Annotated in this window: 38 protein-coding genes, 2 tRNA genes and 16 pseudogenes (2 of these 56 cut by a window edge); 31 read left to right on the top strand and 25 right to left on the bottom strand. The window is 56.8% G+C overall.

Going from position 1 to position 57,671, the window contains the following annotated elements; genetic code table 11:
- On the bottom strand, positions 1 to 26 hold the 5' end (the start) of the coding sequence (gene dusA, locus B4967_RS17600; protein ID WP_083026640.1) for a tRNA dihydrouridine(20/20a) synthase DusA. Its footprint begins 1,033 nt before the window's first position; only the first 26 of its 1,059 coding nucleotides appear in the window; the start codon lies at positions 24 to 26; its stop codon lies off the left edge, out of view.
- Positions 27 to 469: 443 nt separating this feature from the next.
- On the opposite strand from dusA, the gene B4967_RS17595 reads away from it, so the two are divergent.
- The 3 genes from B4967_RS17595 (at position 470) to B4967_RS17585 (ending at position 3,525) form a co-directional block, all read left to right on the top strand.
- Complete coding sequence (locus B4967_RS17595; protein WP_083026638.1) at positions 470 to 685, top strand: S24/S26 family peptidase; 216 nt, start codon at positions 470 to 472, stop codon at positions 683 to 685.
- A 715-nt stretch (positions 686 to 1,400) separates the two neighbouring features.
- A complete protein-coding gene (locus B4967_RS17590) occupies positions 1,401 to 2,111 on the top strand; it encodes a nucleoid-associated protein (RefSeq protein ID WP_083026637.1) in 711 nt (236 codons plus the stop codon).
- Entirely contained in the window at positions 2,077 to 3,525 is a 1,449-nt protein-coding gene (locus tag B4967_RS17585) for a hypothetical protein (RefSeq protein WP_083026635.1), read from the top strand. Before B4967_RS17590 ends, B4967_RS17585 begins: the two co-directional genes overlap by 35 nt.
- Before the next feature lie 78 nt (positions 3,526 to 3,603).
- Here B4967_RS17585 and B4967_RS17580 read toward each other — a convergent pair whose 3' ends face one another.
- Together B4967_RS17580 and B4967_RS17575 are read right to left on the bottom strand one after the other, a co-directional pair.
- Complete coding sequence (locus tag B4967_RS17580; protein WP_243470676.1) at positions 3,604 to 4,011, bottom strand: PIN-like domain-containing protein; 408 nt, start codon at positions 4,009 to 4,011, stop codon at positions 3,604 to 3,606.
- Positions 3,995 to 4,675 (bottom strand): MerR family transcriptional regulator, encoded by a 681-nt coding sequence (locus tag B4967_RS17575; protein ID WP_083026633.1) that lies wholly within the window; start codon positions 4,673 to 4,675, stop codon positions 3,995 to 3,997. The genes B4967_RS17580 and B4967_RS17575 overlap by 17 nt, the downstream gene beginning before the upstream one ends.
- Before the next feature lie 569 nt (positions 4,676 to 5,244).
- Here B4967_RS17575 and B4967_RS17570 point away from each other — a divergent pair.
- The gene (locus B4967_RS17570) at positions 5,245 to 5,823 is read left to right on the top strand and encodes a hypothetical protein (protein ID WP_083026631.1); all 579 of its coding nucleotides are present in this window, start codon (positions 5,245 to 5,247) and stop codon (positions 5,821 to 5,823) included.
- A 19-nt stretch (positions 5,824 to 5,842) separates the two neighbouring features.
- Here B4967_RS17570 and B4967_RS17565 read toward each other — a convergent pair whose 3' ends face one another.
- A complete protein-coding gene (locus tag B4967_RS17565) occupies positions 5,843 to 6,367 on the bottom strand; it encodes a helix-turn-helix domain-containing protein (protein ID WP_044627838.1) in 525 nt (174 codons plus the stop codon).
- A gap of 287 nt (positions 6,368 to 6,654) precedes the next feature.
- Here B4967_RS17565 and gltX point away from each other — a divergent pair.
- The 3 genes and pseudogenes from gltX to B4967_RS17550 all read left to right on the top strand — a co-directional run bounded on the left by gltX (position 6,655) and on the right by B4967_RS17550 (position 8,466).
- Positions 6,655 to 8,132: pseudogene (gene gltX / locus B4967_RS17560) on the top strand (glutamate--tRNA ligase).
- A 131-nt stretch (positions 8,133 to 8,263) separates the two neighbouring features.
- A tRNA-Ala gene (locus B4967_RS17555) sits at positions 8,264 to 8,339 on the top strand.
- A 51-nt stretch (positions 8,340 to 8,390) separates the two neighbouring features.
- Positions 8,391 to 8,466: transfer RNA gene (locus B4967_RS17550), tRNA-Glu, on the top strand.
- Positions 8,467 to 8,845: 379 nt separating this feature from the next.
- Here the strand turns inward: B4967_RS17550 and B4967_RS17545 are convergent.
- Positions 8,846 to 9,727 carry an NAD(P)-dependent oxidoreductase gene (locus tag B4967_RS17545; RefSeq protein WP_062359305.1) on the bottom strand — a complete coding sequence of 294 codons (882 nt, stop codon included), beginning with the start codon at positions 9,725 to 9,727 and terminating at the stop codon, positions 8,846 to 8,848.
- Positions 9,728 to 9,819: 92 nt separating this feature from the next.
- On the bottom strand, positions 9,820 to 11,106 hold the full coding sequence (gene gltA / locus B4967_RS17540) for a citrate synthase (RefSeq protein ID WP_083026630.1): 1,287 nt from the start codon (positions 11,104 to 11,106) through the stop codon (positions 9,820 to 9,822).
- 488 nt (positions 11,107 to 11,594) lie between these two features.
- On the opposite strand from gltA, the gene sdhC reads away from it, so the two are divergent.
- The 9 genes and pseudogenes from sdhC to sucD all read left to right on the top strand — a co-directional run bounded on the left by sdhC (position 11,595) and on the right by sucD (position 23,358).
- On the top strand, positions 11,595 to 11,972 hold the full coding sequence (sdhC, locus tag B4967_RS17535) for a succinate dehydrogenase, cytochrome b556 subunit (RefSeq protein ID WP_207953651.1): 378 nt from the start codon (positions 11,595 to 11,597) through the stop codon (positions 11,970 to 11,972).
- Positions 11,966 to 12,313 carry a succinate dehydrogenase, hydrophobic membrane anchor protein gene (gene sdhD / locus B4967_RS17530; RefSeq protein ID WP_083026627.1) on the top strand — a complete coding sequence of 116 codons (348 nt, stop codon included), beginning with the start codon at positions 11,966 to 11,968 and terminating at the stop codon, positions 12,311 to 12,313. The genes sdhC and sdhD overlap by 7 nt, the downstream gene beginning before the upstream one ends.
- Positions 12,314 to 12,316: 3 nt before the next feature.
- Positions 12,317 to 14,092, top strand: a pseudogene (sdhA, locus tag B4967_RS17525) (succinate dehydrogenase flavoprotein subunit).
- Between the two features lie 27 nt (positions 14,093 to 14,119).
- On the top strand, positions 14,120 to 14,830 hold the full coding sequence (locus B4967_RS17520; RefSeq protein ID WP_016914530.1) for a succinate dehydrogenase iron-sulfur subunit: 711 nt from the start codon (positions 14,120 to 14,122) through the stop codon (positions 14,828 to 14,830).
- 333 nt (positions 14,831 to 15,163) lie between these two features.
- Positions 15,164 to 18,000 (top strand): annotated as a pseudogene (locus B4967_RS17515) (2-oxoglutarate dehydrogenase E1 component).
- Positions 18,001 to 18,038: 38 nt separating this feature from the next.
- Positions 18,039 to 19,601 (top strand): 2-oxoglutarate dehydrogenase complex dihydrolipoyllysine-residue succinyltransferase, encoded by a 1,563-nt coding sequence (gene odhB / locus B4967_RS17510; protein ID WP_083026623.1) that lies wholly within the window; start codon positions 18,039 to 18,041, stop codon positions 19,599 to 19,601.
- A gap of 113 nt (positions 19,602 to 19,714) precedes the next feature.
- Positions 19,715 to 21,151: pseudogene (gene lpdA / locus B4967_RS17505) on the top strand (dihydrolipoyl dehydrogenase); the annotation flags it as partial.
- 168 nt (positions 21,152 to 21,319) lie between these two features.
- Entirely contained in the window at positions 21,320 to 22,477 is a 1,158-nt protein-coding gene (gene sucC / locus B4967_RS17500) for an ADP-forming succinate--CoA ligase subunit beta (protein ID WP_083026621.1), read from the top strand.
- An 8-nt stretch (positions 22,478 to 22,485) separates the two neighbouring features.
- Positions 22,486 to 23,358, top strand: coding sequence for a succinate--CoA ligase subunit alpha (gene sucD, locus B4967_RS17495; RefSeq protein ID WP_083026620.1), 873 nt, complete (start codon positions 22,486 to 22,488; stop codon positions 23,356 to 23,358).
- An 86-nt stretch (positions 23,359 to 23,444) separates the two neighbouring features.
- Here sucD and B4967_RS20575 read toward each other — a convergent pair whose 3' ends face one another.
- The 3 genes and pseudogenes from B4967_RS20575 to B4967_RS17485 form a co-directional block, all read right to left on the bottom strand.
- Positions 23,445 to 23,735, bottom strand: a complete 291-nt coding sequence (locus tag B4967_RS20575; protein WP_422821866.1) for a flippase-like domain-containing protein — start codon at positions 23,733 to 23,735, stop codon at positions 23,445 to 23,447.
- Positions 23,736 to 23,886: 151 nt separating this feature from the next.
- A pseudogene (locus tag B4967_RS20570) lies at positions 23,887 to 24,462 on the bottom strand (lysylphosphatidylglycerol synthase domain-containing protein); the annotation flags it as partial.
- Positions 24,440 to 25,559, bottom strand: a pseudogene (locus B4967_RS17485) (glycosyltransferase family 4 protein). The pseudogenes B4967_RS17485 and B4967_RS20570, both read right to left, overlap by 23 nt.
- 380 nt (positions 25,560 to 25,939) lie before the next feature.
- Between B4967_RS17485 and B4967_RS17480 the strand changes: the two are divergent.
- Both B4967_RS17480 and B4967_RS17475 read left to right on the top strand, forming a co-directional pair.
- Positions 25,940 to 26,356 (top strand): CopG family transcriptional regulator, encoded by a 417-nt coding sequence (locus B4967_RS17480; RefSeq protein ID WP_083026618.1) that lies wholly within the window; start codon positions 25,940 to 25,942, stop codon positions 26,354 to 26,356.
- 53 nt (positions 26,357 to 26,409) lie between these two features.
- Positions 26,410 to 27,645 carry an extracellular catalytic domain type 1 short-chain-length polyhydroxyalkanoate depolymerase gene (locus tag B4967_RS17475; protein ID WP_083026617.1) on the top strand — a complete coding sequence of 412 codons (1,236 nt, stop codon included), beginning with the start codon at positions 26,410 to 26,412 and terminating at the stop codon, positions 27,643 to 27,645.
- A 76-nt stretch (positions 27,646 to 27,721) separates the two neighbouring features.
- Here the strand turns inward: B4967_RS17475 and B4967_RS17470 are convergent.
- Positions 27,722 to 29,663 (bottom strand): annotated as a pseudogene (locus B4967_RS17470) (exoribonuclease II).
- Between the two features lie 181 nt (positions 29,664 to 29,844).
- On the opposite strand from B4967_RS17470, the gene B4967_RS17465 reads away from it, so the two are divergent.
- The 7 genes and pseudogenes from B4967_RS17465 (at position 29,845) to B4967_RS17435 (ending at position 37,629) form a co-directional block, all read left to right on the top strand.
- Entirely contained in the window at positions 29,845 to 30,642 is a 798-nt protein-coding gene (locus tag B4967_RS17465; protein ID WP_083026615.1) for a Cof-type HAD-IIB family hydrolase, read from the top strand.
- Positions 30,643 to 30,758: 116 nt separating this feature from the next.
- Positions 30,759 to 31,484 carry a response regulator gene (locus B4967_RS17460; protein WP_083026614.1) on the top strand — a complete coding sequence of 242 codons (726 nt, stop codon included), beginning with the start codon at positions 30,759 to 30,761 and terminating at the stop codon, positions 31,482 to 31,484.
- 74 nt (positions 31,485 to 31,558) lie between these two features.
- Positions 31,559 to 32,959 (top strand): annotated as a pseudogene (locus B4967_RS17455) (ATP-binding protein).
- 155 nt (positions 32,960 to 33,114) lie between these two features.
- Positions 33,115 to 34,396, top strand: a pseudogene (locus B4967_RS17450) (ABC transporter substrate-binding protein).
- Between the two features lie 98 nt (positions 34,397 to 34,494).
- Positions 34,495 to 35,409: a carbohydrate ABC transporter permease gene (locus tag B4967_RS17445; protein ID WP_083026612.1), complete on the top strand. Its 915-nt coding sequence runs from the start codon at positions 34,495 to 34,497 to the stop codon at positions 35,407 to 35,409.
- Positions 35,402 to 36,278, top strand: a pseudogene (locus B4967_RS17440) (carbohydrate ABC transporter permease). The gene B4967_RS17445 and the pseudogene B4967_RS17440 overlap by 8 nt, the downstream one beginning before the upstream one ends.
- 229 nt (positions 36,279 to 36,507) lie before the next feature.
- Positions 36,508 to 37,629, top strand: a pseudogene (locus B4967_RS17435) (ABC transporter ATP-binding protein).
- An 18-nt stretch (positions 37,630 to 37,647) separates the two neighbouring features.
- Here the strand turns inward: B4967_RS17435 and B4967_RS17430 are convergent.
- The 4 genes from B4967_RS17430 to B4967_RS17415 all read right to left on the bottom strand — a co-directional run bounded on the left by B4967_RS17430 (position 37,648) and on the right by B4967_RS17415 (position 41,242).
- Positions 37,648 to 38,685 carry a YcjF family protein gene (locus tag B4967_RS17430; RefSeq protein WP_083026611.1) on the bottom strand — a complete coding sequence of 346 codons (1,038 nt, stop codon included), beginning with the start codon at positions 38,683 to 38,685 and terminating at the stop codon, positions 37,648 to 37,650.
- Positions 38,682 to 40,070, bottom strand: a complete 1,389-nt coding sequence (locus B4967_RS17425; protein WP_083026609.1) for a YcjX family GTP-binding protein — start codon at positions 40,068 to 40,070, stop codon at positions 38,682 to 38,684. Before B4967_RS17425 ends, B4967_RS17430 begins: the two co-directional genes overlap by 4 nt.
- Positions 40,071 to 40,119: 49 nt before the next feature.
- On the bottom strand, positions 40,120 to 40,311 hold the full coding sequence (locus tag B4967_RS17420; RefSeq protein ID WP_058576924.1) for a hypothetical protein: 192 nt from the start codon (positions 40,309 to 40,311) through the stop codon (positions 40,120 to 40,122).
- A gap of 61 nt (positions 40,312 to 40,372) precedes the next feature.
- A complete protein-coding gene (locus B4967_RS17415; protein WP_083026608.1) occupies positions 40,373 to 41,242 on the bottom strand; it encodes a D-hexose-6-phosphate mutarotase in 870 nt (289 codons plus the stop codon).
- A gap of 129 nt (positions 41,243 to 41,371) precedes the next feature.
- Between B4967_RS17415 and B4967_RS17410 the strand changes: the two are divergent.
- The 4 genes and pseudogenes from B4967_RS17410 (at position 41,372) to B4967_RS17395 (ending at position 46,218) form a co-directional block, all read left to right on the top strand.
- Positions 41,372 to 41,615, top strand: a pseudogene (locus B4967_RS17410) (GlsB/YeaQ/YmgE family stress response membrane protein).
- Between the two features lie 181 nt (positions 41,616 to 41,796).
- Positions 41,797 to 44,260 (top strand): annotated as a pseudogene (locus tag B4967_RS17405) (DUF1266 domain-containing protein).
- Between the two features lie 209 nt (positions 44,261 to 44,469).
- Positions 44,470 to 45,000 (top strand): C40 family peptidase, encoded by a 531-nt coding sequence (locus tag B4967_RS17400; RefSeq protein WP_083026606.1) that lies wholly within the window; start codon positions 44,470 to 44,472, stop codon positions 44,998 to 45,000.
- A gap of 37 nt (positions 45,001 to 45,037) precedes the next feature.
- A pseudogene (locus B4967_RS17395) lies at positions 45,038 to 46,218 on the top strand (MFS transporter).
- On the opposite strand, the gene B4967_RS17390 reads toward B4967_RS17395, so the two are convergent.
- The 5 genes from B4967_RS17390 to B4967_RS17370 all read right to left on the bottom strand — a co-directional run bounded on the left by B4967_RS17390 (position 46,192) and on the right by B4967_RS17370 (position 51,010).
- The gene (locus B4967_RS17390) at positions 46,192 to 46,818 is read right to left on the bottom strand and encodes an ABC transporter ATP-binding protein (RefSeq protein ID WP_083026604.1); all 627 of its coding nucleotides are present in this window, start codon (positions 46,816 to 46,818) and stop codon (positions 46,192 to 46,194) included. The pseudogene B4967_RS17395 and the gene B4967_RS17390 sit on opposite strands and share 27 nt — an antisense overlap.
- Positions 46,811 to 47,629: an ATP-binding cassette domain-containing protein gene (locus B4967_RS17385; protein WP_083026602.1), complete on the bottom strand. Its 819-nt coding sequence runs from the start codon at positions 47,627 to 47,629 to the stop codon at positions 46,811 to 46,813. The genes B4967_RS17390 and B4967_RS17385 overlap by 8 nt, the downstream gene beginning before the upstream one ends.
- A 29-nt stretch (positions 47,630 to 47,658) precedes the next feature.
- Positions 47,659 to 47,970: an ABC transporter permease subunit gene (locus B4967_RS21135; RefSeq protein WP_340638805.1), complete on the bottom strand. Its 312-nt coding sequence runs from the start codon at positions 47,968 to 47,970 to the stop codon at positions 47,659 to 47,661.
- Between the two features lie 479 nt (positions 47,971 to 48,449).
- Positions 48,450 to 49,436 carry an ABC transporter permease gene (locus B4967_RS17375; protein ID WP_083026600.1) on the bottom strand — a complete coding sequence of 329 codons (987 nt, stop codon included), beginning with the start codon at positions 49,434 to 49,436 and terminating at the stop codon, positions 48,450 to 48,452.
- Positions 49,427 to 51,010 carry an ABC transporter substrate-binding protein gene (locus B4967_RS17370; protein ID WP_083026598.1) on the bottom strand — a complete coding sequence of 528 codons (1,584 nt, stop codon included), beginning with the start codon at positions 51,008 to 51,010 and terminating at the stop codon, positions 49,427 to 49,429. The genes B4967_RS17375 and B4967_RS17370 overlap by 10 nt, the downstream gene beginning before the upstream one ends.
- A gap of 106 nt (positions 51,011 to 51,116) precedes the next feature.
- Here B4967_RS17370 and nikR point away from each other — a divergent pair, with 106 nt between their 5' ends.
- Complete coding sequence (nikR, locus tag B4967_RS17365; RefSeq protein WP_044627811.1) at positions 51,117 to 51,539, top strand: nickel-responsive transcriptional regulator NikR; 423 nt, start codon at positions 51,117 to 51,119, stop codon at positions 51,537 to 51,539.
- A gap of 46 nt (positions 51,540 to 51,585) precedes the next feature.
- On the opposite strand, the gene B4967_RS17360 is transcribed toward nikR, so the two are convergent.
- Entirely contained in the window at positions 51,586 to 52,068 is a 483-nt protein-coding gene (locus B4967_RS17360; RefSeq protein ID WP_083026596.1) for an FKBP-type peptidyl-prolyl cis-trans isomerase, read from the bottom strand.
- 177 nt (positions 52,069 to 52,245) lie between these two features.
- Here B4967_RS17360 and B4967_RS17355 point away from each other — a divergent pair, with 177 nt between their 5' ends.
- Positions 52,246 to 52,527 (top strand): hypothetical protein, encoded by a 282-nt coding sequence (locus tag B4967_RS17355; protein ID WP_062373619.1) that lies wholly within the window; start codon positions 52,246 to 52,248, stop codon positions 52,525 to 52,527.
- Positions 52,528 to 52,660: 133 nt separating this feature from the next.
- Here the strand turns inward: B4967_RS17355 and B4967_RS17350 are convergent, their stop codons facing one another.
- The 5 genes and pseudogenes from B4967_RS17350 to purB form a co-directional block, all read right to left on the bottom strand.
- Complete coding sequence (locus B4967_RS17350) at positions 52,661 to 53,128, bottom strand: outer membrane lipoprotein (protein ID WP_083026594.1); 468 nt, start codon at positions 53,126 to 53,128, stop codon at positions 52,661 to 52,663.
- 273 nt (positions 53,129 to 53,401) lie between these two features.
- Positions 53,402 to 55,000 (bottom strand): isocitrate lyase, encoded by a 1,599-nt coding sequence (locus B4967_RS17345; RefSeq protein WP_083026592.1) that lies wholly within the window; start codon positions 54,998 to 55,000, stop codon positions 53,402 to 53,404.
- A 381-nt stretch (positions 55,001 to 55,381) separates the two neighbouring features.
- Positions 55,382 to 55,804, bottom strand: a complete 423-nt coding sequence (locus B4967_RS17340; RefSeq protein WP_083026591.1) for a GNAT family N-acetyltransferase — start codon at positions 55,802 to 55,804, stop codon at positions 55,382 to 55,384.
- 3 nt (positions 55,805 to 55,807) lie between these two features.
- Positions 55,808 to 56,988, bottom strand: a pseudogene (locus B4967_RS17335) (JmjC domain-containing protein).
- 50 nt (positions 56,989 to 57,038) lie between these two features.
- Positions 57,039 to 57,671, bottom strand: a pseudogene (gene purB, locus B4967_RS17330) (adenylosuccinate lyase); it runs 752 nt beyond the window's last position.

Below are 57,671 nucleotides of genomic sequence, written 5' to 3'. Positions count from 1 at the left end.
TGTTTCGTCCTATTAATCACTTGCATACTTGGTATGCGATGTAAGTACACACATCTATTGCCCTCTGATCGTGGCTATTCGCTAAATGAACAGCAGCACCATGACCTACCATGGTGGCTATCAGAAGTGGTGGGCGCGTTGGCGGGCAATTGTACGCAAGAAAGGGTAGGCAGCACAAAATAAGTCGCTGCGCCTTGATGCACGGGTGGGGCGCCTCAAAAATTCCTTCCGACATCGCAGGTGTTCATCATCCTTGCTAAGTTCTGGTTATTTTTGCAGCACTAGGCTTTAAGCGCGATTCAGCGCATCGCTCATAATGGAGCCAACAGCGGAACGCGGATGCGAGTGAACTCCTGTGGGCCTGCCGTGGTGGGGATGAAGCACCTACCGGTAGCAGAGATGGACCGGCGGAAGTTTCCGCCTAGCTGTTTTTCGGGATCAGCGACGAGGTGCCCCAGGTGGGCCGTGGATGGAAGGCGACGTGCTGGTGGTAGACGAAGCCCAATTGTATGGCCGCGCCAATCTGGTAGTGTCGGAGGTAGAGGGCGAGTTCCGATTATTCAAAACCCACCGCGTCGGCAGCCGCTGCCGCTTGATGCCACCCTCAGGCAGGGAAGGGTGCTTCATCACCGCTAGACAGTTTCGCGGGGTGGTGGTCAGGCAAGCGCGGTGTTGGGCGGTGTAAGCCATTTCTTACAAAAGTATGGCGAAAGGCTTACATCATCGGTTAAGTTTATTTGTCATAGTGACCTTGTCGCCCAATAGCACGCGTTGCGCAAGCGCATCGCCAGAATATTGCGGCAGCAAAACCCTCAACCATGTGGAGTGGCTGGGGGTTTGTATTGGATCATGGCCTGAGCGGGACGGCTGGTTGCTCCAGTGCTGGTATGCAAGGGGGAGTTAGTGCCCCAGGCATACTGTGAATGGGGTGGCCGTTCTAATTGGCCGTTATAGCCAGCGGCGGGAGATTTTTAATATCAGAATATAAGGGACTCAACATGATGGGACAACCGTTAGACGGAGTACTGAATCAGGCGCAACGTAACACGCTAGAAATCGTAGATTTCATTTTTCATATCATTGACCCCGAGGCTCCTGGGAAGGGAAATAAAGCTCGACGAGGTTCAGCTGCAAGATAAACAGAAAACTTTCTTTCTTGATAGGCTGCGGGACATCGCCGAAGGCACACAATATGTTTTTAATCCCTAAGCCATGAATCTGCAGGATCAAAGTCAACAGCTCATTGATGATCGTGATGGATTCATTGAGCTTTCATACCTAATGACTCAAGAGTTTGCGCGCCTCCACCGTGGTCAAATGTCGGCGGGTGTTTTTATTTTCTCAGTGGTTAAGTACCTAACCGATGCACATGATTGCAACAATTAGCGTTCCTAGTAAAGATGGATCAACAGGAATCATTTGCTTACAGCTATGAAGAGATAGACGGTCGGAGAGTAGCTGTTGTCAACGAAATTCCCAATGCTCTCAACGAGAATAAACATGCGATTCAAAAGAGTGCGTTAATCGATCCTGCAAACCAGTTTGCTTGGGATGTATTGGCCTTTGATCGTGTCAAAAAGCCAGTATTGAGTGATTACTTCCAGTCTTTCCTAGGCGTAATTGAACGTCAGCAGGATGCAGCATTAACCCGGATGGCTTATTCAGCGGTTCGGAAGTGGGCTAAAGATGTGCCCCGGGATCAACTTCCTCCAGGAGAAGATGTAAACACTTACAGAGAAAGAGCGCTTAATTACCTAAACGACCATGATACTTTTGAGACGGATGCATTTCTTGATTCAGTAGTAAAAGATGAAAATGCTGAGCGAAAAGCAAAGCATATGGGGGCACTACGAGATGCCTTAGCTGAAAATGGCGTGGCTGGCCAAAGCTTTCGGCCTCGTCCCGATTCCCTGCCTAAAAAGCAGCGCAAGCAGGTCTATGAGACCTCAGAAGGTGTTACGATAATATATGAAGGCAGTCGTGAGGAAGCAGGCATGCACATTGAAGATATAGATGGTGGCGGCAAGCGTATCACTATCGAAACCCACCAGCTAACGCCTAAAGGTGAGAGCCGCAATGTATCCTGTTTTGGATCTGCTCCAGGCCATTGATGATCTTCGCCCTCATGCATCGCAAGAAATTGATGAGGGCTTACGCTTGATTATGGAAGGTGATGAGCTTAGCGCATCTGTGCGAGAAAGGCTGTTGAGCGTATTTAACCACATTGAGCGATTAGGCATTGAATCGCCAATGCTGAAAATCGTTGATACTGGCGACACTATTGATGCAGAAGATCTATCTACAAGCGATTTTGATGGTGAACCTTGGCGTTTAATCTTAGGTAAAACGCCCATAGCAGGTCGCCTCCGAGCAAGAGGCGATGAGACAACATTACTGTTCTTTAGTGTTAATGGTTTCCAGCAGTGGCTTATTAACTGGGACCCTTGCTTGTACCCTACAGGCAATATCCCTGACTTTGCGAAGCCCGTGACAATAAGAGTTCAAGGGCTTTCGCAAAGTGTTGGAGGACCACTGCTCTGGGTTATGCCTCCAGGAGCGCCATGCCCTAGCGTTGAAACAATTAGCCTGCCCGAATCTAAAGACGTTCATGGATTAATTCATACTAACGCTACCCGTGGACTACGGGTTTGCACTATGGGATATGCTCTAACCTGGGGAGATTTAGAAAATCCAGAAGTAGCTCCATTGGTTAAATTGAGCTCAATGGTATTGTCTGTTTGTCTCGTGCAAGAATTACGCTGTATTGAAGGTCGTTATGAAGCTACCCTGAAAGGCACAAAGCGTATTTCTATGCCGTTGTATGATGAAGATCAGATTGTAAGTGCTAAGACACTAAAGATTTTAATCGAGGCAGTTCTCTGGGTATATGAAGAGAGACCTGAAACTCGCCTCAGTCTAGTAATGGACAGGTTGTCAATCGATATTGAGCGAGAACAATCTTTGCTTTCAGGTATGGAAAATCACCTCGAAGCCGCTCTGTACCAAGCACGTGACAGCTATGCATTTGTTATTCTAGAACGTAAAGACGCTTACCATAAAGAAGTGCGTGAGCTTATGAAGGACATGAAATCTCATGCAGATTTATACGCTGCGAAGGTTCGTGAACTTGTTAATTCGCTCACACGTGATGCACTTGGTATTTTATTTTTTGTTGCTTTTTCGTTCATTGCCAAATTCGATAAGAACAACTTCGAAGACCTATTAGTTAGCGCTGAGTTGGCATTTTTGGTAAAAGTTCTGTCTTGCTACTTATTATTGTCATTTGTTCTCCAATTAGCTGCACACTGGCGAGATGTTTTGCTTGCTGATCAGGAAAGCAAAGCATGGCTCGATGTATTACAGCACTATTCATCACAGGCGGATAAGCAAAACCGTTTTCTTCAGCCTATCGATAAGCGGCGAAGAACTTTCTATTTTTTCTTGTTTATTACAGGTTGTGCTTATTTATTACTAGCTTGGGCAACATGGAATTTACCAAAGCTCATTGAACCTTGGATTGGTTAGCTATAATAAATGACAATAACGGAAAGCCCCGCTAATTTTGCGGGGCTTTTTGTACAAAAAGATCACTTAACAGCTTTCCTACGTCCCTTTAGCTTGGGGGATCTTACCCAAGTCAGGTCGTAGTGCATGGGGCCTGTTGTCTGAATCACTTCTTTTGGATATGACGGGCCACCATTCAATCAAGCGCAGCGCGGTTTGCCAGACGTTTTTCTTTTTCCAGTCCTTACCCAGGTTAATTGTGGTAATCCCGCAATATTCGAAGGCAAGCATTTCCGGGTCACCTTTATTGAAGCGATCCTTCGACAGGATCACCCAGGTTTCCTCTGATTGTTGAAGGCGTTCAAGCCACACTTGGTCGGGCACGCCATGGCCTCCGTTAAAGGTTTTGGCATGCACGATGGTATGGCTTTCGCTGCAGAGTTTGGCTAGGTGGTTAAGAGCGCTGGCAATGTGATGGCTGATGTTTTCGTCAATGAAGAAGTGCACCCGATAAAACCCTTGTCTCGAATTTTACGGCGCGTTCCACTTCCTCTTGTGTCAACTCATACGCACGGGCTGCCGCTTCGGCGCTGCCTTCTACCTCTGCCGCTTGAGCCAGGGTGGCGGTGGGCATGTGGCTGGGTAGCACAATGGGCTTGCCGAAGGCAAAGCGAGGATCGACCACGATGTTCTCGTCCTCGGGATCAGGCTTCCAGCGAATCGGGCAGCCGGATGGGTCAAACTCAATATCCGCTTTCAGCGAAGGGGAGATCACAGCATGAAACACGTTTTGACGTTTCACGAGGTCGGTGATGGCCGTTTCGCCGCTGTCTTCCAGCACCTTCAAAAACACTTTTTTGCCATCTGTGCTGAGTTGAGGGTTGATCAGAGGATAGTCACGCTGCAAGTAGTCTCTGAGCACGTGTAGTGCTTCACGAATCACCGGCAAGCTCACGTTGTGGCGACGGAATTGCTCCACCGCACGCAGTTCTAGCAGGTCCTTAAAGCTCAGCGTGTCTTCTGCGCCTAACGCTTGGGGTTCGGGTTCCCAGAGAGGCCCTTTGGTTGACCGCTCAGGCATCAGCCAACGGCGGATCTTCTCCGCGTCTACGCCAATGAGGCGCTCTGCTTGCCTGGGGCTGTAAAGCCCGATGTTAGTGCATGCGGTCATGATCTACCCCCCAGCTTGGTGCTAGGTGTGAAATACGGCGGTTTGAAAGTGGGGTCTTTTTGAGGGTTTTACTCTGTTATACATGGCTATAGTCTGACACTTTAAGTGGACAGCGCAAGGCAGATTGGCCACAAAACGTGTCACTTTGCCACTTTCCGTGCTGCACTGCGCAAACCTGTTTAGAGCGTCTTTGCTGGCTAAAAAGCTGTTTTGGCTAACGGTTTTTATTGAGATCCAGCTACTCGCTGGGAGGCAACCACCTATAAAAAGCCTCGTATGTAATGGGCGTTGGCTAGGGCGTTTTCGAAGGTGTCGCCTGCTGAATGGCAGCCGGACACCACTAAACCATAGGTGTGGCACTCGTCGCCGCGCTCAATGGCATTAGGAAATAAAATTGCTCATCTTTATATCAGTGGGGGCAGCAGTGGCTAGCTTAATTCGAGGCCAGCGTAAGCTGATTTGATATTGCACAACCCCTGCATCACATTGCGTATTTTGCGGTCAAAAGCGGTATGGTGAGAGCCCGAGAGAGGCAGTGTTACGCCTATTACAGAAGATGAGGAGTCGTTATGGGGAAAACGCTAGGTTATGTTGGCGTGGCGCTAGTGGGGACCCTGCTGTTGTACGGCTGTAGTGGGCCTGAGGAAGAGGTCGCACAACACCAGCCACACTCAGTGGCCGAAGAGCGTGCTTCTAAACCTGAGCCGTCTGCACAACAGGTTGAGCCGCTCGATGTAATGATTTCAACCGCTGCTTTTTTACGTCCAGACCGGCGTTTGATGGTGGAAGGCGAAACCAATCTGCCAAATGATGCCCAGCTACAAGTAGTGGTAGAGCGAGAAATTAGCCGCGTACGCTGGCAAGAGCGTACACGTGTGGTGAATGGTAAATTTGAAGCTGGCCCACTGGGCTCTGGCAGTGGCTTACCGGATGGCAGTTATCTTGTCACCGTGCAGTTAGGCGAAGCCACCGTGCAGCCAGAAAGCGTGCAGGCCCGCATTGGTACCCAGGGCGAATACTTGGCGGGAGAGCTCATCAGCCAGTCCCGCCATGGGTTAGGGCAGGTAGCCACCTACTCGCGCCGTTTCTTGGTAGGCAGTGAACCAAGACGGACGCGCGACCAGGTGGACGTTATTGAGGACAAGTAGGGATGGGGAGGTAGATGCTTTAGGCAGGACACCAGTGTGCTAACAACACCGCATGAATCGAGGTGTCAGTGGGCGCTTTGGAGAAGTGCTCAATGACAAATCGGCCATCACGCTGGATGAGATAGTGGCCTGCTTTATGAAACACATGCGTTGGGCCAAGCAACAGCAAATCACCAGAGGCTACTGGTGAAAAATCCGTTTCTTTGCCAGGGGTGGCCATCACGCAAGGTGCTTTCCAGTCAATCTTCAACGGCAGATGATGCGGTACGGTAATGGTCGTTGCCTGAACCTGTTCCCAGGGGAGGGGACCAGTATGGGTCAGGGTCAACAGTTGAGGCGCACTGTCACCTTCCAAAAGGGTAGCCAGCGAGCAATCAAGGGCATCGGCGAGCGCTACTAAGCGTTCATGACCGATCTGCTTGATCGCCCCGGACTCCCAATAAGAAATGGTGACATCTGACACGCCAACTTTACGTGCAAGGGCAGCTTTGTTGAGCTTGGCCCGAAGTCGCAGTTGCTTGATACGTGAGCCTAGCGATTCCATTTCATTTTCCTGTCGATGAGCTAAATCAGCTCGTTGAATGTACTTCCACCTTGATAGGTGGCGCTCTGAACATGCTGAAAATAGTGAGATTCATTCTCATGCATGAACACGAATCATAGGTACTACACCATACTAAGCGATTGTGCTTTAACGCGCATCTTCCTATCTATGTTCTGAGAGCTTTCGATCAGACGCTTTTAAGTCAAACTCGTTCCCTTCCCAATGCTGTTGGTTGTTCTTAGGGTGCGTATAATGGCGCCACGCTTAACTGCTAAAGGGAACTGTTGATGACCGTACGTACTCGTATCGCGCCTTCTCCTACTGGAGACCCCCATGTAGGCACGGCCTATATTGCACTGTTTAATCTCTGCTTTGCTCGCCAGCACGGCGGTCAGTTCATTTTGCGTATTGAAGACACCGATCAAGTACGCTCCACTCCTGAGTCAGAACAGATGATTCTCGACTCATTGCGTTGGTTGGGGCTTGAGTGGGATGAAGGTCCGGATGTAGGTGGTCCCCACGGGCCGTATCGGCAAAGCGAGCGGGGCGATATTTATGCGAAGTATGCCCAGCAGTTGCTAGACGCCGGGCATGCCTTTAAGTGTTACCGCACCAGCGAAGAGCTTGATGAGCTGCGCGAGTCACGCAAAGAGGCAGGCCTGCATTTGGCATTGAAGCCAACTGATTTAGCCCTGGACGCAGAAGAGCAATCACGTCGTGAGCAGGAAAGCTGGCCCTATGTGATTCGTATGAACGTGCTCAGCGAAGGCGTGTGCGTGGTTAGCGATATGCTGCGCGGTACGATTGAAGTGGATTGGGCGCAGGTTGATGCTCAGATTCTGATGAAATCAGACGGTATGCCTACGTACCACTTAGCTAACGTGGTGGACGATCATTTAATGGGCATTACCCACGTGCTGCGTGGTGAAGAGTGGATCAATTCCGCGCCGAAGCATCAACTGCTGTATGAGTACTTTGGTTGGGAAATGCCGCAGCTTTGCCATATGCCGCTGCTGCGTAACCCGGATAAGTCCAAGCTCTCCAAGCGTAAAAACCCAACGTCGATCAATTACTATCGCCGCATGGGCTTTTTACCCCAGGCCGTGACCAACTACCTGGGCCGTATGGGTTGGTCGATGCCTGATGAGCGTGAAAAATTCAGCTTGTCAGAGATGATGGCAGAATTTGATATTCAGCGTGTCTCGCTCGGCGGGCCCGTGTTCGACCTAGAGAAATTGACGTGGTTGAACGGTGTCTATATCCGTGAAGACCTGGATGACGACGCACTGCTGCAGGCGCTGCGTGAGTGGGCGTTCAATGATGCCTACGTGAAGCAGATTTTGCCGCAAGTCCGCCCTCGGGTAGAAACGCTCTCCCAGGTTGTTCCCTGGCGGGCCACTTTTTCTCTGGCTTGCCCGCAATCACTAAAGATGATTTTGACAGCGTAAAGCTGGACAACGAAGAGCTAGTGAAACTGCTGCAATTCCTGGTATGGCGCTTTGAAGGCGTCTCTGCTTGGCATAAAGAAGCGTTGCTGGAGGAAGTCAAAAGTCTGGCAGAGCACTTTGAGCTAAAAATGAAGGCCTTCCTGGCACCAGTGTTTATTGCCATTACAGGCAGTACCTCAAGCACCTCGGTGATGGATGCGATGGCTATTCTTGGCTCTGACGTGACGCGTGCACGGCTTCGCCATGCGATTGCCGTATTGGGTGGCGTGTCCAAAAAGCAGGCGAAGCGCTTTGAAAAAGAGTACCGCGACCTGTAAATAATCATCGTTACTGGTGATTGAGAAGAGCGCCGCGCGATCTTAGCGTGAGAGCGCGGCGTTTTCTTCGATAAATAGGCTTGACGAAGATCAGGCGAATCAGTAGTATACGCTCCGTCTTCAAGACATGTGGGGCCTTAGCTCAGCTGGGAGAGCGCAACACTGGCAGTGTTGAGGTCAGCGGTTCGATCCCGCTAGGCTCCACCAATATCAGTAGCACTGATGTTGCCTTGTCAAAGATGCTTCCAGGTTAGATACGTCCCATTCGTCTAGTGGTCTAGGACACCGCCCTTTCACGGCGGTAACAGGGGTTCGAACCCCCTATGGGACGCCACCTCATATCTATATCCGCACGTCCAAAATATTATCATTAGCAAATAGCAATGAGTTTTCTCACTTGCTCTTTTTGCATTCCCGTCGTCTGGAACTTGCGTCTATTTCACGCGTTTTTTGTCAATATTGTGCTTGACTTGTCCACTTTTGCGTCTCCGTGGAACAGGTTGTGCACAACCACATAAATATGAAGCAAAAAATCAGCGATTTAGCTTAATTTCTTTAAAATCAGTAGTTTATGGTAGATCAAAAAATGACCAATTTAAGGCTGGGTCACTGTTCATGGCGATTGTGGGACGTTTTCTAGTGGTTGTGAACAGGGTTATCCACAGATAGTGTGGAAAACCCTGTCCAGGCTGGCAGTGCTAAAAAGTCAAGCGTTATTCAGGCTTGCGCAGCCGTTTTAATAGCGATGAAGTATCCCAGCGGCCACCTTCCATACGCTGTACATCCGCATAAAACTGGTCGACTAGGGCGGTAACGGGGAGGGTGGCATTTAGCCTACGTGCTTGCTCTAGGCAAATGCCCAAATCCTTGCGCATCCAGTCCACCGCGAAGCCGTGGTTATACTCATTGGCGATCATTGTTTTGTGGCGGTTCTCCATTTGCCAGGAGCCAGCCGCTCCTTTGGAGATGACGTCAATCACTTGATGCTGGTCTAGTCCTGCCTGTTCCGCAAAATGCAGTCCTTCCGCTAGCCCTTGCACTAAACCGGCAATACAGATTTGGTTCACCATCTTGGTGAGCTGACCGCTGCTGGCAGTTCCCATCAGTGTGACGGCGCGGGCGTAGTGGTTGAGAAAGGGCGCCACAGTGTCGAAGTGGTTTTGCTCACCGCCGCACATAATCGTTAGCGCGCCGTTCTCGGCCCCCTGTTGGCCGCCAGACACCGGTGCATCAATAAATGCCACGCCTTTCTCGCGGCAAGCTGCGTCCAGCTCCAAGGCCAGATCGGCCGACGCGGTGGTGTGGTCTACTAAGTAGCTGCCGCTCATCATGGTGCTGAGAGCGCCGTCTGGCCCGGTGGTTACTTGGCGAACATCGTCGTCATTTCCCACGCATACCAACACTAAATCAGCGCCCTCAGCCGCTTCGGCGGGTGTTGAGTGAGCCGTGCCGCCAAACGCCTTGGCCCATGCCTCTGCCTTGCTGGCAGTACGGTTGTAAACGCGAGTGGTAAGGCCTTGTTTGGCAAGGTGGCCGGCCATAGGGTAGCCCATTACGCCTAGGCCAATAAAAGCAACGGTGGTAATAGATCGCATAAAACACCTTTGTTGTTGGTAGGAAGCAAACAAAAGGCCACCCGTGGGTGGCCTTTGTCATCCTATGCGTGCATTAGCGCGTTAGCCGCCAATCACTTGGTAGGATAGTCACGTTTTTCGTGACCGATATACAGCTGGCGCGGGCGGCCGATTTTGTAGCTTTCGCTGAGCATTTCGTGCCAGTGAGAGATCCAGCCAATGGTGCGCGATACTGCAAAGATCACAGTGAACATATTGGTCGGAATACCCATGGCTTTCAGGATAATGCCTGAGTAGAAATCAACGTTCGGGTACAGTTTACGCTCGATGAAGTATTCATCTTCCAGGGCAATCTGTTCCAGGCGCTTGGCGATTTTGAGCTGCGGGTCGTCGGCCATGCCTAGCTCGGCCAACACTTCGTCGCAGGTCTCTTTCATCACTTTGGCGCGTGGGTCGAAGTTGCGGTAAACGCGGTGACCAAAGCCCATCAGTTTGAACGGGTCATTCTTATCTTTGGCTTTATCCACGAAGCGCTGAATGTTCTCTTCTGAGTCGTCACCAATCTCATCGAGCATGTTCAATACGGCTTCGTTTGCGCCGCCGTGAGCCGGGCCCCACAGAGCCGCGATACCGGCGCTGATACAGGCAAACGGGTTAGCACCGGTAGAGCCAGCTAGGCGAACGGTCGAGGTAGAAGCGTTCTGCTCGTGGTCCGCATGCAGCATAAAGATGCGGTCCATGGCTTTCGCGTATACCGGATTGATTTTGTACTCTTCGCACGGGTTGCTGAACATCATGTAGAGGAAGTTCTCTGCATAGCTCAGGTCGTTGCGCGGATAGTTGAACGGTTGGCCAACGTTATATTTGTGCGACATTGCTGCCAGGGTCGGCATTTTAGCAATGAGGCGAATAGCGCTGATCACCCGATCTTCTTCCTGAGTAATGTCCATGTGATCATGGTAGAAAGCGGCAAGGCCGCCTACCACACCACACAGAATCGACATCGGGTGCGCATCGCGGCGGAACCCTTTGAAGAAGTTGTTGATCTGGTCATGCACCATCGTGTGATTGCGAATGCGAGATTCGAAATCAGCATACTGCTCATCATTGGGAAGCTCGCCAAACAGCAGGGTGTAACAAACTTCTACAAAGTTCGACTCTTTCGCCAGTTGATCAATGGGGTAGCCGCGGTGCAGCAGTACGCCCTTGCCGCCATCGATATAGGTGATTGCGGACTGGCAGGAAGAGGTGGCCATAAAGCCGGGGTCGTAGGTAAACAGGCCTTCAGCACCTAGGCCGCGCACGTCGATGACGTCGGGGCCAAGTGTGCCGGAATACATGGGTAGCTCGATCGTCTTATCGAGACCGTCTACCGTCAATGTCGCTTTCCTGTCAGCCATGCTGGCCTCCTTTCGAGTTCGGTTTGGGACGTAAAGTCGTTGTTTCGCATGCCGCGCCGGCGAAAAGGCTTGCCCACTATAGAAGCGTGCGACATTTTGTCAATTAGCCTATGCGCTAGCCGGTCTTGTACATATATTGTTTGAGTGAATAATTTTTGTATATGATTAATGGGAGGTTCATAGTAACGAAGTGCCAGAGAATTGACGATACGTTAACAGGCTTATCAAATCGTCAATCAAGTGTCACTATAACCATGCTGCATCGCAAAATCGACTCGGGTTGGCGGCAATTTTCTTGCACCATGGTCGAGTTAAGCCTGAGTTCGGTTTGTCAGCAGGGGCTAAGGTTCTTATAATCCACGGCGCGCGACCGGCAGGTAGGTGGTCGTGCCCGACTTGGCAACGGCCGAGCCCCTTCCAGCAACCACTGCCCGCTCGGGCTATGCCCGACCTGTCGCTGAGCGGGCCAAGAGAGTGTGTATAACGCCGTGAATAGCAAACGACCCGTAAACTTAGACCTGACTACGATACATTTCCCACTTCCGGCCCTAACGTCGATTACACACCGTATCACGGGTGTCATCCTGTTCGTTGGCCTGATCTTCGCTTTTTGGGCGTTGGGTAAATCCCTGTCATCTCCGGCTGGCTTTGATGCTGTCAGCAGTGCCTTAGCCAACAACTTTTTGGCCAAGTTCATTGCGTGGGGGCTGCTGTCTGCCTTGGCATTTCACTTTGTGGCCGGCATCAAGCACCTATTGATGGACGCCAACATTGGTGTGACGTTAGAAGGTGGCGTTAAAAAAGCACAGGCTACTGTGGTAGTGAGTGCAGTTCTGATTATTCTGGCAGGAGTTTGGGTATGGTAACCAATATCACAAGTTTTGGCCGTAGCGGGCTGTCCGACTGGCTGATGCAGCGCGTTTCTGCGGTCATCCTGGCCCTTTACACGGTTTTCGTTGTTGCCTACCTGCTGTTTAATCCGAACCTGGACTACTACGCCTGGAGCGGGCTGTTCGAGCAAACGTGGATGCGCATTTTCTCGCTGCTGGCGTTTGTCTCTATCGCTGCGCACGCCTGGATCGGTTTGTGGACAGTCACTACCGATTACCTCAAGTCCACTCGCCTGCGCGTAGGTGTCCAGACGCTGATTATTCTGGCCATCTTTGTGTACCTGGTGTGGGGCATTCAAATTCTGTGGGGAGCTTGATACATGTCTAACCTTCGTAGCCTGACATTTGACGCCATTATCATCGGTGGTGGTGGCTCTGGCCTGCGTGCTGCGCTTGAACTGGCAAAGTCTGGAAGAAGACAGCCGTACTGTCCAAAGTGTTCCCGACACGCTCTCACACGGTCTCTGCGCAGGGTGGTATTACTTGCGCCATCGCGTCTGCCGACCCGAATGATGATTGGCGCTGGCACATGTACGACACGGTAAAAGGCGGCGACTATATCGCTGACCAGGATGCCGCTGAGTACATGTGTTCTGAAGGCCCTAAAGCAGTTTTTGAACTGGAGCACATGGGCCTGCCGTTCTCACGTTTTGATAACGGCCGTATTTACCAGCGCCCGTTCGGCGGTCAGTCAAAAAACTTCGGTGAAGGCGGCCAGGCAGCCCGTACCTGCGCGGCAGCCGACCGTACTGGTCACGCACTCCTGCACACCCTGTACCAGAACAACCTCAAGAACAACACCACGTTCTTGAACGAGTGGTACGCGGTCGATTTGGTCAAGAACGCTAGCGGTGACGTGGTGGGCTGTATTGCCATGTGCATCGAAACCGGTGAAGTGGTTCACGTTAAATCGAAAGCCACGGTTCTAGCCACTGGCGGTGCAGGCCGTATCTATGCCTCTACCACTAACGCCCTGATCAACACCGGTGACGGCATTGGCATGGCGCTGCGCGCTGGCTTCCCGATGCAGGACATGGAAATGTGGCAGTTCCACCCGACCGGTATTTACGGTGCGGGCACCCTGGTAACCGAAGGTTGCCGTGGTGAAGGCGGTTACCTCGTCAATAAAGACCGGCGAGCGTTTCATGGAGCGCTACGCGCCCAACGCCAAAGACCTGGCAGGCCGCGACGTCGTTGCGCGCTCCATGGTGATGGAAATTCTCGAAGGCCGCGGCTGTGGCGATAAGGGTGACCACGTCTTCCTGAAGCTTGATCACTTGGGCGAAGAAGTCCTTGGCAAGCGTCTGCCGGGTATTGTGGAGCTCTCCAAAACCTTCGCCCATGTTGATCCGGCGAAAGACCCGATTCCGGTCGTTCCGACCTGCCACTATATGATGGGTGGTATTCCGACCAACATTCATGGCCAAGCAATTACCCAAGACGAAAATGGCAACGACCATATCGTTAACGGTCTGTTTGCCTGTGGTGAAGCGGCGTGTGTATCTGTTCACGGTGCTAACCGTCTGGGCGGTAACTCACTGCTGGATTTGGTGGTCTTTGGCCGTGCGGCGGGTATGTTCATCGAAGGCGCGCTGAACGAAGGTATCGAGTATCTGGACGCTTCCGAGTCAGACATCGAATTCGCCATGAAGCGTATTACGCGCTGGAACGAGTCTGAAGAGGGCGGCGAAAGCATCCCTGAGCTGAAAGCCGAGCTTCAAGACATCATGCAGAACTCTTTCGGTGTATTCCGTGAAGAGAAAAACATGCAGGAAGGTGTCAAAAAGCTAGCGGAACTGCGTGGCCGTATTGCCAATGCGCACCTGCCGGACAAATCCAATGTATTCAACACTGCTCGTGTTGAGGCGCTGGAGCTGGACAACCTGATGGAAGTGGCAGAAGCAACGGCGATTGCTGCCCTTGAGCGTAAAGAGAGCCGTGGTGCCCACTCGCGCTACGACTACCCAGACCGTGATGATGTTAACTGGCTGAAACACTCGCTCTACTTCCCGGCCAGTAAAGAGCTGAAGAAGCGCGACGTCAACTTCAAGCCGAAAACCGTCGATACGTTCGAGCCCAAGGTTCGTACCTACTAATCTCCGCACCGACGAGAGGGAGTCACCATGTCCAATCTTCAGGTATCCGTATACCGCTACAATCCGGAAACCGACTCCGCACCTTATATGCAGGAGTTTCAGGTCGATACCAAAGGCCGCGATCTGATGGTGCTGGATGTTCTGCATTTGATGAAAGAGCAAGACAGCGGTCTGGCCTATCGCCGTAGCTGCCGTGAAGGCGTGTGCGGTTCCGATGGCATGAACATGAACGGCAAAAATGGCCTGGCGTGCATCACGCCGCTGTCAGACGTTGTGAAAAACAACAAGCTGACACTCCGCCCGCTGCCTGGCCTTCCGGTCATCCGCGATATGGTGGTCGATATGGGGCTGTTCTATAAGCAGTACGAGCGTATTCAGCCGTACCTGCAGAACGACACCCCGGCACCGGCTATCGAGCGCCTGCAGTCGCCGGAAGAGCGCGACAAGCTCGACGGCCTGTACGAGTGTATTCTCTGCGCGTGCTGCTCCACGTCGTGCCCGTCGTTCTGGTGGAATCCGGACAAGTTCGTAGGCCCAGCGGGTCTGCTGCAGTCCTACCGCTTCCTGGCCGACAGCCGCGATACTGCAACCCGTGAGCGCCTGACCAGCCTGGAAGATCCGTTCTCGGTCTTCCGCTGCCGTGGCATCATGAACTGTGTCGCCGTGTGTCCGAAAGGGCTCAACCCGACCCGTGCGATTGGTAAAATTCGTGAAATGTTGCTCGCGGACGCCACGTAACTACTTAATCCTATGAAGAAAAAGCGTCTACCACGTAAGTTGCAGCATAAAGCTACTTAAATCGTAGCGCTTCGCTTGTTATCATAGGGGCTGTCACGGTGCGGCGACGCGTCGCACCATGACCAGTCAAGTTTAAAAGCCGGTGCTTTAAGTACCGGCTTTTGAGCATGAACTGAGTGTGAATCGCGTCGCAAATACGTGTATGAATAAGGGCTTCCGGCCTCCGGTCGGCGCCGCCGGCAAACGTCCCGCCCCGCCGGCAGGGCAATAGCGATGTCGTTGCTAGCATGCAGCGATGCCGATACCACCCCATCAGTGCAGGGTGACCGAGAGATGCAACAAGGCATAATGGAGTTGATGTGGCGTTCCTCTCACGTTAGTGGTGGCAATGTCCACTACGTGGAAGCGCTTTACGAGCAGTACCTCGCCGATCCTGATTCTGTCTCAGACGAGTGGCGCAGCTATTTTGATCAGCTGCCGCGTTCTGAAGGCAGTGCCTCCCACGATGTTCCACTAAGCCCCATTCGTGATCAGTTCTACCAGCTGGGCCGTGAAAGCCGCCCAGGCCGGGTAGTCGCCGCCTCCGACAGCGGTGAGAACAAAAAGCAGGTCAAAGTCCTGCAACTGATCAACGCTTATCGCTTCCGTGGCCATCAAAAGGCCAATATCGACCCGCTTGGGCTGCGTAATCCCACCCCCGTCCCCGATCTCGACCTGTCGTTCCATCAGCTCACTAAAGCTGATCTCGACACTGAGTTCCAAACCGGTTCGTTTTTTCTAGGTATTGATAAAGCGCCGCTGCGTGACATCGTTGATGCGTTGGAGCAGACCTACTGTCGCTCCATCGGTTGCGAGATCATGCACATCGTTGATACCGAAGAGAAACGCTGGCTACAGCGTCGGTTTGAGTCGGTACGTAGTGCGCCTAAGTTCAGCGATGACGTGCGTAAGCACGTGCTGGAGCGGTTGACTGCGGCGGAAGGTTTGGAAAACTACCTGGCATCTAAGTACCCGGGTACCAAGCGTTTCGGTCTGGAAGGCGGTGAGTCGTTCGTGCCGATGATGGACGAGCTGATTCAGCGCGCGGGCGGTTACGGTACCAAAGAAGTCGTGATCGGGATGGCTCACCGTGGCCGTTTAAACCTGCTGGTCAACATTCTGGGTAAAAACCCAGCGGACTTGATCGACGAGTTCGATGGCAAGAAAGTCATTGAACGCGGCTCCGGCGACGTGAAATATCACCAGGGCTTCAGCTCGAACGTAATGTCACCGGGTGGCGAAGTTCACCTGGCCATGTCGTTCAACCCGTCGCACCTGGAAATCGTCGCGCCGGTGGTAGAGGGCTCGGTACGCGCCCGCCAAGACCGCCGTAACGACGACGAAGGCAGTAAAGTACTGCCCATTAACGTCCATGGTGATGCCGCTTTCGCCGGCCAGGGCGTGGTGATGGAGACATTCCAGATGTCTCAAACCCGTGCCTATAAAACGGGCGGCACGGTGCATATCGTCATCAACAACCAAGTGGGCTTTACGACCTCTAACCCCTTGGATGCACGCTCCACGGAATACTGTACTGACATTGCTAAAATGGTTCAGGCGCCGATTTTCCATGTCAACGGCGATGATCCTGATGCAGTGATCCACGCGACCCAAGTGGCGCTGGATTACCGCCAGCAGTTTAAGAAAGACGTTGTGATTGACCTGGTGTGCTATCGCCGCCGTGGCCACAACGAGGCTGACGAGCCGTCAGGCACCCAGCCGATGATGTACGCCAAAATTAAAGACCACGCTTCCTCGCGTACCCTGTACGCGCAGCGTTTGGTAGAGCAGGGCGTCATCTCTGAAGAAGACGCCAAGGCGATGATTGAAACCTACCGCGATGATCTTGTGGCAGGTAACCACGTTGCCAATGCGTTGGTACAAGGAACCCAACACCTCTCTGTTTGTGGACTGGGCTCCTTATCTTGGCCACGAGTGGACCGGCGATGCCGATACCACCTTCGATATGAAGCGCCTTCAGCAGTTAGCCGCGAAGATGTGCGACATTCCCGACGGTGTCGATGTTCAGCGCCAAGTTGCCAAGATCTATGAAGACCGTCGCAAAATGCAGGCGGGCGGTATGGGGCTCAACTGGGGCTTTGCAGAAACGCTGGCCTACGCCACGCTGTTGGATCAAGGCCATCCGATCCGGATTACCGGTCAGGACGTGGGTCGCGGTACGTTCTCTCACCGCCATGCGGTGGTGCACAACCAAAAAGATGGCTCCACCTACGTGCCGCTGCAGAACATGTCTGACGGCCAGCCACGTTTCACCATTCACGACTCCTTCCTATCAGAAGAAGCCGTATTGGCGTTTGAGTATGGTTACTCGACCACCGCCCCGAATGACTTGGTTATTTGGGAAGCGCAGTTTGGTGACTTCTTCAACGGCGCCCAGGTGGTGGTTGGATCAGTTTATCTCCTCGGGTGAGACCAAGTGGGGCCGTCTGTGTGGTTTAACCATGCTGCTGCCACATGGCTATGAAGGCCAGGGTCCTGAGCACTCCTCTGCCCGTTTAGAGCGCTTCTTGCAGCTGTGCGCCGAGCACAATATGCAGGTGTGCGTACCGACCACGCCCGCGCAGATTTATCATCTGCTGCGTCGTCAGGTCATCCGTCCGCTGCGCAAGCCGCTGGTGGTGATGTCGCCGAAATCGCTGCTGCGCCACAAAGAAGCAGTGTCGAGCCTGGAAGATCTCGCCCACGGCAAGTTCCATATGGTACTGCCGGACCAAGCGAACCTCGCTGCCGACAAAGTGACTCGCGTGGTGATGTGTGCTGGTAAGGTCTACTACGACTTGGCTAACTGGCGCGCTGAGAACGAGCGTGACGATACGGCGATTATTCGTCTAGAGCAGCTCTACCCCTTCCCGAAAGAAGAGCTTCTGGAAGTGCTCCAGGCGTATGCCAATGTGGAAGACATCGTGTGGTGTCAGGAAGAGCCGCTGAACCAGGGCGCCTGGTACTCCAGTCAGCACCACATGCGTGCCGTGGCCGATATGTTGAAAGACGGCCTAGGACGTGAGTTGAAATTCGCAGGGCGTCCCGCCTCGGCTGCTCCGGCAGCGGGCTACATGTCCGTCCACACTGAACAGCAGCGCCAGCTGGTGGAAGACGCTTTTAACCTATAAGCGCCCACCGGATTTAGAGAACATATAAGGGAAACGACATGGCTATTGATATCAAAGCGCCAACCTTTCCGGAATCCGTTGCCGAAGGCACTGTAGCTGCGTGGCATAAAAAGCCGGGCGACAGCGTCGAGCGTGACGAGCTGATTGTTGAAATCGAAACCGATAAAGTGGTGCTCGAAGTCGTCGCACCGGAAGCGGGTACCCTGAACGACGTGATGGCAGAAGAGGGCGATACCGTTGAGTCTGAGCAAATCTTGGGCAAAATTGGCGATGCCAGCGCGTCTAGCAGCAAAGAAGAGAGTTCTTCTGAAAAGAGCTCTTCTAGCAACGATAGCGCTGAAAAAACCGAATCAAAAGCAGAGTCCAAGCCTGCTGGCGACGGTAAAAAGCACGATGTAAAAGCGCCTAGCTTCCCTGAGTCTATCCAGGAAGGCACCGTTGCCACTTGGCACAAGAAAGTAGGCGAAGCGGTTAAGCGCGATGAAGTGCTGGCCGACATCGAAACCGACAAAGTCGTGCTGGAAGTTGTTGCCCCTGCTGACGGCGCTCTGGCTGAAATTAAAGCCGAAGAAGGCAGCCAAGTAGAATCGGAAGCGGTTCTGGCGATCTTTGCTGAAGGTGCTGGTGGCGAAAGCGGCGGTGATTCTGCGCCCGCAGCCGCCGATACCAGCAGCGACGATGAAGGTGCCGATGAGAAAGTCGGTGACAAAATCCTCGCACCGGCGGCACGTAAAATGGTGGCTGAGCACGATCTGGATGTTTCCAGAATCGAAAGCACCGGCAAAGGCGGTCGCATTCTGAAAGAAGATGTTCAGAAAGCAGTGAAAGACGGGTCTGCTAAGAAAGCGGCCAAGTCTTCTGCACCGGCCAAAGCCGCAGCAGCACCGGCAGTTCAGGGTGAGCGTGAAGAGAAGCGCGTACCGATGACCCGTCTGCGTCAAACCATCGCTAAGCGCTTGGTGCAGGCACAGCAAACCGCTGCCATGCTGACCACGTACAACGAAGTGGACATGACTGAAATCATGGCCCTGCGTGCTCAGTACAAAGAGACTTTCCAAAAGACCCACGACATTAAACTGGGCTTTATGGTCTTCTTTGTAAAAGCAGCTTCTGAAGCGCTCAAGCGCTTCCCGGACGTGAATGCCTCTATCGACGGTACCGATATCGTCTACCACGGTTACCAAGATATCGGTGTTGCGGTATCCACCGACCGTGGCTTGGGCGTACCCGTTCTGCGTGACACCGACAGCATGAAAATTGCTGACGTTGAGCGCACCATTGTCGATTTCGGCAAACGCGGCCGTGACGGTAAGCTGGGCATGGACGACATGATCGGCGGTACTTTCACGATTACCACCGGTGGTACGTTCGGCTCCCTGATGTCCACGCCGATTATCAACCCGCCGCAAACCGCTATCCTGGGCATGCACAAGATTCAGGATCGTCCTATGGCGGTGAATGGTAAGGTCGAGATTCGCCCGATGATGTATCTGGCGCTTTCCTACGACCACCGCATGATTGATGGTAAAGATGCGGGAAGATTCCTGGTAACTATTAAAGAGCTGCTGGAAGACCCGGCTCGCTTGCTGCTGGACGTATAACGAAGCGCGCTGATCCGCCTTCGCTGTTAATGTAACGTTCTATGCAATCGCACTTTGCCTCCTGCCTGGTTTAGATCCAAACGGGGGGAGGCAACCAAGCTAAAGGAGCCAACATGGCTGACAAGTTTGATGTGATCGTTATCGGTGCAGGACCTGGTGGCTACGTAGCGGCTATTCGCGCTGCGCAGCTGGGCCTGAAAGCCGCCTGTGTTGAAAAATGGATTGGTAAAGAAGGCAATGTCGTTCACGGCGGTACGTGTTTGAACGTTGGCTGTATCCCATCCAAAGCGTTGCTTGAAGCCTCGAATAAGTTCGTCGAAGCCAAGCACGATTTCGATGATATGGGTATCTATGCCCGCGACGTCACCATGGACGTCAAAAAGATGATGGCTCGCAAGGACAAGATCGTTAAGAACTTGACCGGCGGCATCTCTGGCCTGTTCAAGGCCAACGGCGTTACCGCCATCGAAGGTACCGGTAAAGTGGTGTCTGGCAAGCAGGTTGAGGTGACCGACCTCGACGGCAACACCACCACTTACGACGCCGACAACATCGTCATCGCGGCAGGCTCTGTACCGGTGGAAATTCCGCCAACCCCGCTGACCGAAGGCCTTATTGTTGACTCTACCGGCGCACTGGAATTCCAGGAAACGCCGAAGCGTCTTGGCGTTATCGGTGCCGGTGTTATCGGCCTTGAGCTGGGCAGCGTTTGGAACCGTTTAGGTTCTGAAGTGACCGTTCTGGAAGCGATGGACTCCTTCCTGCCGATGGTCGACACCGCGATTGCCAAAGAAACCCAGAAGCTGCTCAAGAAGCAGGGTCTGGACATTAAACTGGGCGCTCGTGTGACCGGTTCGGAGTCAAAAGGCGAAGAAGTCGTCGTCAAGTACACCGATGCCAACGGCGAACAGGAAATGACCTTCGACAAGCTAATCGTTTGTGTTGGCCGTCGCCCCTACACCAAAGGCGTGATCGCTGACGGTGTGGCGTTGAGCTGGGCGAGCGTGGCTTTATCTTCGTTGACGACCAGTGCCGCACCAACGTGCCGGGCGTTTACGCCATCGGTGACTGTGTACGCGGTCCGATGCTGGCGCACAAAGCGTCTTAAGAAGGCATCATGGTGGCGGACATCATCGCTGGCCACAAAGCCGAGATGAACTACGACACCATTCCGAACGTGATTTACACCTTCCCGGAAGTGGCGTGGGTGGGTATGACTGAGCAAGATGCCAAAGCTAAAGGCATGGAAGTCAAAACCGGCAGCTTCCCGTTCGCGGCCAGTGGTCGTGCCATGGCGAACAACGCCACCGAAGGCAGCGCCAAGATCATTGCCGATGCGGAAACTGACCGTATCCTCGGCATGCACATCGTGGGTCAGCACGCGGGTGAAATGATCGCCCAAGGGCGTGATCGCGATGGAATTCGGCCCTAGCGCTGAAGACCTCGCACTGACCTGCTACGCGCACCCGACCATGTCGGAAGCCGTGCACGAAGCGGCACTTGCGGTAGAAGGCCATGCGATTCATATGGCAAACCGTAAGAAGCGTAAGGAATTCGCTAAGCAACAACCAAGCGCCACCGTCAGGTGGCGCAACACTTTCAGCCCTGCGCGGTAGCTTGTAGGAAACTGAAAGTACGGGGATGGTCAGGGCGGTACAGATACGCTGTTAAGTCAACTGATCATCGTTCGAGTCACATGCAACCAATGGCATGAATCGATGAACCTTCACGAGTATCAAGGCAAACAGCTGTTTGCTGATTATGGTCTGCCAGTGTCCAAAGGCTTTGCCGTGGACACTCCCGAAGAAGCAGTAGAAGCGTGCAAAAAAATCGGCGGTGACATGTGGGTGGTTAAAACCCAGGTTCACGCTGGTGGCCGCGGTAAAGCGGGCGGCGTTAAGCTGATTAAAGACCCGGCAGAAGCTAAAACCTTCGCCGAGCAGTGGCTGGGTAAAAACCTGGTGACTTACCAGACTGACGAAAAAGGTCAGCCGGTTGCTAAAATTCTGGTAGAGACCTGCACCAACATCGCAGACGAGCTCTACCTGGGTGCGGTTGTTGACCGTACTACCCGCCGTGTGGTCTTCATGGCCTCTACCGAAGGCGGTGTTGAGATTGAAACCGTCGCCGAAGAGACGCCGGAAAAGATCCTCAAAGCTGAAATCGATCCGCTGGTCGGCGCACAGCCCTACCAAGCTCGCGAGCTGGCCTTTGCGCTGGGTCTGGAAGGCGATCAGGTGAAGCAGTTCACCAAGATTTTCCTGGGTCTGTCTAAGCTGTTCCACGACAAAGATCTGGCACTTCTTGAGATCAACCCGCTGGTCATCACTGACGAAGGCAACCTGCACTGCTTGGATGCCAAACTGGGCCTGGATAGCAACGCCCTGTACCGTCACCCGGACCTGCAGGCCATGCGCGATCCTTCCCAGGAAGATCAGCGTGAAGCCGACGCGGCGAAGTGGGAACTTAACTACGTCGCCCTCGACGGTAACATTGGTTGCATGGTGAACGGCGCAGGCCTGGCTATGGGCACCATGGACATCGTCAACCTGAGTGGCGGCAAACCCGCTAACTTCCTGGACGTTGGCGGCGGCGCGACCAAAGAGCGCGTCGCAGAAGCGTTCAAGATCATCCTGTCTGACGACAACGTGAAAGCTGTTCTGGTGAACATCTTCGGCGGCATCGTTCGTTGCGACATGATTGCTGAAGGCATCATCGGTGCCGTTGAGCAAGTGGGCGTTAACGTCCCGGTGGTCGTTCGCCTGGAAGGTAACAACGCTGAATTGGGCGCTGAAAAACTGGCGTCTAGCGGTCTGAACATCATCGCTGCTACCAGTCTGACCGACGCGGCTCAGCAGGTTGTAAAACCAGCGTAGGGCAAGTAATGAGCATCCTGATCGATAAGAACACCAAGGTCATCTGCCAAGGTTTCACCGGTGGCCAGGGCACGTTCCACTCCGAGCAGGCGATTGCCTATGGCACGCAAATGGTCGGTGGTGTTACGCCGGGCAAAGGCGGCCAGACGCACCTGGGCCTGCCTGTTTTCAACACCGTGAAAGAAGCGGTCGAGAAAACCGGCGCAGAAGCCAGCGTGATCTACGTACCGGCACCGTTCTGCAAAGACTCGATCCTTGAAGCTGCGAACGCTGGCATCAAGCTGATCGTGTGCATCACCGAAGGCATCGCGACCCTCGATATGCTCGACGCAAAAGTAAAATGCGACGAGCTGGGCGTACGCCTGATCGGCCCGAACTGCCCGGGCGTGATCACTCCCGGTGAGTGCAAAATCGGTATCATGCCGGGTCACATCCACCAGCCGGGCCGCGTAGGTATCGTTTCCCGCTCTGGTACCCTGACTTACGAAGCCGTTAAGCAGACCACTGACCACGGTTTCGGTCAGTCTACCTGTGTCGGTATCGGCGGCGACCGGATTCCGGGTTCTAACTTCATCGACATCTTGGAGATGTTCGAGAAGGACCCGAAAACCGAAGCGATCGTGATGATCGGCGAAATCGGCGGCACCGCCGAAGAAGAAGCCGCGGCTTACATCAAAGCCAACGTTTCTAAGCCGGTGGTTTCCTACATTGCCGGTGTCACTGCACCTCCTGGCAAGCGTATGGGCCACGCGGGCGCCATCATCTCTGGCGGTAAAGGTACTGCCGATGAGAAATTTGCGGCTCTTGAAGACGCCGGTGTGAAAACCGTTCGTTCTTTGGCGCAAATTGGCGACGCGCTGAAAGAAGTAACCGGCTGGTAAGCCGCGCACTTTTTTCGTGACGCTGAAAAGGGCACCTTCGGGTGCCCTTTTTGCGTTTGAGGAGGTTAAGTAAAGCGGTGAGGCGGCTAGCGCTGACGCAGCATACGCGCGCTGTAGAGCAGTAGCAGCGGCGCGCCAGCGGCAAGATACAAGTGGTAGCTAATCAGCCGCCAAACCAGCACGGCGGCAGCGGCCTGCTCCCGGCCCATCAAGGGCAGCAACAGGCTTCCCACCCCCACTTCAGCCGCCCCTGCGCCGCCAGGGAGAAAGCTGAATTGGCTGGCGGCCATAGCTAGCATCTGAGTTAAAAACGTCCAGAGCCAGTCGGCATGCCCCCCGATGCCAATCACCGCTAGGTACAGCAAGCTGTAGCGCAGCAGCCAGTGTAGGGTCGTTGAGTGCCAGCATCGCTGCCAACGTGGCTTTGGGTAGCGCCAGCGTCATACGCAGCGCATGGCGACAGCGTAACAGTCGCCTAACCAGCCAGCGCCTGCGGCTAGGGCGTATCCAGGCTAGCCACTGGCGTTGAGTACGCAGCAGCTTGGGTAAGTACCCCATCATCAGCGAGACGCCCACCGCTAACAGCGCCAATCCCAGTAACGAGAGCTGTACCAGCCCCTGGTGTGGCCACTGGGCATCCCCGAAAACCGACATCGCCACCAAACCGCTCAGCATCAGCAGAAAGAACAGCAGGTCGCACCCCTGGTCGATGAGAAACACGGCGGTGCCTTTTGAGGGCGAAAATCCCCGCTGGGCAAGTAATAACAGCAGAGTGGCCGGGCCGCCGCTACCGCCTGGCGTTGCGCAGAGCGCGCACTTCGCCGCCAGCTCGATGCCCAGCGCGCTGCGCTGCCCAAGCTGGCCAGCGCGGCCGTTTAGCATCAGGCGCAGCCGGGCGGCGTTTAAATTCCAGCATAGCGCCGCCATGGCGATCATCAGAACCAGTAGGCCAATGGGAAACTGCGCCACATGCTCAAACGCTTTGCTGCCCCCTGCAAGCGATGTGAGCACCAGTGGCGCTACCAGGGCAGCCAGCAGTAGAACGCCGTGTAGCGGACGAAAGCGCAGCAGCCGTTGAGGTTTAGCGACGGACGACACGGGCATCGAGCTGTTCGAGTCCACAGAGGTCGACATAGTGCGTCAGCAGCGAGCCAATGACGTTATCCCAGCTAAACTGGCGCTCAACAAAATGGCGCGCGTAGCGTCCGCTGGCGGCAATATCGTTGCTAAACAGCGCGGAGCAGGCGTCCGCCATCGCGTCCGGGTCCAGCGGCTGGCAGAGCACGCCTGCACCCAGCGGTACGTTCTCGATCAGCGCGCCTGCCCGCGCGCCAATCACCGGCAGGCCGCTGGCCATCGCTTCCTGGGCCACCAGCCCAAAGGTTTCGCGGGTGCCCGCATGCAGCAGCGCATCGCTACTGGCAAGCGCGCGGGCCACTTCATGGCTACCGCAGCAGCGGTTGACCACCGTGACATTGCTAGGCACTTGAGTCGGCATGCCCGGCCCCATTAGCAGCAGGTGGTAGTCGCTGCCAAGCGCCCGCATGGTGGCGAGTAGTACGTCGATATTCTTTTCTCGCGAGAAACGGCCGACGAAAATCAGCAGCTTTTTATCCGCAGGAATACCCATGGCCGTACGGAAGCCGGGGTCGCGCCGTGAAGGGTGAAACTGCTCTAAATCAACTCCTAACGACTGCACGCGCACGTTGGGCACGCCCCACTCGGTGAGTCGGTTGGCCATCGCATGGCAGGGAGCCAGCACGCTATCAAAGCGCTGGTACAGGTCCACCACGTAGCGAATTAGCCGTTGGCGAACATGGCGGCCAAAACGGTCGCCCATCAAGTGGGGTAAATCGGAGTGATAGAAACCCACCCACCGGCACGCCCAAGCGCTGGCCAGCCTCCAGCGCTGCCCAAGCGGTAACGTAAGGGTCGCCTGCTTCGATTAACGTGGGGGAGAGGTCTACCAAGGCATCACGCCAAGGGCGGCGGCGCAGCGGGAATCGATAGCCTTGCCCAAGGGGCAGGTGCAGCGCTGGTAGCGTGTGGTGGTCGCCCAAACTATCACGCTCAGCCCCTGGCACCAGCAGGCTGGTACGGAGGTTGGGAGTGCGCGAGACGACGCGATGCTTGGCCTGTAAATAGGTGCGAACGCCGCCGCTTGCCGGGGCGTGAAACATAGTCACATCGGCGATGTGCAAGGTAACCTCCGAGCCACATGAGTGTCATCGAATCACCTTAGGATAGAAATAAGTCAATTCGGCGACAATTGAGCCGGCGCTGTTTATTTCCTGCGAACCGCTTCCAGCTTTCTATTTCATCCCATTCCACTCTTCACCCCCCATTGCCAGCTATCGGCTTGGTTGCCGATGGTCGTTCTCTTGTGCGTATTAGTTGACTGTTTGCCGAGCTAGGCTAATATACCATCTATATGGATGGTATATGGATTCCAAATAGATGTCTTAGGATGGTGACGTGCTGATATTTGTAACGTGCTTACGTTGGCGGCACGGTTTCAGAAGCCTCACATCCACCAACATCCACCAGCCGATTGATGATTGAGCACTACGAGGAAGGACACATGAGCGTGCATGAGCTACGCCGTAAGGGCGGTGATTCCAGTGAAAAGATCACCATTAACCTGGGGGTGGTTGATCTGGGGCAGATCGACCTGCTGGTTCAAGAAGGTTTTTACTCCAACCGGACTGATTTGATTCGCACCGCTATTCGTAATCAGTTAGCGACCCATGCCGAGGTCGTCAAAGAGACCGTAAGCCGTAAAGCGTTTGTGTTGGGCCTTGAGCATTACAGCCGTGCGGATCTAGAGGCGCTGCAGTCAGCGGGGGAAACGTTGCAAATTCAGGTGCTGGGCATGGCCAGTATTGCCGACGACGTGACGCCTGAGCTGGCCCTTGCCAGCATCGAGTCCGTGGTGGTGTTGGGCGCACTTCATGCCAGCAAAGCGGTGAAAACCGCTCTGGCAGATCGCATCCACTGAACGTCTCACTCAAAAAGCGCTGACCACGCCATCATTGAATAAGGATATTGAAAATGATCGATGCCACGATGACGAAGCGAATGGAAGAAGCAACGCGGCTCACCCGCGCGGGAAAACTACAAGAGGCCATGGCGATTCTCCAGGGCGGCAGTCCCGACGTTAAAAGCGCAGAAGCGCCGGATAACTCTTATCAGCAAAGCGATTATCAGCACAGCAGTTATCAGCAAGGCGATACGTTTGACGGGACCTGCGAGGTCATTGATGAAGAAGCCACCGTATCGAAGCCCGAGCCTTCTGAGTCGCCAACGGGAACATTCTCGCCCGGTGATATTCAGATGCCTGCAGCATGGCGCGATAAGTGGATGAAGTATCGAGGTGGCATGGCGCAAGCTGAGCAAGCGCCGAGCCCCAGCGAGAAACCGCAGCCAGGCGCGTTTACTGCCGGTCGGTTTACCCACCCTGTGGGGTCGCGTGATTACAAACTGTATATCCCTAGCGACTATCATGGGCAGGCGCTGCCGCTGGTAGTGATGCTGCATGGCTGCACGCAGAACCCTGATGATTTCGCTGCCGGAACCGAGATGAACCGGCTAGCCGAAGAGCAGCTGTGCTGTGTGCTCTATCCCGCTCAGCCGATGACCGCGAACAGCTCGAAATGCTGGAACTGGTTCAAGGCCGAAGACCAGCAACGTGAAGGGGGAGAGCCCACCATCATTGCCGCCATGGCCCGCCAGATCATCGATACCCACGGGCTAGATGAAACGCGCGTCTATGTGGCTGGGCTTTCTGCAGGCGCGGCCATGGCAACTACCCTGGCGATGACCTACCCAGACCTGTTTGCGGCGGTCGGCGTGCACTCCGGGCTACCCCACGGCGTTGCCCAAAGTCTTCCCGATGCGTTAAGCGCTATGCAAGGAGGCTCCGGGCCTCTGGGTGGTGGTAAAGCGAAAGATACTCGTTGGGCATCGGATGTGCCCGTGATTATCTTCCATGGAGATCGTGACACCACCGTGCACCCCAGCAATGCGGAACGCGTGGCCGCTCAGTACCGTCAATCGCGCCAAGCAGGAGCGGCGGTGGAGCAGGGAAAAGTGGCGAATGGCCACTCCTATACGCGTACCACACACCACAACGAGAAGGGTAAATCTCACATGGAGCAGTGGCGCATTCACGGCGCGGGCCATGCCTGGTCAGGGGGCAGCGCTAAGGGCAGCTATACCGACCCTAAAGGCCCCGATGCCACTCAGGAAATGCTGCGTTTCTTCTTGCAGCACCAGCACGCTGGATAAATGCTCCCACCTATCACTGCCACAGCAACGGCGCCTTAAGGCGCCGTTGTTGTGTGGTGAGGCTTAGAAGAGAGTGCTAAGCGGCAGGCTTGGCAACCAGCGAGCGCGTCTCTTCACGGGCTTCCGTGAGTGATACGCGCAGGCTATCGCCCAGCTTGAAGCGCTCTTCGCCTTCGATCTGGATGCGGCCCTCTTTGTCATCAATGACCACTTTATCGCGGTCACTGTGCATCAAGGGGGCAGGCACGAACGCCGTCGCGCCGTTCTCGATCAAGCGAACCCGCATGCCGCCACGGTTGATCGCCATGATCTCTGCATCAAAGGTGTCCTGATTCTGCGCGGCTGGAGTCAGGTAGCGCACGTAGAGCCAATCTTTCACGTCGCGCTCGGCCATGCGGTTCAGGCGGCGGCGCTCGGTGAGCTGCTCGGTGAGCTGTTGGCTGGCTTCTGCCGGAGCCTGCTCGCCCTTCAACACACGCTTGATCAAGCGGTGGTTGACCATATCGCCATACTTACGAATCGGCGAGGTCCAGGTGGCGTAGGCGGGCAGCCCCAGGCCGAAGTGCGGGCCAGGCTGAGCCGACATGCTGGTGAAGCCCTGGAAACGACGCAGGCGCGCATCCAACCAAGCGTCGTCGCGGCTCTCAAGCGCACGCTTCAGCTCTTTATAGTGGGCAAGCTCGGTAAGTGCTTCCTGAGCGACTTCGATTTCCTGAGTTGCCAGGAACTCTTGTGCCGCTTCGGCTTTTTCCGGCTCGAAAGCGCGGTGCACGTTGAAGATGCCGTGGCCGATATGGCTGGCCAGGAAGTCCGCACAGCAGGCGTTGGCAGCAATCATCGACTCTTCGATCATACGGTTGGCAATGCGGCGGTCTTCGGTATGAATCCCCAGCACGTTGCCCGCTTCATCCAGATCAAACACGTAATCAGGACGATCTTTAAATACCAGCGCGTGCTCGTTACGCCACGCGGTACGCGCTTCGGTCAGCTCACGCAGGGCGTGTAGCTGCTCGGCAATAGTATCTGCCGGTGCCCAGTCGCCTTGGCCTTCAATCCAATCAGAGACGCGCTCGTACACCAGCTTAGCGTGGGACTTCACGTTGGCCGCAAAGAAGCGGTAGTCGCCCAGGCTGCCGTCGGCGTTAATGTTCAGCGTGCAGGCCAGGGCAGGGCGCTCTTGGCCTTCCCACAGTGAACACAGGTCATCGGCTAGCTGCTCGGGCAGCATGGTCACGTTCTGGCCCGGCAGGTACACGGTAAATGCACGGACGCGGGCTTCCAGGTCAGCAGCGTGGCCCTCTTCCACATAAGCGGTGGGGTCGGCAATCGCCACGCTCAGTTGCCAGCCGCCTTCCGGGCGTGCCACTACGTGCAGCGCGTCATCCATATCGCGGGTTTTTTCACCGTCGATCGTGAAGTACGGCTGCTCGGTGAGGTCTTCACGGGTGAGGCCTTCATCGTGCAGCGGCCAGTCGCTGCCGGCATCCGGGCACTCTTGCTCCAGTGCGTGGCGAGCAAGCGTCACGCGCCACGGCACGGCCGGGTTATCGGCTTTGGCCACTAGCTCATCAATCTGAGTGAAGAAGCCGCGGTCGTTCTCTTTTAGCGGGTGACGCACCAAACGCGCCACGACCCAATCGCCGTCGGCAATGGAGTCTTCATCCAGGCTGTTTTTGATGCGTGCTTTTAGAACGTTGCGAATCGAGGGGTGATCCCGGCACCACCGCGAGGCGGCCTTCGCGCTTTTGCACGCGAGCGACAAAGCGGTCTAAACCGGCTTCAATAAGCTTTTCAGGCTCAACCGATTTTTTATCGCCGTTCTCGTGAATCACGGCTTCCACACGGTCGCCGTGCAGCACCTGTTTCATGGCGGGGGGCGGCACGAAATAGGATTCGCCGCTATCAGTTTCAAGAAAACCAAAGCCTTTTTCTGTGGCTTTGATCACCCCTTCAGCGCGCGGGGTGGTTTCACGGATCTGTTGCTTGAGCTGGGCAAGCAGGGAGTTGTTTTGAAGCATGTGTTCAATCAGTTGGCGAGAGTAGGTTGCCACTATACGGATTCCCACTGGCCGCGCCAATCGTTGCCCCTGGGGAAGTGGCGACGGCGACGGCAGGTCAATGACTTACTTACGGTTGGCTGAATCGGTTAAGCTGAGCGAACTGCCACGCTAACCCTGCTAACGCACAAGGAGCGCTTTGATGACCCCTCGCCTGATCGTTTCTGACCTGGACGGTACGCTGCTGGGCAGCGACCACCGGTTACATGACAGCACCGTGGAGGTGCTCCGAGAGTTGGTTCAGCAGGGACACCATTTGGCGCTGGCCTCTGGCCGCCACTACCACGATATGCGCGTATTCCGCGACGAGCTGGGCGTGCCTGCTCACCTCATCAGCACCAACGGGGCTTACACCCACGATCCGGACGATGGCTTGGTTAGCGCGTCGCACCTCAACCCGGATCACGCCCACACGCTGATTCATTTACCCCGACCGCCCCAAGTGCGCCTCAGCCTTTACCGCGAAGCGGGATGGCATGTGGATGCCGAAGCGCCGCACCTGCTGTCACTACACGCCTCGACGGGCTTTCGCTATGAGGTCGTGCCACCGGAGCAGATGGACGCCAACGGGGTGGGTAAAGTGCTCTATTTGGGCGACCCGGACGCGCTCGCAGAACTGGAGGCTCAGGCCCAAGCGGCGCATGGCGATGGGCTGCACATTACCTACTCCACGGTGGACTCGCTAGAGATCATGGCGGGCGGGGTGAATAAGGGCGTGGCGCTCGCGGCGTTGCTGGAGTCGCTTGGGTTCACCGCCGCCGACTGCCTGGCCTTTGGCGATAACCTCAACGATACCGAAATGCTCACCCTGGCTGGCGAGGCTCAGGTGATGGCCAACGCCCATCCGGCGCTGTTTGATCGCGTGCCAGACGCCCAGCGGATCGGCCACCACGGCGAAGCAGCGGTGGCGTCATTCCTGAAGCAGCGCTTTGGGCTTTAGCATTTGTCGCTGTCATTTTTGCTCTGCCACCTTAGTCGATAGCCGCTTGCGGTAGCCGGAGCGCTCCACCATCATCTAGCCCCTAAAACGATAATAACTTAGGGGCGCTTTCCACGATGACAACCACGCCTGCGACCTTGATGGTGGTCGACGATGACCCGGAAATTCGCGAGCTGCTGGCGGATTACCTGGGGCGGCACGGTTACCACGTGCTGACCGCAGAGGGGGCGGATGCGCTCTACCAACAGCTTGCCGCGCATACGCCCGATTTACTGATCGTCGATGTGATGATGCCGGGGGATGATGGCTTTACCATCTGCCGTGAGCTGCGCAAAACTAACGACACCCCCATCATTATGCTCACCGCCAGCGCTGACGATACCGACCGTATCTTGGGGCTGGAATTAGGGGCCGACGACTATATCGGTAAACCCTTCAATCCCCGCGAGCTGCTGGCGCGCATTAAAGCGGTACTACGCCGTACGCGCCCGGCGGCCACAGCGGCCGCCCCTCATGAAGCGCGCTGGGTACGCTTTGGTGAGTGGCAGCTCGACCGAATGACGCGGGAATTAGTGGATCACACCGGCGAGCGCACCGCACTTTCCGGGGCAGATTTTCAGCTGCTCCAGGTGTTTTTAGAGCGCCCCGCCCAGGTGATTACTCGCGATGATCTCTACACCCTGACCCGTGGCCGCGATGCGCCGCCGTTGGACCGCTCGATTGACGTGCACGTGTGTCGGCTACGCCAGCGTTTAGGTGAAGATGCCCAGCATTCACAGCTGATTCGTACCGTACGCGGGGCGGGCTATGTGCTCACGGCCAGGGTAGATGCGGCGTCGTGACGTCGTGGCGACGCTGGCTGAAACGACACTCGCACTGGCTGCCCGGCAGCCTGCGCGGGCGCTTTGTCATTATTATGATTGCCGGGGTGCTGGCCGCCCAGGTGGCGAGCTATACCATTTGGACTTCCCAGGTGCGCGCCAGCCAGCTCGAACAGCTCGATGAGCTCTCCAGCAACATGGCGTTTAGCATCGCCTCCACCATGAAATTCTTCCGTTCACTGCCGGTGGACTATCGGCATATCGTGCTGGATCAACTGCGCAGCATGGGCGGCACGCGTTTTTTTGTTAGCGTGAACGAGCGGCGTATTACCGTGGCGGACATCGGCAGCGGCCGAAAAAGAGGTGGTGGTGAACAACGTACGCACCATTCTGACCCAGCAGCTCTCGATTGATGATGTGGTGGTGGAGTTCTCCCGCCCGGAAACCCTGCGGGTCTTCAATAATGAAGTGCTGCTTTACGACCTGCCGCCCCGCTGGGGCCAACACAGCCTGTTAATGGAACCCCTTTCGCCGCCCATTCTGGTGGTGCAGCTGGAGCTTGCTCCCGATACCTGGCTCTATGTCGCCACGCTGCTGGGCGTGCCGGATATTTTCAGCGGCTACCGCTGGCTCTCAGAAGAGCGGCTGCTGGCGGGCATCGTCGTGCTGCTCACCCGGCTGGCGCTGTCGCTATTGGGCATTACCAGCGTGACGCGGCCGCTGGCAAGGCTCTCCCGGGCGGCGCGTCAGTTAGGTGATGACCTGGACAGCCCGCCGCTGAAAGAGAGCGGCCCCAAGGAGGTAGCGGCCACCGCCGTAGCGTTTAACCGCATGCAGCGGCGTATTCGCGAGCAGGTGGAGGAGCGCGAGCGGCTCTTCTCTGCAATCTCCCACGACTTAAAAACGCCGATTACCCGCATGCGCTTACGGGCTGAAATGCTGGATGACCCGCTTCAGCGCGAGCGCTTCTGCGCCTCGCTGGATGAGCTATCCGAGCTGGTCAAAGGCGCGCTCGCCTCGGTCAAGGGGTTAGATCTGCATGAAGAGCCGCAGCCAACGGATCTCAACGCGCTACGACCGAGCTGGCCGAGGCGCTGCGCTTGCAGAGGGGCGAAGTGCAGGTGGCAGGGCAGGTGGCGCCACTAACGGTCAAACCGCTGGCGATGAAGCGCTGCCTGGCGAACCTATTAGAGAATGCGGTGTTTTACGGCCAGCGGGCGAGGGTAACGCTGGAAGAACAGGCGGGCGTGGTGCGCCTACATATTCACGCCAGTGGCCCTGGCATCCCTAAGGATCAGCTTGGCCGCGTGTTTTCACCCTTTGTACGCCTGGAGGTGTCCAGAAGCCGCCACACCGGTGGAAGCGGCCTGGGGCTAGGCATTGCCCGGCATATCGCCCGTGCCCATGGGGGCGATATTACCCTTACCAATCACCCCGCAGGCGGCTTGTTGGCCACGCTAACGCTGCCTCGCCAATCAAGTGTTACAGACTTGTAATACTATGCAGGACTCGGTAACTCCCGTTATGCGGCTCGCTGTCGTACTCTGCTAAAAGCCGTTTTGCACCGCGTGTGTCACGGCATTACAACAGCGACAGCCGCCAAGCCTTTCAGGGCTGGTATTCGCGATAACAACAATAGCAGGAGCTACCCATGCTGATTAAGCAGTTGCCTACGTTTAAAAAATCCGCCCTCGCACTGGCCTTAGCGGCAGGCACCGCTATGGCCGCAGGCACTACCCAAGCAAGCGATGTAGAAGTCCTCCACTGGTGGACATCCGGTGGTGAAGCCCGCGCGGCCAACGTCCTCAAAGAGCTACTCGAAGCCGAAGGTTACGGCTGGCAGGACTTTGCGGTGGCCGGTGGTGGCGGTGAAACTGCGATGACGGTGCTTAAATCCCGCGCCATGTCAGGTAATCCACCCTCCGCCGCGCAAATTAAAGGCCCGGAAATTCAGGAGTGGGGCGAGCTTGGCCTGCTGGGCGACTTAAATGAAGTGGCGGATGCCGAAGGCTGGAACGACCTGTTACCAGAAATTGTGGCCGATATTATGCGTTACGACGGCCAGTACGTAGCCGTGCCCGCGAACGTACACCGGGTTAACTGGCTATGGGCCAACCCGGACGTGTTGGAAGCCGCTGGCGTAGAAATGCCCACCACCCTAGACGAGCTGTTTGCCGCCGGGGAAGCCATTCGTGAAGCGGGTTTTGTGCCGCTAGCCCCCCGGTGGCCAGTCCTGGCAGGATGCCACCGTGTGTGAAAGCGTGGTGTTAGGCAGCCAAGGCACCGAGTTTTACCAGCAGGCGCTGGTGGAGCTCGACCCGGAAGCCCTTGGGGGCGAGCAGATGGTCGCCGCACTGGAAGACTTCAAACGCCTGCGCGAGCTGATGGACGAAGGCATGCCGGGCCGCGATTGGAACATTGCCACCGCGATGGTGATTGAAGGCGTGGCCGGTTTCCAGTTGATGGGCGACTGGGCGAAGGGGGAATTCACCGCCGCGGGTCTGACCGCCGGTGAAGACTACCTGTGCGCCGCCGCTCCGGGCACCGAAGACGCCTTTACCTTCAACATTGATAGCCTGGCGATGTTCCGCGTGACCGATGATGCCGAGCGTGAAGCTCAGCACACGCTGGCGCGCTTGGTGTTAGAGCCCACCTTCCAGGAAGCCTTCAACCTAGCCAAAGGCTCCATTCCCGCGCGTCCTGACCTGGATATGAGCGAGTTCGACAGCTGCGCCCAGCAGTCGATGGCTGATTTCCAACGTACCGCTGAAGAGGAGGGGTTAGTGCCCAGCATGGCCCACGGTATGGCCGTTCGTGCCGACGTTCAGGGGGCTATCTTTGACGTCGTGACCAACTACTTCAACGACGCCGATATGCCCGCCGAAGAGGCTGCCCAGCGACTGGTCAGCGCCGCAGAAGCCGCCTCGTTTTAAGCGCGGCACTGTTGGCAAGAGCGCAAGCACGCGCTGAACGTACGTAACCAGCGCCGCCGCAACGGCGGCGCTAGCGGTTGACTGGTGAGGAATTCCCCATGAGCGAAACCCCAACGCGCACCGCGTTGCGGCCAACGGCCTCTGGTCGGCTGCAGGCCTGGCTGCCAAGGCTAGTGCTGGCACCCTCGGTGGCGGTGTCTCCGTTTTTTGTTTACGGCTTTATGCTGTGGACCTTTGTTCTATCACTCACCAGCTCGCGCATGCTGCCCAGCTACGATTTTGTCGGGTTTGGCCAGTATGCGCGGCTGATGGCTAACGAGCGCTGGTGGGTGGCCTCTACCAACCTGATGATCTTTGGCACGCTGTTTATCGTGATCTGCTTAGTGCTGGGTGCGCTGCTGGCGATGCTGTTGGATCAAAAGATTCGTCAGGAGGGCGCGCTACGCACGGTGTATCTCTACCCCATGGCGCTGTCGTTCATCGTCACGGGGGTCGTGTGGAAGTGGCTGCTGAACCCGCAGCTAGGCATTCAGGCCATGGTGCGCAGCTGGGGTTTCGAGTCGTTTGAGTTCGACTGGATCGTTGACCCGGATATGGCGGTGTATACCTTGGTGATCGCCGCCGTTTGGCAGGCCTCTGGCTTCGTAATGGCGCTCTTTCTCGCCGGTCTGCGCGGTATCGACGATAGCATTATCAAAGCTGCCCAGCTTGATGGCGCGAGCCTGCCGCGCATCTACTGGCGGGTGGTCATGCCCTGCCTCCGCCCGGTGGTATTCAGCGCGGTGATGATTCTCGCCCACATTGCGATCAAGAGTTTTGACTTGGTAGTGGCACTTACCGGCGGCGGGCCGGGTTATGCAACGGACCTGCCCGCCACCTTTATGTACACCCACGCCTTTAACCGCGCGCAAATCGGCCTGGGCTCTGCCAGTGCCATGCTGATGCTCGGCGGTGTGCTGGCCATCCTGATTCCTTACCTCTACTCCGAACTAAGGAGCCGCAAACATGGCTAATGTGATTCGTCGCAAACGCCTGCGGCCAAGTTGTGGCGGGGCGTGCTGTACGCGGTGCTGGTCATCGCCGCGCTGTTCTACGTGCTGCCGCTGGTGGTCATGCTGATGACCTCCATTAAACCACGAGCGAAATCAGCGCCGGTACGCTGCTGTCGTTACCGCAAAACCCAACGCTGGCCCCCTGGACAAAAGCCTGGGGCGAAGCCTGCACCGGCATGCGCTGCGAAGGCGTGGGCGGTTATTTCTGGAACTCCTTTGCTATCGTCATTCCTGCGGTGCTGATCTCCACCGCCGTAGGAGCGCTGAACGGCTACGCCCTGACCAAATGGCGCTTCAAAGGCTCCGAGCTGGTGTTTGCGCTGATGCTGTTTGGCTGCTTTATTCCGTTTCAGGTCGTACTGCTGCCCATGGCGCAAACCCTGGGCTGGCTGGGGCTTTCCAGCTCGCGGGCGGGGCTGATCCTGGTGCACGTGGTGTTTGGTATCGCCTTTACCACGCTATTTTTCCGCAACTTCTACGTGGGCATTCCCAACGAGCTGGTGTCGGCGGCCAAGCTGGATGGTGCCGGGTTCTTCCGTATTTTCTGGCGCATCCTGCTGCCGGTGTCCGCCCCTATCATCGTGGTCTCGGTGATTTGGCAGTTCACCCAAATCTGGAACGACTTCCTATTCGGCGTGGCGTTCTCGGCACACGACACCCAGCCGGTTACCGTGGCGCTCAATAATTTGGTGAACACCTCCACCGGCGTGCGCGAATACAACGCCGATATGGCCGCCGCCATGATTGCCGCGCTGCCCACCCTGGTGGTGTACGTGCTGGCGGGTAAATACTTCGTACGTGGGCTGACGGCAGGCTCCGTAAAGGGCTAATAACAACTAGGTGCATGGCAGTCGCAGGTAGAGGTCAGCATCTCCCCGTAGCGGGGGGGCTTTCGCCAAGGCCGCAAAATGTTCCTGACAATTCCGGCATTCCCGCCATCCATGGCGGTCAGACGGCGAAAGTAGCGCCCAGGGAAGGGTTTACAGCGCCCCCGCCAAGGGGTGATCTGACCGGTGCCAATGCGTGTCTTGCCAGCTCCCTTAGAACAGGATTTTGATAATGGCAGCGTTAGAGATTCACAACGTACGCAAAGAGTTTGGCAGCGAGCGGGTGCTGAAAGATGTCAGCATCTCCATCGATTCCGGCGAGTTTTTGATTCTGGTGGGGCCATCCGGCTGTGGTAAATCCACGCTGATGAACGCCATCGCAGGCCTTGAGCCGGTCACCAGCGGCAATATCTATATCGACGGTAAAGACGTCACCTGGCGCACCCCCGCCGAGCGCGATATTGCCATGGTGTTCCAGTCCTACGCCCTGTACCCCAGCATGACCGTGCGCCACAACATCAGCTTCGGCCTAGAGATGCGCAAAGTGCCCAAGGCCGAGCGGGAAGCCGCCGTGGAGCGGGTGGCCGATCTGCTGCAAATCTCCCACCTGTTAGAACGCAAGCCCGCCCAGCTCTCCGGCGGCAAGCGCCAGCGGGTGGCCATGGGCCGCGCCCTAGCGCGGGAGCCTAAGGTCTATCTGTTCGACGAGCCGCTCTCGAACCTGGACGCCAAGCTGCGCGTAGATATGCGCACCGAGATCAAAAAGCTCCACCCGCGTTTAGGCACCACCATCGTCTACGTTACCCACGACCAAGTAGAAGCCATGACTTTGGCAGACTGCATCGCGGTGATGCGTGATGGCCATATTCTGCAGTTAGGCAGCCCTGATGAAGTCTATAACAACCCGGTGGATATGTTCGTAGCAGGCTTTATGGGCTCACCGTCGATGAACTTCATCCGCGCTACGCTGGAAGCCGACGGCGATGGCTATGCACTGCGCATTGCCACCCCCGATGAAGTCGATCTACTGCTGCCGTGGCCAAACGGCCCGCCATACGGCAGGGCTGGTGGAGCAGCTCGACAAGCCGGTGATTCTCGGCCTGCGGCCTGAACATTTCAGCGAAGAGGATGTGCGGCACAGCGCGCAGGCCCAAGGCACGTGCTGGAAGCCAAGGTGAGCGTGGTGGAGCCGACCGGTGCCGATATTCTGCTGCGCCTGCCGCTGGGCGAGCAGGAGATTACCGCGCGGGTTGGGCCGAAGTGTGAGGGGTCGCCCGGTGAGCGCTTGGCGCTGAGGGTCGATATGTCCCGGGCGGTGCTGTTCGATGCTGAAACCGAGCAGCGGCTGGCTTGAGCCGCTGGGTGAGCGGTATTAATCGCTGTTGCGTGCGGCGGGGGCGGGCTCTTTATCAAGCCGCTTGATCTGCCGCCAGAGGTCTTGGCGAAGATCGGCTAGTTTGGGCTGCTCTTCTGGTGTAAACGCCACCGGGCGGCACAGTCGCTGAGCGCGCATACCGAGGCGGGCGCTCAGCAGCCCCGTTGCTAAGCCTTGGCCGGCTCTTGCCGAAAGGCGGCCTGCCAAGTCCAGCGAGAGCATGTCCATGCTGGCATCGGTAGCCAGTTCGCTGGCGCCTGCAAACGCCATGTTATGCAGCACGTGGCGAAATAGCCGCAGGCGGCTGGCGTAGCCAAGTTCCAGGCCGTACAGGCGGCTTAGCCTATCCACCATGGCAAGGCTGCGCCACGCCACCAGTGCCATATCCACCAGGGTTAGCGGGGAAACCGCCACCATGATGGCGGTTTCCCCCGACATGCGCGTAATCAACCGCTGAGCTTCCCGATCACGGGGGGCTAGCAGGTGGTAGCGCAGCAGGGTTTGAATCTCTTCACCGCTATGGTGCGGTTGGCACGCTCGCTGAAAGGCCAGCCAGTGCGGGTCGTCGTTGCTCAGTGCAAGCTGCTGTTTTAATTGAACGGCCATCGCCTGGGCTTGTTTGCTGGAGCGCTGGGGAAGCTCAGCTAGGTTGGCCCGTAGCTGATCGTGCCGCTTTAAGCGCCGCAAACGGCCCAGCTCCTTGAGAAGCGATACGCCGCCCAAGCCAATCAGGCTAATCCCAAACAGCTGCCATGCCATCGCCATCCACTGGGACTGGGACAGCGCATCAGGAATTCCGGTTGCCAGCTCTACCGTGCCGAGTGTGGCACCGCCTGCCAAGGCAAACATCAGCCCCCAGCGGCGTTTGCGGGGCGCGCCAAGGGTCTCTTCCGGCAGCGCTTTTAGCTCGGCTTGGGTCGCCAGCGGTTGGTGTGATTCAGTCGCCGCAAAGCGTTCATGCTGGCGCAGGGTTTCCTGGGTAGGCTCGGGCGGCGCTTCGGTGTGGAAGTCGCGGCGAGGCTGAGGGTTGCTCATGTCAGTTTGTCTCCAATCAGCCAGTCAATCGCGGCGTCCATACGGATGTGGGGCAGTGCCTCGCTATCGGCGGGCACCGGGCGGAAACTGGGGAAATCAAACCCTTGCTGCTGCCAAAAATCGGCTTTGGGCAGGCGGCTGGGCACATCGCCGGGGTACACCAGCACGTCTTCACCTTCTAACGTGGTGCCTTTCAGCGCTGGCGTTCGCTTGCCATCATGAAGCACTTCGCGGGCCTCGGTGGCGCGAATGGCCGCCAGCGACAGCGCTTTCACCGGGATATCGGCAAAGCGTAAGTCTTTCAATGGCTCCGCCAGCAGCGCTTCTAACAGCTGCACCACGTGGGTGTGCTGGTCGGGCGTCACGTGGTCCGCTTTGGTAGCGGCAATAGCGAGGCGGTCAATTTTAGGAGCGAACAGGCGGGTCAGCAGGCTGCGCTTGCCGTAATCAAAGCTCTTCATCAGCTGTTGTAGCGCGCGGGAAAGATCCTCGAAACGCTCCGGCCCGGCGTTGAGCGCGCCCAGCACGTCCACCAGTACAATCTGGCGGTCAAAGCGGCGGAAGTGGTCGCGGTAGAAGGGGCGCACCACCTGCTGCTGATAGTAGCGAAAACGCGCCGCCAGGGTGGCGTAGAGGCTCGATTCGGGCAGGGTGTCGAGGGTTTCTTTGGGAGTATCTAATCCGGGCAGCGGGAAGAACTGCAGCACCGGTGCGCCATCCAGCTCGCCGGGCAGCAAAAAACGCCCTGGCTGCAGGTCAGAAAAGCCCGCCTGCTTGGCGCGACGCAGGCCCAATGCGTAGGCCTCGGCCAGCGTGGCGAGCTGTGCTTCATCGGCTTCTGCCGTAGGGTCTAGCTGCTCTGCCTCGGCCAGCCATTCGCTAAACAGTGCCCGGCGGTGTGGGCCTTCGTGCTGGGCTTGGCTCTGGCTCCAGCTATAGAAGTCGTGCTGCAGCAGCGGCAAATCCAGCAGCCATTCGCCGGGGTAATCGAACAGATCCAGCGTCAAGTGAGCGATATCCGGCGTGAACCAGCCCTGCTGGGCAGGGCGGTAGCGCAGCTGTAAACGCAGCTCGCTAATGCCGCGGGTGGGCTCGGGCCAGCGCGGCGGTACGTCTCTCAGCGATGCCATGCCAGGGTCATAGGGGAAGCGTGGTACGCCTAAGTCCGGCTGATTTAAACGCTGCGCGCCTAGCAGTCGGCCTTCACGGGCAACCGGTAACAGGTCTAACTGTGCTTCTACGCCTGCATGGCGTAGTTGGTTCACCAGCGAGGTTAAAAACGCCGTTTTACCCGCTTGCGAAAGGCCTGTCACCGCCAGCCGCAGCTGCCGGTCTCGGCTTCGCTCTAACATGTTGCTCAATTCGCGGCTTAACGGCTGGCGCATCCTGTCGCTTCCTTCATCGGGTGGGGCATCTTGGCGAGTTGGTCGAGCGTTAGCGCTGCCACATCAAGACAAGCTGGGAGAGCATGGGCAGGGTCGCAATGATAAAACCGACGACCGCGAGGCTATAGCCGGGCCAGCGGCGCTGCATTTTTTGCGCAAGCGTTAAGCCAACCAAGCACACCACCATGCCGATCAGGTTAAAGGCAAGCGTGGCTGCTTCCAGCCATTGCTGTGGATCCATCGTCTCTCCTTTGGGGGGATATCCATGGCCTGATCATAGCAAATCCTTGATGAACCGATCATTAACCGCGGCTTATTGTCGTCCCTAGCAGGTGCTGCGCCCCGGGTACCAACCAAACCGGATCAAGTCGAGTATTGGCGGCCTCGACGCATAAAAAGTGTTTGGCGGCGTCGGCGGGCGTGTCGCTGGGCAGATCGCTATCCGGGTGCCAGACCACCGTTGAGTCGCTGGACTGCTTGCCGATGCGCAGCGTGCGCTGACCGTCGTTGAGCAGCACCGCTTCATTGGTATGATAAATACGGTCGACTGGGCCACGAATCGCCAGCGTGCCCTGTTGCTCAGATTCAGCAAAGTCACGCAGCTTATCCAAATAGCGTGCACCCGCGAGGCCTTCTAAGCGGCATTGATGCACCTCATTAACGGCCAGGTAGGTATGCAGTGCGCCGCTAGTTTTGATCGGAGCATCGCCAATGTTTTCGCTGATGATCTCAACGTTTAGCCGCTGGGCGTTGGCTTGAATGACCACGCGGGCGGTGAGCTGGCTATGTAGGCGCTCTTCCGGCGAGAGGTGCACTTCGATGCCTTCGGCGTGGTCGTCAACGGCGTCCAGGCGCCACATGGCGTGGCGGGCAAGCCCGTGGAAGGGGCCGGTACGCTCAGGGCTCTCATCGGCGTAGCGCTCGTCGGCAAACCAGGGCCAGCAGAGCGGAATGCCGCCACGGATCGCGCCCGGCAGCGCCTGCGGCGTTGGCGTCACCCATAGCCAGTCGGTGTCATCGGCGGGCTGAAAGTGCAGTACCTGCGCGCCCTGCAGGCTGATCGCCATTTCCCCCCAGACCATGTTGAAGAGCGCGACGTCACGCCCCTCCCAGGTGACCCGTTGATGACCATCAACGTGGCTAAGTAGCTGTTTAAGGGAGTCGGGAATCATAAGAGGATCCTTGTGGGAAAAGGCAACAAATGGGCAGAACAGTAGCGCCGTGTGCTATGGTAGGACAAGCATAGGTGGAAGGATAGGTTGAAGGTAAAACCCCAAGCTGAGTGAAACCAAGGAGGTTGTATGAGCTTTATAGCATGGTTAATTATTGGTGGTTTAGCTGGCTGGATTGCTGGCAAACATCATGCGTGGCGGTGGTTTTGGTATTTTAGGCAACATCGGCGTGGGTGTGGTTGGCGCGCTCGTCGGGGGCTTCTTATTTAGTTTGCTGGGTTTACAGGCGGGTGGCTTTATCGGCTCGCTGGTCACGGCAACCGTGGGGGCGGTGGTCTTGCTATGGGTCATTAGTAAAGTCAAAAGCGCTTAGCGCACGCTGCTCTTTGCGGTAATCGCTGCCCGGCCTTTGTGCCGGGCAGCGCTGTTTTGTGCGGCTGCTATCGGTCTTAGCCGCTGATTCCGTTACACTATGCCGCTTTTGGCGGCCTCGTTGGGCTGCTCTGGTTGGTTATGGCTTTCATTGATCGCTTTCTGTTTCTTCGAGGTGTCTTTTGGTCGACGCACTAAATGCCTGGTGGGCTCAACAGCTGGTGCTGTGTGATTGGGCTTTTACACCGCACCCACTGGCGGTGGATGCGGTCGCGGCGGAGCAACGCCTGCTAGAACTGGGTATTACAGATCGTGGCGCGTTGGCAGACCAGCTGTTTTTTGCACTCGGCGCACCGTCAGGCAGCGCCGATCAGCTGTTGGGCGCGCTGGAGTGGGCAGCTCTCGCCGGGGCGGCGGGGTGGCTAAGCCAGGCTCAGGCGACGAACTGGGCACACCACTTAACACGGCGCATCACTTCTGACTACAGCGATCAGCGAGGGTGGCTGTCGGATCTACGTCGCGCGCTGGGGGCCAAAGGTTGGGAAACTGGCGCAGATGACCGTTTTATCGACGCCTGCCAAGCGCTGGCGGATCTAGAGAGTGAAGGTGAAGGTATCACATGGCAAACCCTGGATACTGAGCTAGCGCAACGCCCTGCACCGGCTTCGCTATGGCCGCAAGCCCCAGAAGCTCAGCCTTGGCGGTTGGGCGCGCTGTTTCGCCCAGTGGTGAGCTACCCGGCTAGCGCCGCCGACTGGCCCGATGCCAGCGAGTGGTTAGGGCACATCTGGCAAGTGTATGACCGCGAGCAGCTATTAGAAGTGATGCTATGGCTAAGTGCCCAGGGTGAGCGCCAGCGCTGGGATATTGAAGCCCGCGAACTGCTGACCATGGATCGTGCCCAGCGCCAAGAGTGGCAGCGGGGTGCGGTGAACGATGCTCCCTACGCGCCCGTGCTCACTGCGTTCGTCAATCAGGGCGAGCCGTTGGAGTGGGCCGCCTGGGATTGGCTGCGGTTAGTAGAGCTCGCCTGGGCTGGTGCTTGCTGCGGCTGGCTAAGCCAGGCGGAAGCGGACGACCTAGCGGCCCATGCGGCTGACCTCGTGGGTCGTCGTTACCACGACTGGCACGCAGTACTGAAAGCCTACATGCGCGGGCAAAGCCTGTTCGAGGGCGTTGATCGCCGGGGGATGACACCCAGCGCCCGCCACAAGCTGTTAATGCACGCTGCCCATAGCCCCTGGAAGCACTCGCTGGGTGCGTTACTGGACGAGCCGACTCGCCAAGCCTCGCGTACGCGTATCAAAGCGTGGCGCAACACGCCGCACCATTGGCTGCTCGCCCTGGCTGGCGTACGCGAGCCGGATGTCATGCTGCGTCAGCTCAATCCCTCGGCCCCGATTGCCGAGCAGCGCCGCGCTGATGCCGCTGTCTACCTACAGGATTCACTTGGCCTGCATGCGGATGAAGGCCATCAAGTGCTGGCGCGCTATTGGCTACCCGCCCAGGCCCACCACCTCAACCAGCTAGCGGCGGATGCCGTTCACGGCGTGCTGCCTCCGTCGCAAACGCGCTTTGGCCAGCCGACCCCTGATGAGCTAAAACAGCGCAATGCGGTGAAAGGGGTGAGCCGCCACGCCGCCACGATTCACATGGCCGAGAAGTTTGCCTTCTACCTGCACATGGCCCTCGATAGCGGCCTATTCGAGCGCGAACCGCTCATGCAGCACGCCAGCGCCCTACGGAGCTGCCTATGCCGTTTTTATGCGACTCCCAAGCGTCTGCTAGAAGCCTGGTTTGCCTGGGAGAGCTGCCTGCCGGAGCCGGAGCACGATTCGCTGATTAACGAGATTGCTTGGCACCTGGAAGACCCAGGCAGCTTGTTCCACTGGTTGGATTGGCGGCCGGATGCCTGGTGCGAGCCTGGCGAACGGCCCACTCTGAGCCATTTTACGGCGATGTCGTTGGTGGGGCCGCTGAACAGTGCGGTGTGGAGCGAGCCGCAGTTGGAAAGCCTTCGTGAGTGCGCCGATATTCGCGAATGGGTAGAGAGCCACTACCACCTCACCAGCGCCGACGATATGCAGGAGTTTTTAACCTTCATGCTGGAGTCGGGTGACCGCCAGGAGTACCAGATCAACTACGCGCCCTACACGCTGAATCCGGAGCGGTTGGCGTCCGAAATCGCCATTTTGGAATCCGGCGACTGCGGCGAAGAAGAGCGCCACCACCTGCTACGCCTGCGCCGTGTCAGTACCAACGAAGATGGCTGTAACGATGTCGACATGGCCGCCTGGGACATTGCCCAGCTCGTGGATCTCGCTATTGCGGCACGGCAGCTAGGCTGGCTCGACAAGCAGGCGTTTGCTGGTGCTCGACCGCGCCTACCAATTAGCGGCGGATCACTACTCCGGTTGGCAGGAGTATGCGGCTGGCATGTACGCAGGCTTCTCGTTTTTAATGGGCGAAACCCCCGAGCGTGAGAGCTTTTTAGCGGGCTTCCGGCAGGCGCTGGTGGCGTGGCTATGCGGAGCGCCGGTGCTGGCAGGACCCTGGGCAAGCCTTGATTTTCCGGGCAATAAGCCGCCCCATTTTGCGCCGCTGCATATTGATACGCTGCCGGGTGATCAACGGATTCTACATTAGACTCGCCAAGCATAGGACAACTGGCTTATAGTCCAGGGTTTATAAAAATGAGTTTTCTCATGCTTGGGTCTTTTCCATTTTTCATTCTGTCACGAGGTTAATCGCATGGTTGCGTCGCCACGCCCCGCTGTGACCGCTGTCCTGTTGTATGGGTTTGTGTCGTCGTTGCTCTGTTAGCTGGCTGTGCAGGCTCCGCCTCACGTCAGGGCATGGAAGCCCCTGAGGATTATTTCTCGATGTCGCTTCCGGGCATGGAGGGTGCTACTCCTCCAATGTCGCCCGTTGATCCTATCAGTGCTCACCTGCGTAACCTGCAGACGCCCCCGCCAACGGTCGTTCGCCAAGCGCTGTTAGAGCAGCATCAGCGGTGGGCCGGAACGCCTTATCGGATTGGAGGGACGACGGATCGAGGGATCGACTGCTCTGCCCTGGTAAGAAACGTTTTCCGCGATACCTTTGACGTTGAGTTACCCCGTACTACCTATGATCAAGTGCATGAGGGACGCCCGATCGACCGCCAAGAGCTGCAGGCGGGCGATCTGGTCTTCTTCCGCCCCCCTGGACGCTACAATCACGTGGGCATTTACGTCGGCAATGGCTATTTCCTCCATGCTTCCACATCCAAGGGCGTGATTATTTCACGTTTAGATAATAGCTCTTGGCAGCGCTACTACTGGCAATCGCGTCGTGCGCTAGAGCCGACGAATCTGGCCCAGCTCAGCAGTCGTTATACGCCGTAAGTGTCGGCCGTGCGCGTCGGTCAACATTGGAAAGGACATGATTGAAGCAAAAACGCGCGCCTGGTGGCGCGCGACGGCGGCCCTATGTTTAGGGTCGTTTTTGGTGTTTATTAACCGGTATGTGCCGCAACCGCTATTGCCGGGCCTGAAAGAGGCTTACGGGGTTTCCACCTTAGGCGTCAGCCTGCTGATGTCGGTATCTACGCTCTCTTTGGCCTTGGCGCTTCTGGTGTTGGGGCCGCTCCCCGATGCCATTGGCCGCGAAGGGATTATGCTTATCACGCTGCTCCTGGGGGGTGGTTTGTCGCTCGCTTTAGCTTTTGCGCCTACCTTCGAGAGTTTATTGTTTCTGCGCTTGCTGCAAGGCTTCGTGCTCGGCGGCTTGCCCGCCGTAGCGATTGCCTGGATGGCGGACGAGTTCGATAAAACCGCCTTGCTGAGTGCCGTGGGGCTTTATATTGGGGCCAATTCGTTAGGCGGTATTAGCGGGCGGATTGTTGGGGGCGGGGCGGCGGCCATCGGTGGGCCTAGCGCTGCGTTTCTCGCGGTGGGTGCCATGACCGTGGTGGGCTGTATCATTTTTTGGCGGCTACTGCCCAATAGCCAAGCCTTTACGCCTAAGCGCTTTCAATTACGCCAAGCGGTGGGGGACCTGCTCGGCCATTTACGCTCGCCGGTGCTGCTCGCTGCCTACTTCCTTGGCGGCATTAACTTTCTGATTTTATTAACCAGTACAGCTATATTACTTTCCGTTTGGCGGATGCGCCGTATCAACTGGCGGCCAGTGGCCTGGGGCTGATCTTTCTCACCTACCTGGGTGGCACCTTTGGCTCGACAGTGTCGGGCAAGTTGGCGGGGCGCTTTTCCCCCGCCAGCTGCATAAGTGCGGGCATTGTGATTCTCATGTTAGGCACCGCCATCACGCTGGCGGACTCGCTGGCGCTCATCATCCTCGGCTTAACCATTAACGCCTTCGGCTTCTTTATGGCGCACTCATTGGCGTCTAGCTGGGTGGGGCGCTATGCCCAAGGGGCACGGGGCAGCGCCTCGGCGCTCTACCTAGTGTTTTACTACCTCGGTGCCAGCATTGGCGGTTTTTGGCTGGAGCCTTTCTGGCGCTGGACGCAGTGGCAGGGTGTGGCGATAGGCTCGTGGTTGCTGCTGTGCGTGACGTTGGCCATTGGTGTTGGCTTATGGCGTTTCGAGCGCCGCGCCTAGTCGGCCATCGGCCAAGTGGTACCGCCGGTGGCATAGCCGGTTGAGCAGCGCAGAATCGTGGCTAATCACGATCACACTAAGCTGGTGGCGTTCAGCGTGGGCTTTGAGTGTCTGCCATAGCGTCAGCTGAGTGATCGGATCCAGCATGGTGGAGATCTCATCGGCCACCACATAGCGGACGCCGGGGGCGAGGGCGCGCAATACGCACACCCGTTGTAGCTCCCCGCCGGAGAGTGCACTGGGAAAGCGCTTTAGCCATTCATCTTCAATGCCAAACGCCTCCATCAGCGTATCTGGCGGTGTCCACGCTTCCGTCAATATCTTTCCTACCCGCCAGCGCGGGTTCACCGCCAATTCAGGCGACTGCGGCAGCCGCTGCACGGGGCGTCGTCCACGTTTAGGCAGCGGAGAGCCATCTATCGTCACGCTGCCGTGGTGGGGCGTGAGCTGGCCTGCCAATAGCTTGCCAAGCGTTGATTTTCCCGCTCCAGAGTCACCGCTGAGCCCTAACCACTCGCCGGGCGCAAGGCGTAGGGAAATATTCGTTAGCAGGGGCGAGCCTGACGCAAAGTGAAACGATAGTTGATGGGCTTCAAGCAAATGCTGGCTCCTGGCGCGCGAATCTGGGCTGCGTGCTGAACGCGTTTTCCGGTAGCGCCTGCCACAAGGTTCGCGCATAGCAACTCATAAGCTGCTCGCCCTGGCCTTGGAAAGCCTGGGCAGGTGCGGTTTCCAGCGCTTGGCCCTGGCGAATCACGGAAACCCTGTCGGCAATGGTAAGGGCATGGCGCAGATCGTGGGTAATCAGCATCACCGCTTTGCCCTCTAGGGCGATAGCTTTTAGTGCTGCCAGCACACGGTCGCGTTGGTTGGGGTCAAGGCCTCCGCTGGGCTCATCGGCAATCACCAGACGTGCGTCGCCCCCCTGGGCCATAGCGATGAGCACCCGCCGCGCCATGCCGCCTGACAGCTCGTGGGGGTAGTGGGTAGACGCGTGGCTAAGCTGATAGCGGCTCAATAGCTCATCGGCGCGCTGCTGGGCGGCTGAGCGACCAAATCCTGCCCGTTGGGCCGCCCAGCGTACCTGATGCTGGCTGCGGGCGAGCGGGTCAAGAGCATTCAACGATTGAGGAATGAGCGCCAACTGATGCCCCCTCAGCTGCCGCTGGCGCGCTGGTGTTAAGTCCTCCCCCTGGAAGCGCAGCTCTCCTGCGACCCGTGCCGCTTGGGGCAGTAGCCCCATAATGGCGTAGGCCAGCAGGCTTTTACCTGCGCCTGACGTACCCACCACAGCATGCACTTCGCCCGGCTGAAGGTGCAGCGAGAGCGACTCGATACAGGTGGTCCACTCCCGTCGCCACCAGCGGGGGTAGTAGGGGAGTTGCAGGGTTAGCCGGTCAATGGTCAGCATGGCAAACTCCTTGTTAAAAATCGCGATCTTTACAGCGCTTTGCGCAGCATCGAGGCGAAGCGTTCAATCGCCAGTACCATCAGCAGTAAACCCAGCCCAGGAAACACCCCTAGCCACCAGTAGCCGCCGGTAAGGTAGCGCATGGCGTCGGCCAGTAATACGCCGATGGCGGGCTGGGTAGGGTCTAAGCCAACGCCTAAAAAGGTCAGGGCTGCTTCATGCAAAATGGCGTGGGGAAACAGCAGCAGTGCGCCGACCAAGCAGTGAGGCAGCACATGGGGCAGCAAGTGGTGCCAAACAATAAATCCTTGGCGTTTGCCAAACCCTTTCGAAATCGCCACATAAGGGGCGTTTCGCAAGCTGAGTAGCTCGGCTCTGAGCAAGCGGGCAAGGCTTGGGCCAGTGGGTCAACGCAACAGCGATAATGACAGCCTGGGTGCCGCCGCGCAGGGCAAAGGCGATCAGCAATAGTAAAATCAGGTGTGGCACGCTCAGCAGCGTATCAATCAGTAAGCTCACCAGCGCATCCAGTATGGGCGAGAGCATGGCGAGACTCGCCAAGCTTAAAGCAACCAGCGTGCCCAACAGTGCCGCGCTCAGCCCTACCCCAAAACTCAAGGCAAGCCCCGCCAGCGTGCGGGCCCAAAGCTCTCTCCCTAGGGCATCGGTGCCCAGCCAGTGCTCGGCGCTGGGAGGCATGAGGCGGGCCTCGAACTGCATGTGCAGTGGGCTATCTCCCAGCCATAGAGAACTGCTGAGCAACAGTAATACCAGCAGGCCAAACACACCTGCATAGCCTGCTGCGACCAGGCGCGGCTGGCTATTCATTAGTGCGGTCCCGTGCGATACGTGGGTCGGCCCGCGGGTAAAGGCCATCGGCGATGAGGTTGCCAATACTCACAAATAGCGCGGTAAATAGCGCTATGGCGAGCAGTAGCGGCACATCGCTTCGCAAGCCAGCGGCGACGGTCGCCTGCCCAAGTCCAGGGTAAGCAAAGACTTGTTCAACCAGAAGGGAGCCGCCAAATAGCTCGCCGAGAGAGGCAAACGCCAAAGTGATCGCTGGCAGGCTGGCGTGGCGCAAGCCGTGGCGCCAGGCGATATCGAAACGGCTGGCGCCTTGGGCAAAGGCGTGCAGCGCGGTATCCGAGCGCATAAACGCCGCCATCTTGGCCCGGGTATGTAGCGTGATGGTGGCAACGCCTAACAGGGCGAGGGTGAGAGTAGGTAAAAGGAGATGGTGCAGCTGCGTGAGCAGCGTTACTTCTTGGCTCAGCACGCCCGTGGGCCCTGCGCAGCAGGTGGGGGTCCAGCCCAAGGTGACGGAGAAAAGTAGCAGCGCCAGCATGGCGAGCCAAAACGTGGGCGTCGAAGCAGTGATATAAGCATAGCCGCTGATCAAGCGGTCCAGCAGGGAGCCCTCTTTGCTTCCTGCGGCGATGCCGAGTACTACGCAAAGTATCAGCGAGAGCAGCCAAGCGCTCAACAGCAGAAAAAACGAGCGCTGGAAGCGCTGGTTGATGACGTCGCTTACCGGCTGGTTGTAGATATGGCTCCAGCCCAGCTCTCCGCTAAGCAACTGTTGCAGCCAGTGTTGAAACTGCACACTGGCCGGGGCGTTAAACCCCCAGCGTTCGGCAATCAGCGTGCGCTGCTCAGGGCTGACCTGGGCCATTTGCGGGCCAAGGTAGGCATCCACCGGGTCGATGGGAGATAGCATCATCAGCCCAAAAGAGACCGCTGCGACACTTAGCAGTACCAGCAACAGCCGAAGTAGGCGGCTCGCTAGCCAAACCGTTAATCGCACGTCCAGCGCCACTCAAGCAAGTTGGCGGTGACCGGCCAGCCGTGGCCGTGAGGGGCAACGCCCAGTTCGCCCAGGTCGAGGCAGCGGTTGGTGGCATACACGTGGGCAAGGTTGACCATCCAGGCCCAGCTGGTGTCTCCCTGTCGCCCATAGCCGGTATCGCCGTCCCATTGGGCGGCTTGCCAATGCTGATTGGCTTCTTCGGTGTTAGCCGCCGCTTGGGCGGCATCCAGGTGTTGGTCGACCGCCTCGTTGGCGTAGTAACCACTGTTGTAAAAACCGAACCCGGCATGCTCGCTATGGAAGAGGTAGTACACTTCCTGCGGACTTTGGCTGCCAAAGCCAAACACGATGGCGTCTTGGTGAAGCGCCTCACGTTGGATCTCGTCCCAGTGGCGGCCGGTGGGCTGTATCTCGATGCCGAGCGGGCGCACCATCTCGGCACTCACCTGGGCGAGCTGTTGGCGGGTGGTGTCGCTGGTGGGGTATGTGAGACGAAAGCGTGCAGGTTGGCCGTTTTTATAGCGCAGTCCATCCTCTTCTTTGCGTACCCAGCCTGCTTCATCTAGCAGGGCGTTAGCGCGGGAAAGGTTGGGCGTCGCGAGCTTCTCATCCTTATGGCTCCAGGGAAGACCATCGGCAGGGCCAAAAGCGGGGCGACCAAAGCCGTTTAGCGCAACGTCCACCAGCGTCTCACGATCAAGGGCTAAATTGACCCCCTGGCGAATGGCGAGGTCGGCAGTGACGTTATTACCAATCGGCGCGCCGTTGTCAGCTTTTTCGCCCGTGGCGGGCTGCATAGGGAACAGAATGCCTCGGTTATCGACGCTCTTCATAATCACCCGATGCATCTGCTCAGGGATGTTCGCTGCCAGCGCTGGTGGCACCGCAGCGAGATCCACCTGGCCTGCGTGAGCTGCACTTAGGGTGGCGGCTTCATCGGTAAACAGAAACACCAGACGCTCGAAGACCGGCGCGGGGCCGTAAAAATAGGGGTTCCGCTCAACAATCAGCTGCTCACCCTCTTGCCACTCCACTAACCGGTAAGGGCCTGAACCCAGCGGCTGCCTGCCATACTCGTCGCCATAGCCGTTTTCTCGCTCGGCGTTGGGCACGATACCCAGCGTCATCAACTGGTCGATAAAAGTGATGCGCGGTGCTTTGAGGGTGAATTCGACGGTGTTGCCGTCGACCGCACGGGTACTCGCTAATGCGCTGAGATCCGCTCTACCGCCTGCCTCGGCGGCGGCGGTGAACGTAAAGGCAACGTCTTCTGCGGTTAGCGGGGTGTTGTCTGAAAAGCGCACGTCCGTGCGTAAGGTGAGAGTCCAGGTAAGGCGATCTTCAGAAAGGGACCATTCTGTGGCTAGGCCTGATTGCGGGGTTAAGTCCTGACCACGGGTAAGCAGCGTAGACTGAAATAGAGGGCTGCCGTACTGACCCCAGCCCAACAGCGGATCAAACCCTTGCTCCGGTTCACCACCAATGGCAAGCACTAGCTGGTCTTTGGCCAACGCTGGCGCGCTTAGCGCTACGCATGTGGCTGCTAGAGCCAGTATGATAGTGCGACGCATGGGACACCTGTTCACGGCTGTTGGTATGATGTTTTTACAATAACATCATACTATCGGCGCTGGAAGTTGCGGCAGAGCACTACACCGGATAGGCGAAGGAGAGAGTATGCAGCGGGTAACGGTAACGCTGGATGAGGAGCTGTTAAGCGAGGTCGATGCGCTGATGGCGCTGCGCGGCTATCAAAATCGCTCAGAGGCCATTCGTGACTTGACCCGCAACGGGTTAAAGCAGGTGAAAGAGGAGGTTGCACCCAATGCGCCGTGTATGGGAGCGCTGGTGTATGTGTATGACCACGCGGCGCGAGATCTCTCTAAGCGCCTGACTCGTCACTCTCATGACCATCACGATTTAACGCTCTCAACGCTGCATGTGCATATCAATCACGATAGCTGCTTGGAAGTCGCACTCTTAAAGGGGCAGGGGAGTGCACTGAAGCAGTTTGCCGATGAGGTGACATCGTCGCGTAGCGTGCGTTATGGCCAACTTGTGTTGATTCCAGAAGAGTCAGCATCACATAGCGGCCATTAAAATAAAAAGGGCGGCCCATTGGCCGCCCTTTGTGGCATGCAAGAGCTTAGTGCTCTACGCCGCCTTCGCCGTGCGCGTGGCCGTGCTCGGCTTCTTCCTGGCTTGCTTCGCGTACGGTAGCAATTTCAACGTCAAAGTTGAGGTGCTGACCCGCCAGCGGGTGGTTGCCATCAACCACAACGGTGTCGACTTCAACTTTCTTGACGGTAACCATGAGCGGGCCGCCTTGGGTTTGCGCTTGGAACTGCATACCCGGCTCAATGCTTTCAACGCCTTGGAATGCATCACGCGGTACTTCTTGCATCAGCTGCTCTTGAACTTCGCCGTAACCCTCTTCAGGGGAAACTTTAACGTTCAGTTTGTCCCCAGCAGCACGACCTTCAAGCTCTTTTTCCAGGCCCGGAATGATGTTGCCAGCGCCGTGGAGATACGTCAGCGGCTCGCGGCCTTCAGAACTGTCTAGCACCTCACCTGCATCGTTGGTCAGGGTGTAGTGGAACGCGACAACCGAGTTTTGCGCAATTTGCATTGAATAACCTTTCGGTGAGTGCATGTCCCAACATGGTAACGCGTGTGGGCCAGCTTGTCAGGGGGTAAGCGGGCTTTTTCCACCTCCACGCCTTTAGCGCTATTGCGCCGGGGGGTGTGCAGGGATACCCTACAGCAATTAATTTTTCTCTTAAAATAACACTCACCGGAGCCTGTTATGACTATCTTCTTAATTTGGGTTATCGCCTTTGTACTGATTGCTTATTTTGCTAATAAGCGTTGGGAAAGCGGCGTTAGCCAGGGGCTAGATAAAATGCTGCCAAGCGTGCTGAAAAGCCATGGCGACAACCGCTATTTGTGGGTGGTTGCGTTGGCCGTATTGGGTGCTACAACTTTGATTCGCCCTGTAGATGTGCTGCTGGTGGCGATTTTGCTCGCGGTGATTGCATTGGTAGTGATGAAACTTGCCAACTGGGCAAGCAGTAAAGTCGCTCACTAAACGCGATTTGTTGCTCCAAACACACAGCCGCCCGGCCAATTTGGCCGGGCGGCTGTGTGTTTGGCAACTGTCATAGTGTCAGCTGCGTAGATAGTGCTTTTACTTAACGAGCTAGACCTTAGTAGGCCACGATTTAGTACGGCGCTACGCTCAGATTAGCACCACTACCAATTAGGCGAACCCGCTGACCTGCCTGGAACTGACGATCAGCACTTTGCACCACCACCACATCGGTACCATCATCACGACGGATTTCCATTTCCAGTGCATTCACACGGTTAGCGCGATCTTCAGTAGCGGTACCCGCCACCGCGCCACCTAGCGCCCCTGCTACGGTGGCGAGCTGACGCCCTGAGCCGCCGCCGATTTGGCTACCTAGCAGGCCGCCAATGATGGCACCACCGCCACCGCCTAGTAGGTTTCCGGTACGGCTGTCGGCCTGAATCTGTACCGGACGAATAGCCACGATAGTGCCATAGCTGACGCTCTGGCCCGTTTGCGCTTGATTGCCACGGTATACATCACCAGAGTAGGGGGCAGTGTTGGCGCAGCCAGCCAGTGTGAGAATGCTTAACGCGGCAACAGGTAGTAAACGTTTCATTAAAACCTCCAGTGGGTATCAGCATCTATGGCCGTGAATCGGTCGCAAGGCGTTGCGTACAATTTATTTTAGAACAGCGTTCGTTAAAAGATAACGGAATCGTACAGCTTTGACCAGCCATCCAGAAAAAAGGTCATAAAGTAGAGTGTAGGCAGGCATTAAGAAAGCAGTGTGCAAAAATTTTGCACGCGTTTGGGTTAATTGCAAAGTATTAAACGGAAGGCAAAAAAACAGGAGGCCGAAGCCTCCTGGAGGTATTGCGAGTAAGGTTGATTAACCGAACTGATTCATGGTGTTGTCTTTGCCGCCCGCTTTCAGCGCTGCGTCGCCATGGAAGAACTCTTTATGATCGTCACCGATGTTAGAACCTGCCATGTCCTGGTGCTTAACAGTGGCGATACCTTGGCGGATCTCTTGACGCTGCACACCTTCCACATAGGCCAGCATACCTTCGTCGCCAAAGTAGCCCTTAGCCAGGTTGTCGGTAGAGAGCGCTGCGGTGTGGTACGTGGGCAGTGTAATCAGGTGGTGGAAGATACCTGCTTCGCGAGAGCTGTCGCGCTGGAAGTTACGCGTCCACTCGTCGGCCAATTGACCAAGTTCGGTGTTGTCATACTCCACGCTCATCAGCTTGTCGCGCTGGTAAGCCGAGACATCCTTACCTTCTTTCTCCCAGGCATCAAATACCTGCTGGCGGAAGTTCAAAGTCCAGTTGAAGGAAGGCGAGTTGTTGTACACCAGCTTGGCATCCGGCACTACTTCGCGGATGCGGTTTACCATGCTGGCAATTTGGCCAACATGGGGCTTCTCAGTTTCGATCCATAGTAGGTCGGCACCGTTTTGCAGGCTGGTGATACAGTCCAGTATCACGCGGTCTTCGCCTGTCCCGGGTTTGAACTGATAGAGCCCAGAAGCAAGGCGCTTGGGCTTCACCAGCTTGCCGTTTTGCTTGATCACCACGTCGCCGTTATTGATATCGTCGGCGTTCTCAATGACATCGCCATCCAGGAAGCTGTTGTACTGGTCGCCCAGGTCACCCGGCTCGTTGGTGACGGCGATCTTCTGGGTCAGGCCAGCGCCCAGAGAGTCGGTGCGGGCTACAATCACGCCATCTTCTACGCCTAGCTCTAGAAAGGCGTAACGCACGGCGTTGATCTTCGCGAGGAAGTCTTCATGGGGAACGGTGACTTTACCGTCTTGGTGGCCACACTGCTTCTCATCCGATACTTGGTTTTCAAGCTGGATACAGCAAGCACCTGCTTGAATGAATTTTTTGGCCAGCAGATAGGTGGCTTCAGCGTTACCAAAGCCAGCGTCGATGTCGGCAATAATCGGCACGATGTGGGTTTCGTAGTTGTCGATTTTACTGGTCAGCTCTTGCTCTTTAGCGCTATCACCTGCGGCTTTAGCGTCATCCAAGGCGCGGAACAGGTGGTTAAGCTCCCAGGCATCCGCTTGCTTCAAGAAGGTATAGAGCTCTTCGATCAGGTGCGCGACCGAGGTTTTCTCATGCATGGATTGGTCGGGCAGCGGGCCGAACTCGGAGCGCAGTGCGGCCACCATCCAGCCGGAAAGGTAGAGGTAACGGCGCTTGGTGGTGCCGAAGTGCTTTTTAATAGAGATCAGCTTCTGTTGGCCGATAAAGCCGTGCCAGCAGCCCAGAGATTGCGTGTACTGTGAGGTGTCGGCATCGTAGGCGGCCATGTCGTCACGCATAATCTTGGCCGTGTAGCGGGCAATGTCCAAGCCAGTGTGGAAACGGTTCTGAGCACGCATGCGGGCGGCGTATTCAGGTTTGATCGCTGACCACTTGCCGCCTTGAGCTTCGCGCAGTTGGGCCATGGCTTTGATATCGTCGAGCAGTCCTGACATGAGCTGTTTCCTCCGGGGTTATCGTCGTTCGCACGTTAGCTTATTCTTATGCTGCACCTGCGAGATAGATTCCAGCATTGTTCAATTTCGCGGCGCTGTCTCTACGCCAATCGTCTCTAAGTAAAACGTCGCGGCTTGGCGCTTCGCTTCACACAGCGTCAATGTCTCCGAAGAGGTGCTCACTAACGCTGCAGTGCAATAACTATCAACTAGGCGAGGATAATCAACAATTGTCACTTGGGGGCACACGGCGTTGTAGTCCGACGACAGCGACTACGCCAAACGCCCTGTTTGTGTAGTCGTTTTTCGTCATAGGAATAAACATTGGCATAAAAAAAGCGCCACACAGGGTGGCGCTTTGGCAGGGCAGGCAAAGGCAGGCTACAGGGCGAGCTCCATCTCACGATGGGGAATCCCCGCATCCATAAACACATCGCCATGGGCAACAAACCCCAGGCGTTCATAGAAAGCGAGGGCATGTAACTGGGCGCTAAGCGCTGCATGAGGGTGGCCGGCCTCGCGGGCGGCTTTAATGGCCGCCTCCATTAGCTGGTAGCCAATGCCCGTGCCTCGGGCGCTGCTAAGTACCGCAACGCGGCCAATGTGGCCATCGGGCAGCAGTCGCGCGGTGCCTACCGGCTCGCCATTGAGAGTGGCTAAAAAGTGCATGCACTCCGTATCGCGGCCATCCCACTCTTCCTCTTGAGGAACTTGCTGCTCGTCGATAAAGACGATTCGGCGAATCAGCGAGGCTGGCTCACCCAGTAATGCCCAACTACCACTTTTTACCGTTACCGCTTCCACGCCTTACTCCTCGTCGTCGCCTTCGCCCATAAAACCAAGGCTGCCGCTGTTGATGAGCTGTGTAATCAGCGCTTTAGCGCCGTCAATTTCCAGCACCTCTTCGTACATCGGCGTTGGGTCAGCGAGGCGTTTTGCCAGAGTCTCTGAGCAGGTATGCCCGTCGCCATCGACAAATAGCGTGGTGCCTGACGCATCGCTGCGCCATGCAAAGCGAGAACCCGGCATATGGAACAGTGGCTCACCGTCTTGTAGTTGAGCAACAAGGTCGGCTTCGCTCATCGGCTCCTCAAGGGCCACGACTTGATCGATATATTTTGGCTGGGTCATCACTCGGCCAAACCACTGGGCAACCTGTTCAGGGTTATCCAGGGTGGAGAGAATAAACTGGCGCATACGCTCAACAGCGGCATCGTCGAGCTCGCCTAACTCTTCAGCCGCTGTCATTCCCGCGTCGCTGTAGCGATAGGAGTCCGAGACCTGCTCGCCAATGTAATCGGCGTAAGAAGTGATCGCTTCGTCCGCAGAGGGCGCCCGGAAACCCACCGAAATCGTCATGCAGTCGTCGGTTTGGCTAACACCGTGATGTGCCCAGCCGGGGGGGAGGTAGAGCATGTCGCCGGTGCCAGCGTCCAGTCGGAATCTGCTTCAATCTCGAAAGACTCCAGAATGCGCAGGTCAATGCCCTGAATAATGGCGGCGTTATCCGGCTGCTTGCCCCCTAGCTGCCAACGACGGTGCCCGCTGGCTTGCAGCAGAAACACATCGTACTGATCAATATGGGGGCCTACGCTTCCGCCAGGAGGCGCATAGCTCACCATGATGTCGTCTAACCGCCAGCTGGGCAGGAAATCAAACTCTTCCATCAGCGCAGCGATAGAGGGCACATAGTGATCCACCGCTTGAACGAGCAGGCTCCAGTGGCCTTCTTGAAGGCGCTCGAAGGTGGCGTTATCAAACGGCCCATGGGAGACCTGCCAAGGGCCATCAGGGCCGTTCTCTTCCGCTAGCCGAGCCTCTACTCCAGGCTCGCAGGCAAGCCCGGCCAGCTCATCGGGGTCGATAGGGCTGACGAAATCAGGGATAGCGCCACGAATCAGCAGTGGCTTCTGCTGCCAATAGTTGGCCAAGAAGTCTGCAGGCGTTAAATCGCCTAGCAGGGTGAGTGGCTTATCGTGATGACTCATGGCGTTATCCTAGTTCAAGTGAGCGCTACGTCAGTGTCGTAGAGCGTCGTTTAGAGTGCAGCAAGCCGCTGGTTGAGTGCTTCGGCCTGGGCCTTCGCATTACCAATATAGCTGGCGGGCGAGAGTGCCTTCAGCTCATTTTTGACCGTCTCGGGCAGCTCAAGAGTATCAATAAAGGCGGCAAAGCCCGCTTGATCAATACGCTTGCCGCGAGTAAGTTCTTTGAGCTTCTCGTAGGGCTTTTCAATGCCGTAGCGACGCATCACGGTTTGGATCGGCTCGGCAAGTAATTTCCAGCTGTTATCCAGGTCTTCTTCCAGGCGCGATGGATTAGCTTCTAATTTGCTGATGCCTTTTAGGCTTGCATGGTAGCCAATCAGACCATAGGCAAGCCAACGCCTAGGTTACGCAGTACGGTGGAGTCGGTCAGGTCGCGCTGCCAGCGGGAGATCGGCAGCTTTTGCGCTAAGTGGCTCATCACCGCGTTGGCGAGGCCCAGGTTGCCTTCTGAGTTTTCAAAGTCAATCGGGTTGACCTTGTGCGGCATGGTGGAAGAGCCAATTTCGCCTTCTACGGTGCGCTGCTTGAAGTAGCCCAGGGAGATGTAGCCCCATACGTCGCGGTCAAAGTCGATCAGAATCGTGTTGTAGCGGCAGATCGCATCGAACAGTTCGGCAATGTAG

The sequence above is a fragment of the Vreelandella lionensis genome (assembly GCF_002087295.1).
In the GTDB taxonomy this organism is placed as follows: domain Bacteria; phylum Pseudomonadota; class Gammaproteobacteria; order Pseudomonadales; family Halomonadaceae; genus Vreelandella; species Vreelandella lionensis.
Note: the sequence above shows the minus strand (reverse complement) of the source record. Positions and strands in the feature narration are given on the sequence as shown.

Bases quoted from the DNA above. Each gene is read 5' to 3' on its own strand.
- B4967_RS17370 (WP_083026598.1), bottom strand. From the start codon at position 51,010: ATGCGTCGCACTATCATACTGGCTCTAGCAGCCACATGCGTAGCGCTA.
- B4967_RS17565 (WP_044627838.1), bottom strand. From the start codon at position 6,367: ATGGAATCGCTAGGCTCACGTATCAAGCAACTGCGACTTCGGGCCAAG.
- B4967_RS17545 (WP_062359305.1), bottom strand. From the start codon at position 9,727: ATGCGATCTATTACCACCGTTGCTTTTATTGGCCTAGGCGTAATGGGC.
- B4967_RS17360 (WP_083026596.1), bottom strand. From the start codon at position 52,068: ATGCAAATTGCGCAAAACTCGGTTGTCGCGTTCCACTACACCCTGACC.
- B4967_RS17415 (WP_083026608.1), bottom strand. From the start codon at position 41,242: ATGATTCCCGACTCCCTTAAACAGCTACTTAGCCACGTTGATGGTCAT.
- B4967_RS17520 (WP_016914530.1), top strand. From the start codon at position 14,120: ATGTCCAATCTTCAGGTATCCGTATACCGCTACAATCCGGAAACCGAC.
- B4967_RS17420 (WP_058576924.1), bottom strand. From the start codon at position 40,311: ATGGATCCACAGCAATGGCTGGAAGCAGCCACGCTTGCCTTTAACCTG.
- odhB (WP_083026623.1), top strand. From the start codon at position 18,039: ATGGCTATTGATATCAAAGCGCCAACCTTTCCGGAATCCGTTGCCGAA.
- B4967_RS17460 (WP_083026614.1), top strand. From the start codon at position 30,759: ATGACAACCACGCCTGCGACCTTGATGGTGGTCGACGATGACCCGGAA.
- B4967_RS17595 (WP_083026638.1), top strand. From the start codon at position 470: ATGGAAGGCGACGTGCTGGTGGTAGACGAAGCCCAATTGTATGGCCGC.
- B4967_RS17570 (WP_083026631.1), top strand. From the start codon at position 5,245: ATGGGGAAAACGCTAGGTTATGTTGGCGTGGCGCTAGTGGGGACCCTG.
- gltA (WP_083026630.1), bottom strand. From the start codon at position 11,106: ATGGCTGACAGGAAAGCGACATTGACGGTAGACGGTCTCGATAAGACG.
- B4967_RS17345 (WP_083026592.1), bottom strand. From the start codon at position 55,000: ATGTCAGGACTGCTCGACGATATCAAAGCCATGGCCCAACTGCGCGAA.
- B4967_RS17430 (WP_083026611.1), bottom strand. From the start codon at position 38,685: ATGAGCAACCCTCAGCCTCGCCGCGACTTCCACACCGAAGCGCCGCCC.
- B4967_RS17400 (WP_083026606.1), top strand. From the start codon at position 44,470: ATGGAAGCCCCTGAGGATTATTTCTCGATGTCGCTTCCGGGCATGGAG.
- B4967_RS17385 (WP_083026602.1), bottom strand. From the start codon at position 47,629: ATGCTGACCATTGACCGGCTAACCCTGCAACTCCCCTACTACCCCCGC.
- sucC (WP_083026621.1), top strand. From the start codon at position 21,320: ATGAACCTTCACGAGTATCAAGGCAAACAGCTGTTTGCTGATTATGGT.
- sdhD (WP_083026627.1), top strand. From the start codon at position 11,966: ATGGTAACCAATATCACAAGTTTTGGCCGTAGCGGGCTGTCCGACTGG.
- B4967_RS17355 (WP_062373619.1), top strand. From the start codon at position 52,246: ATGACTATCTTCTTAATTTGGGTTATCGCCTTTGTACTGATTGCTTAT.
- nikR (WP_044627811.1), top strand. From the start codon at position 51,117: ATGCAGCGGGTAACGGTAACGCTGGATGAGGAGCTGTTAAGCGAGGTC.
- B4967_RS17480 (WP_083026618.1), top strand. From the start codon at position 25,940: ATGAGCGTGCATGAGCTACGCCGTAAGGGCGGTGATTCCAGTGAAAAG.
- B4967_RS17575 (WP_083026633.1), bottom strand. From the start codon at position 4,675: ATGACCGCATGCACTAACATCGGGCTTTACAGCCCCAGGCAAGCAGAG.
- B4967_RS17465 (WP_083026615.1), top strand. From the start codon at position 29,845: ATGACCCCTCGCCTGATCGTTTCTGACCTGGACGGTACGCTGCTGGGC.
- B4967_RS17445 (WP_083026612.1), top strand. From the start codon at position 34,495: ATGAGCGAAACCCCAACGCGCACCGCGTTGCGGCCAACGGCCTCTGGT.
- B4967_RS17585 (WP_083026635.1), top strand. From the start codon at position 2,077: ATGTATCCTGTTTTGGATCTGCTCCAGGCCATTGATGATCTTCGCCCT.
- B4967_RS17425 (WP_083026609.1), bottom strand. From the start codon at position 40,070: ATGCGCCAGCCGTTAAGCCGCGAATTGAGCAACATGTTAGAGCGAAGC.
- sucD (WP_083026620.1), top strand. From the start codon at position 22,486: ATGAGCATCCTGATCGATAAGAACACCAAGGTCATCTGCCAAGGTTTC.
- B4967_RS17590 (WP_083026637.1), top strand. From the start codon at position 1,401: ATGGATCAACAGGAATCATTTGCTTACAGCTATGAAGAGATAGACGGT.
- B4967_RS17475 (WP_083026617.1), top strand. From the start codon at position 26,410: ATGATCGATGCCACGATGACGAAGCGAATGGAAGAAGCAACGCGGCTC.
- B4967_RS17350 (WP_083026594.1), bottom strand. From the start codon at position 53,128: ATGAAACGTTTACTACCTGTTGCCGCGTTAAGCATTCTCACACTGGCT.